This is a genomic window from Chryseobacterium sp. CS3K3.1, assembly GCF_059515165.1.
Genome location: NZ_JCAKRV010000021.1, coordinates 57672 through 100372, shown reverse-complemented (window position 1 = coordinate 100372; position 42701 = coordinate 57672). Strand labels below are relative to the sequence as shown.

Here is a 42701-nt window from a genome sequence, read left to right as displayed (position 1 = left end):
TTGCTTAATAACAGATGCAGCAGATTTTCCTGTCGGGAGAACAGGCATCCCCTACGCCGGGAGTATTGGAAAGCACTCCGCCTGCGGGAAAACATAATGTATTACAGTTAACCGGAAGGGTTTTCTCTCCACCATTAATTTCCTTTAAGGCTGATCTGTTCAGATTCTTTGTTTTTGAAAAGTGTGTTTTCATATTATAAATTTTTGTGAAGATAAATATAAACATTAAAAGCTATAAAACAGCTACAAATCAAACACTTACAGCCACAAAATAAAAAAACGTCCGGCTCCATGATGAATTCATTATAGAGCCGGACAGATCAATTATTTACAATTGTTTTATTCGCTTACGCCAAAGAACTTCTGCAGTTCTTCAACATTTTTTTTGTCATTACCCACGAAAATCTCTTTATCGGTAATAAATACAGGTCTTTTCAGGAAAGTATAATGGTCCAGCAGCAATTCTTTAAAATCTTTTTCTGTTAGAGATTTTACATCCAGACCTCTCAATTTGATCTGAGTGGATTTTCTACTGAATAATGCTTCGTATGACTTTGTTTTTTTATACATTTCCGCCAATTCCTCTTTTGTAACTGGTTCTTTTTTGATTTCACGAAGTTCCCAGTCTGTAAGGTCAAATTGGGCTAAAATTTTTCTGCATGTATCGCATGTATTGAGATAAAATACTTTCTTCATTACGGGTTCTAAATCTGTTATAGGTTAAAATTCTCTTTCATTGAAAGTTTCGTCTTTCAAAAGTAGGATTTAATCTAAAACTTTGGAAATTATTAAATAACTTTATTCAAATTTTATAAAGATGCAGAACAAGCCAATTACTTTTCAGTTTATTTCGGAACCTTCAGATGTAAATTACGGAGGAAATGTACATGGAGGAAGTGTTATGAAATGGATTGACCAGGCCGGTTATGCATGCGCAACAACCTGGAGTGGTAATTATTCTGTTACCGTCTATGTGGGTGGAATCCGTTTTTATGATCCCATAAAAATAGGGGAAGTAGTAAAAGTAGATGCCCAGGTGATCTATACCGGAACTTCAAGCATGCATATCGCTATCAATGTTTTTTCAAGAAATTTAAAACAGCCCAACTTTGAGAAGAAAACACATTGTATTATCGTATTTGTAGCCGTGGATGAAAATGGGAAGAAACTCCCTGTACCAAAATGGACACCGGAAACAGAGGAAGAAAAACAGCTTGAAATGTATGCCAAACGCCTGATGGAGCTGAGAACGCAGATTGAAGATGAAATGAAACCTTTTTTGTAAGAGCGGGTTTCGGGATGCGAGATTGCAATATTTAAAGTTCAAGGTTTAAGGTTTTGGGAAACCAGTAACAAAAAACGACCAATCACATGATATGAAAAGTTTTTTTACTTTAACAGTATTGCTTGTAATAGCTTTGGTGCAGTCTCAGACACACCGGTTTATTTATGAGCTTCAGTATAAAATGGATTCTACCGAGGCTGGATATGAAAAAGTGAATATGATCCTGGATATCACCCCGAAGGAAGTAAAATTCTATGGAAAAGATCTCGCCATCAGAGACTCACTGAATAAAAAATTCGGAACGAACTTCAGCTATACGGATATGACCGGACAGGTGGTTAAGAGAAAGATCAATTCTTTTGATAATGAAAATTTCATCAACATTAAAAATGGATATTACACATTTAAAACAACGGATAAGATCAATTGGACCATTGCTGATGAGATTAAAAAGGTAGAAAACTATACTTTACAAAAAGCAACTGCAAAATTTGGAGGGAGAAGCTGGACGGCCTGGTTCTGTAAAGACATTCCATTTAATGAAGGGCCATTCAAACTGCGTGGATTACCTGGTTTAATCTTTGAGCTATCAGATGCTAAGAAAAATTTCCTATATACTCTCGTTAAAAGCAGAGAACTTCCGGAAGTCCCCTCTACTTCAGATTTCCTGGAATCCAGCTTTGGCAATAAGGCAATCCCTATTAACGAAAAGCAAAAATATAAGCTGCTTATGGAGTTTTATAATGATCCTTTTGCTTTTGAAAGAAATAATATCAGCAAATCCAATAATGACCTTAGAATTAATATCAATGGAAAGGAAATTCATAATGTGGATGAACTGAATACCCAGACCAAAAGCATGCAGGAGGTCATCAGAAAATATAATAACCCGATTGAAATCAATAAGGCGATGCATTATCCGGTATATTAAAGCTATGGTTATTTTTAAGTTTGGGCTAAAGCCAATGGGATTTAAAATTTATTTGGCTGGGCTAAAGCCCACCCCTATTGAATTTTAACATAAGATCTTTTATCTTTTATCTTTTATCTTTTATCTTTTATCTTTTATCTTTTATCTTTTATCTTTTATCTTTTATCTTTTATCTTTTATCTTTTATCTTTTTATCATAATTCATATATTTGTACTCTCAAAAGGAAATGGTGTTCTTCCTTACCCAACCGCTTTACAAAAGCTGATGACGCCTGATTAAAAGATTATTAACAAATAACTAATCAGGATTATTATGTCAAAAAGTCAAAGAACACCAGGTAAAAAAGCAGTTTTTCATACTCGTTTTTTCTTCAGAAAATTTCCGGCAATTCCTTATATTTTAAAATGGCTGTGTATCAGTATCATTATTGGTGTATTGGTAGGAACCGCTTCTGCAGGATTTCTTCAGTCTTTAGAATGGGCAACAAACTTCAGAGAAAATCATCTCTGGCTGATTGCTTTACTTCCTGCTGCAGGATTTCTGATAGGACTTCTTTATTATTATTTCGGAAAAGATGTTGAGGCTGGAAATAATCTGTTGATTGATACCATCCATGAACCCAAGGGAATTATTCCTTTTAAAATGGCTCCTTTTGTGTATCTGGGAACCATTGCAACGCATTTCTTCGGAGGTTCTGCCGGCCGTGAAGGAACAGCTCTTCAGATGGCAGGTGCTATCGCAGATCAGCTCACCAAACCTTTTAAACTTGACCGAAATGAAAGAAAAATATTAATTATTGCTGCTATTGCAGCCGGATTTGGCTCTGTTTTCGGAACGCCGCTGGCAGGAGCCGTTTTTGGTCTTGAAGTTTTTCTGATCGGAAGGATTCGTTACAATGCGATCTTTCCGGCATTTGCTTCTGCCATTCTGGCGGACTGGGCTACCAATCTCTGGAATGTAAAACATACCCATTACCATATTGATTTTATTCCTAAACTTGAGTTCTTACCAATTCTATATAGCATTCTGGCGGGAATAGCTTTTGGAATCTGCGCTGCTGCATTCAGTAAAATCATCCACTGGATGGGCTCTGTCTTTAAATCAAATATCAAATACCCTCCGCTTCGTCCTGTGGTAGGAGGAATTATTATAGCACTTGCCGTTTTTGCGATGGGAACAACCCGTTATATCGGACTGGGCGTTCCTGTAATTGTGGAATCTTTCGAAAAGCAGCTTCCACTGTATGATTTTGCTTTAAAAATGATTTTTACCATTGTTACGCTTTCGGCCGGATTCAAAGGTGGAGAAGTGACACCTTTGTTCTTCATTGGTGCTACCTTAGGCAGTGCTCTGTCACTATTCATTCCTTTACCCTTCGGATTATTAGCAGGAATGGGGTTTGTAGCCGTATTTGCAGGAGCTACCAACACTCCTCTAGCCTGTATGCTGATGGGAATTGAATTATTCGGGGCAGAATGCGGTGTTTATGTAGCTATTGCGTGTGTCGTTTCTTATCTTCTTTCCGGTCATAACAGTATTTATACAAAACAAAAGATTGGAGAGGCAAAAAACAGAAGATTTGAAAGTCAGCAGGACAAGTCTGTTTCGGATTTTTTATAAGGGGTTTCGAGATTCGGGGTGCGGATTATGAGTTACGGGATGCGAGGTGCGAGGTGCGAGGTCACAGTTATTTGTTTATTTTGTTGCTGGATGCTGGTTTTTAATGGTTCTTTGTTCTTCTTCACTTATAACATCTTGAACCCAAAATCCCGAAACCCGAAACCCTGAAACTCGCAACTCGCATCTCATTACCCTCCACTCTCAAACTCTCAAACTCTCTTCACCATTTCCAACTATAATTCGTAATTTTACCCCCATGTTCGATTACAGATTAAAAGTTTTCCATACGGTGGCTACCCGATTAAGTTTCACGAAGGCTTCAGAGGAGCTTCACATTTCCCAACCCGCTGTTACCAAGCATATTAAAGAGATTGAAACTCAGATAGGTGCTAAGCTATTTGACCGTAAAGGAACTTCTATCCAACTGACTCAAAGCGGAAAAATTTTGTTTGAACATGCCGAAAAGATCAGAAACATCTACCGTGACATGGAATTTGAGATCAGCCAGATCAGTCAGCAGCATAAGGGAAAATTGATTATCGGGGCGAGTACAACCGTTGCACAGTATATTTTACCGGAGATTTTAGCCAAATTCAATTCGTATTATAAAGATATTAAGATTGAATTGCTGACAGGAAATACAGAAACCATCTCAACCCTTTTAAAAGAGGAGAAAATTGATCTGGGCATTATTGAAGGAGAATCACAGTCTTCTTATTTTGAATATAAAACGTTTAAGCCCGATGAGATTGTACTGGCCGCAAAGTCAGATCATCCTCTTGCCCATAAAACATTAAGCTTAAAAGATCTTTATCAGCTGGATTTTATCTTCAGGGAACAGGGTTCCGGGACGCTGGAATTTATCCAAAACAGGCTTAAAGAAAAGGAAATTAATATCCATGAATTGAATACTGTCATACAGCTGGGAAGCAGTGAAAGTATTAAAAATTACCTTCTACACTCGGAATGTATGGCGTTTCTTTCTATCAGCACTATCCTTAACGAGCTAAAAAACAACATCCTTACAGTGATTGATATTAAAAATTTCAGTATCGAAAGAGATTTTCATTTTATCCTTCCCAAAGGAGAACAATCTGAACTGATCAAACTTTTTTTGAGGTTTGCAGAATAAGCGATAAGCAATAAGCAATAAGCAATAAGCAATAAGCAATAAGCAATAAGCAATAAGCAATAAGCAATAAGCAATAAGCAATAAGCAATAAGCAATAAGCAATAAGCAATAAGCAATAAGCAATAAGCAAAGGTATAACTTTTAGTTATCGGATATAACAAAATACGATTTACTTTGTAATACTATTTTCCGGACTTTTGATACTCATTTTAAAAGTTCGCATTATGAAAGATTTCATTCAAAATGAAATAACAAGGAAAGTATTTTTTATTGTTTTGGCTGTATTATGCCTTACCCCCTTTATATCTTCTCCAATCGCCCTGGCGCTGGGTTTTTTCCTGGTTGTCTTTATCGGAAATCCTTTTGAAAAACACCTTCATCAATATATTCATTTACTGCTGCAGATTTCAATTGTAGGTCTTGGATTCGGGCTGAAGCTTGATGAAGCGCTTCATGCCGGAAAAACAGGCTTGATGCTGACTGTTGTAAGTATTGTCACCGTTATGGTTTTAGGATATTTTCTGGGAAAATTATTTAAACTGGAAAGACCTTTATCTTATCTTCTCTCCGCAGGAACTGCTATTTGTGGCGGGAGTGCTATTGCTGCTGTTTCTCCCATCATTAAACCTAATACAAAACAAATTTCTCTTGCACTGGCTATTGTTTTTACATTAAATTCGGCTGCCTTGTTTGTATACCCTGCAATAGGACACCTGCTGAATCTTTCACAGGAGCAGTTTGGGCTTTGGTGTGCAGTGGGAATTCACGATACGAGTTCTGTAGTGGGTGCTGCCAGTAAATATGGAGATGAAGCTTTGAAAATAGCCACCACAGTAAAACTGGCTCGTGCTTTATGGATTATTCCTGTTTCACTGATTACCATGTTTATTTTTAAAAGTAAAGATTCCAAAATAAAGATTCCCTGGTTTATTGGATATTTCATTGTAGCAATCCTTTTGAATACTTATTTTCCCTTTCTTGACCGTTTCAGTACTTCAATTACCGTTCTGGCAAAATCCGGTCTGAATCTGACTTTATTTTTGATTGGTTCTACCCTTTCTGTTCAAACACTAAAATCAATCGGATTAAAACCTTTGGTAATGGCAATTATCCTATGGGTAACGATAAGCATCGGCAGCCTTCTTTACATTATCCATTAAAAAGAGCAGAACCCTTTTGAAATCAAAAGGGTTCTGCATATTAAATGTGGAAATGTTTATTTCTAATTGAAATAATTTCTTAGATCTCTCCGCAAGTATAAACCTGTGGACAGCCAATATATTGTACACAATACCAAGGTCCGGTTACTGCTCCTGAGCAGCTGCATCCGCAAAGTGATAAATCAGGGTTTCCGCTTATTCCTCCGGTAATGTTTTTCAGATCCTGTTTTCTTAATTTTTTAGCGTTTTTCATAATGTTCATGAGATTTAGTTTGATTAAAAATATAGTTTTAGTTACCTTTCAAAGTTAAACAAATATTAAATACTCGCAACAAAAATTAATGTAAAATTGAATAATTTATTGATAATAACCCTATTATTATGTTCAAAATAAGGAATAGCACTATGTTATTTATTAAACAAGTTAAATTATTCCGTAAATTCAAGATCTCTGTCATGGGTTTCTGAAATGGTAAGTGAAGAATAAAATGCCAGCCCGAATACCACCACTCCTACTATGGCAGCACTTTCCACAACCGGGAAATGTCCTTTAAGAGCATCAAAAGCAAATATCATTACCGGTACCAGACCTCTTACCATGTTAGGAACGGTAGTTGTTGCCGTATTTCTGATATTCGTTCCGAACTGTTCTGCTGCCAACGTTACAAACATAGCCCAATATCCTGTTCCAAATCCCAGCCATACACAAAACAGGTAATATCTGGTTTCCGTGTTGGTATTCCCGAATAACATAATTGCCACCCCGATCAGCGTAAAGATCAGCATATAAAAGATGGCCATTTTACGTGATTTTAAAGCATGGGAAATAAAACCACTCAACAGGTCACCGACAGAAATACCTACATAAGCCCACATGATGGCTTTTCCGGGGTTGATATCCTTTATGCCCAATTCAGGGGCAAACTGATTGGCTAAAACAGCCAGAATCCCTATACAATACCAGGTAGGTAGTCCCACTGCAATGCATTTTAAATATCTTATCAGTCTGTCTTTATTGGTAAAAAAGGAGAGAAAGTTTCCTTTTGAGATGTTTTTATGCTCAAGATTCTTATAAATTCCGGATTCCGATACGCTTATTCTCAGTATCAATAACATAATTCCCATTATCCCACCGATAATGTAAGAAATATTCCATCCTCCGGCTAGCTCTACAGTCAGCTGAGCTACAACGGCACCCATTAATCCAAAACCGGCAACAACCGAGGTCCCGATGGCTCTTAAACTCTTCGGCAGACTTTCAGAAACCAGTGTAATTCCGGCTCCAAGCTCTCCGGCAAGTCCGATACCTGCAATAAACCTTAAGCCAGCATATTGGTATACCAAATGCTCTTTTGGAAAATAAGGCAGAAAACCACAGGCAATATTGGCTAAAGAATACACTAATATGGATCCAAAAAGTACGGAAAGCCTTCCTTTCTTATCTCCAAAAATTCCCCAGAACACCCCTCCGATAAGAAGGCCTACCATCTGACAGTTCAGAATAAAAGTTCCGTCCGCATCCGGATTAAGCCCTAAAGCTTTTAAACTGGGTATTCTAACGATACCAAACAAAAGGAGGTCATAGATATCTACAAAATAGCCAAGGGCAGAAATAATAACGGGAATAGAGAAAATGTACTTCAGTTTTGAAGACAGGGACAGTTCTTGCATTTTTAAGTTTTGATAAAAATAAAAAACCTTTCAATTTCTTGAAAGGTTTTTATCAAATATCTTTTTCTGATTATTATCTGGCAATATTGACAGCTCTCGTTTCTCTGATTACTGTTACTTTTACCTGCCCAGGATAAGTCAGTTCATTCTGGATTTTCTCAGAGATATCGTAAGAAAGCTGAGACGCTACTTCGTCATTTACTTTTCCGCTCTCTACCATTACTCTCAGTTCTCTACCCGCCTGGATAGCATAAGCACTGGATACTCCATCGAAGCTTAATGCTGCAGATTCAAGATCTTTTAATCTCTGGATGTAAGACTCCAATACCTGTCTTCTTGCTCCCGGTCTTGCTCCTGAGATCGCATCGGCAACCTGAATGATCGGAGATAATAACGATTTCATTTCAATTTCGTCGTGGTGAGCTCCGATAGCATTTACTACTTCAGGGTTTTCACCGTATTTCTCAGCCCACTGCATACCTAAAAGGGCGTGTGGTAATTCTGATTCCTGCTCAGGAACTTTACCGATATCGTGTAAAAGACCTGCTCTTTTTGCTAATTTTACGTTTAATCCTAATTCAGCAGCCATCGTTGCAGCAATGTTGGCTACTTCTCTCGAGTGCTGTAGTAAGTTTTGTCCGTAAGAAGAACGGTATTTCATTCTACCTACGATTTTGATCAGTTCAGGGTGTAATCCGTGGATTCCTAAATCAATGATGGTTCTCTTCCCTACTTCAATGATTTCCTCCTCAATCTGTTTTCTTGTTTTTTCTACCACTTCTTCAATTCTTGCCGGGTGAATTCTACCATCGGTTACCAATCTATGAAGGGATAGTCTTGCAATTTCTCTTCTTACCGGATCAAAGCATGAAAGAAGAATAGCTTCAGGAGTATCATCAACGATAATTTCTACTCCGGTTACAGCTTCCAAAGCACGGATATTTCTACCTTCCCTACCGATAATTCTACCTTTTACTTCATCAGATTCGATGTTGAAAACGGATACTGAATTTTCGATTGCCTGCTCCGTTCCGATTCTCTGGATTGTCTGGATAACGATCTTTCTCGCTTCGTTTTTAGCATTCATCTGAGCCTCTTCCATGATGCTCTGAACATGTGCCTGTGCTCTTGTTTTGGCCTCTGCTCTCATGGTTTCTACCAATTCTGCTTTAGCTTCCTCAGCGGTGTAATTAGAGATTTTTTCAAGTATTTCTACTTTTTTGGCAGTAGCCGTATCTAATTCCTGCTGTTTTCTATCCAGAATCTCGTTCTTCTTGGCATAATCTGCAATCTGTCTGTCTAGATCTTTTTCAAGCTTCCCAGTCTTGCTAAGCTCGTCATTCAGCTTGTGTTCCTTGTCTTTGATTCTTTTCTCAACTTCCTGCATTTTCTTTTCGCGGGACTGAATATCAGCGTCATGCTGTGATTTCAGTTCCAGGAATTTTTCTTTAGCCTGAAGATTCTTTTCTTTCTTTATGGATTCAGCCTGTACATTAGCTTTTTCTATAAGGTTTTCGGCATTTTTCTTGGCATCATCTATGATGAATTTTGCTTTAGTATTCAGAGAACTTCTGGAAAAAAACATTCCCACGACAGCTCCGATTACCAAACAAACAACACCGACTATAACTTCTATCATAATTTATATTGAGTTTTAATTGTATTCATATCCTTGTTCAATAAAAAAAGCCCACAATAATCCAGAGATTGAGAGTAAACTCCTAATCAACACGATTTGAACTGATTTCCACTGTCTGTAATCCGGAAGTCCGGCACGCCATTCAATGGACATTTGTTCGGTAATTGTTTAGCGTTGAGTTTACCTTTAATGTGTTAGAATTATTGTAGGCAGTAATTTTCAGGAAAAAAAATCTATTTCCCGATTTCATTCAACGACTGATTAATCTGCTTTAACCTTTCGTTGGTAGAATTAATATTTTTTTCGTAGTTCAGAGATACTACTTCCGCATTGGTTCCCAGTTTAAGGGCACACATTGCCAAAGCATCCTGTTTATCTCTTACATCGAAGTTTTGTTCAAAATCTTTAATCATATTCTCGATCTGCTTCCCTACTTTACGCAAAGTTTCTTCCTCTGCTGCCGGTACGTTCAGCGGATACACTCTTCCTGCAATGTTGACGGTTATTCTCCTTATCTCCATTATAATCCACTGTTTTGAAGCTGAGCAATACAGAAATCAATTTCTTTTACCAATCTGTTGATATGGTTTTTCATTAACCTATTGTGTTCAGGATTTCCTGATATTGCTGAATAAAGTTTTATATTTTTTTGTTCTTCTGCTAATACCTGATTCTTTCTTCTTTCCTCATCATATTTCTTCTTCAACTCTTCATGCTCAATACTTAATTCTTTTAAATTTTCCGTAAGATTTTTATAGTTCTTTTGCAGAGTCGAAATCTTTCTCTCTAATTCTGAAAAATTGTTTTCTAAATCTTGAAGCATTTCAGGTTTGTATATTCTAACTAAAAGCAAAAATAAAAAAATAATAACACTAACAAAAATAAAACACTCTATATTTTGATATAACAATAAAAAAGGAGGTGCCAGCGCACCTCCTGTGTATTTTTCATTGAAATATTTTTTATTCAAATTTCAGAACGAACATTACTGCTCTTGTCTGCAATGTAGAGATTGCAGATGACCAGTAAGGAGGTGTAGTAGCGTTATCCGCCACTTTTTCATTGTTCATGAAGAATGTTCCTCTTACGGCAGGAGTCAGTTTAAATTTGTTGAAATAAAACTGGATTCCCATTTCTGCAGACCATGCAAAGTTGTGCGTAGTAGATCTGTAGATTCCCTGCATGTTGTCGTCTGTAGAAGTAGCGTTAGACTGAAGGTTTACAACGTAATTCACCCCTGCTGCAACATAAGGTCTTGAATTGTACCATCTCTGGCCGTGAAGCTCCAAAAGTACCGGAATATCGATCAACGTAGATTTAATTTCTCTTACTTTATCCTTTTCCTGTAAAGGGAATGGCATAAAAGGATCATTCGTTAAAGATCCTCCTGCATATATGTCATTGGATTGAGTATTAAAAGTCAACTGTCTTTGTGCAAACTGTAAACCTGGTTCTATTCTCACGTCAAGATAGTCATTCAGTCTCCATTTTGCAATAAGCCCGGCACCGAAACTATAGCTTTCCTTAGAGGTAACAAGGTTTTCATTATCATTCATCCCGTATTTCGGATGTAAAACAATGCGGTAATCCAGTCTGTTCCCGTTCAAATAAAACCCCCAACTGAATTTCTGTTCGTCGAAATCTTCCAACTTGTCCATTCTGTTTCGGGTTCTGAATTGCGCGTTTGCAAAAACGGCAACATTTACTGAGGTTAAAACCAGTGCTTTTAATAGAAATTTATTCATAGGTTACTTTGTTGCTTTATAAATTGTGGCTATACCTAAACTTAATTTTTTATATTCAACTTTCTTAAATCCCGTATCTAAAAGAATTTGCTTCATCTTCTCCCCGAAAGGAAAAGCATTTACAGAATCCGGAAGGTATGTGTACGCCCTATTATCCTTAGAAACCAATCTGCCGATGGCAGGCAATATATTTTTGAAATAAAACATATAAAATGGTCCCATGAAACCCTCAACCTTTGAAAACTCCAGTATATAAACACTTTTGTTATCTTTAACTACTCTTCTTAACTCTGCCAAACCTTTGGTAAGGTTTTCAAAATTCCTTACTCCAAATGCAACGGAAACAGCATCAAATCTATTGTCCTCGAAGGGTAAATTTTCTGCATCTCCTTTTTGCATGGAAATTTTGCCGTCTAATTTAAGTTTTTTTATTTTAATAACGCCAACATTCAGCATTTGTTGTGATAAATCTAATCCAACTACTTTAGAACCGGTTCCTTTTTCAATAGTAATTGCCAGATCTCCTGTTCCTGTAGCCACATCCAGCACTTCCTGCGGATTATCATTTTTCATCCATTTTACCAGTTTATTTCTCCATAAAACGTCAATTTTCATGGATAAAACATGGTTCAGAAGGTCATACTTCGGTGCAATGTTGTCGAACATATCCTCTACCTGGCTTTTTTTGGTAGCCTCTGAATTGTAGGGAGTAACTTTGGTGATATCTTTTGTCAAAACTTAAAACTTGTAATATTCTTTGTAATAATTTAGGTAATCCTGCTTTCTGAAGATTTTGGATCGTGATTCCACTTTCTGGATGTTTTTGATCACTTTGTCATAGTCTTCATCTACATTGTAATAAAAATCTTCTGTGTAAAGCTTATTGAAGCGTCTTGCTCCTCCGTAATAATCCTTTCCGTCAATAACAGTTTTATCAAGGTTAGCCAGCAACGAATCCTTTTTAAGATTATATCCGTAATACTGATCATTTACGTAATAATCCTGATGGGTAATATTAATCAGACCGCGAAGTTTATTCACTTCAAATGCTGAATCGTAAAGCATTTTCTTGTTCTGATCAAAAACCTGAATAGAGTTTTTCCCTTTATTCAAATCCACATGCACATACTGCCCCGCAGAAATAATTCCTTCAGATCCGTTATTGATCTTAAAATAATACGTATTCGGGGTAGGATTATCTACAACATAATAATTCTTCTTGGCTAAAAAAAGGAAGTAGATCCCAAAGGCAACGATAAACGCCACAGCTGCAATAAGTAAGCCTTTTAAGGACGAGTTGTTTTTCATAGATTGTAAAGTACAATTTTTGCAAATTTAATAATATTTTTAATTCTCCGTTATTAATATTAATTATTAACTTTGCATCTTTAAAAAAATCATATAAACGAATGCCGAATACGATCATTATTGGCTCTGGATGTTATATTCCGAACAGAGTTATTGGTAGAGATTACTTCATGAATTCCGAGTTTTACACTGAAGACGGGGTAAAGATTGAAAAGCCTGTGGAAGAGACCATTGCGAAATTTGTAGAGATTACAGAAATCGAAAACAGGAGATTCATTGAGGATGATCTTTCCAACTCACAAATCGGTTATGAAGCTGCAAAAATTGCCCTTGAGGACGCAAAAGTAGACGGCGAAGACCTGGATTATATTATTTATGCAAGCAATTTCGGGGAAGTTACTGAACACGGATATGCTGATTTTATGCCTACAATGGCAGCGAGAGTGAAGAACAAACTGGGAATCAAAAACAGAAAATGCGTAACCTACGATATGCTTTTCGGATGCCCGGGATGGGTAGAAGCAATGATTTTGGCGGATAACCTTATTAAAGCTAAAGTAGCCAAAACCATTCTTGTTATCGGAGGAGAAACTTTAAGCAGAGTAACAGATCCGCATGACAGAAACAGAATGATCTTTGCAGACGGTGCAGGAGCTGTAGTGGTAAAAGCTACGGATGAAGAGAATGTTGGAATTATTGCCCACAACACAATTTGTGATAACGGACCGGAATTAAACTATCTTGAAAACGCTCCTTCCATCAATAAAGAAGTAGATCAGAGGCGTCTGTATGTAAGAATGTTAGGAAGAAAAATCTACGAATACGCTCTAAAAAATGTACCGGTTGCCATCAAGGATACCATTACTGATGCCGGTCTTTCTATTGAAGATATAGACAAAATCTTAATTCACCAGGCCAATGCTAAAATGGATTATGCAATGATTGAAAGACTTCATAAGCTTTATGATGTGAAAGAATATGATCATGCCATCTCTCCTATGACTATTCAGGATTTCGGAAACACTTCCGTGGCAACAATTCCTACTATGTATGATTTAATAATTAAAGGAAAAATGGAGGGTCAATCGTTTAAAGATAATGGTAACATTGTGATGACTTCGGTAGGTGCCGGAATGAACATCAATGCTATCGTTTATAGATTTCCCAAAAAGTAATATTTAAACCATTAAAAATATAAAAGCACAGGGAAGTTTATTCTTTGTGCTTTTTTTTGATCAGAACATGCAAAAGAATTTTTTAATCATTGCTGCAATCTTCCTTTTTCTGGAAGTGTACATTTATCAGGCCGTCAAAACACTTACCGATAATTTCTGGATCAGAATCGGATACTGGGTCATATCTTTAGTTGTGTATGGAATTTTCGCGTATGAAGTTACCCACTACCAAAGATCAGACAGAAGTATGGTAAGAGCTCAGATCATGATTTCGTTATTTTTAATCTTCATCCTTCCAAAGATCTTTATCGTTTTATTTTTATTGATTGATGATATTGTCCGAACGGGCGGTTACCTGATTGGTTTCGCCAAGCCATCGGAAAATTTCTTCCCGGAAAGAAGAAAGTTCCTGAGCCTGGTTGGATTGGGAATGAGCGGCGTTCTTTCCGCTCTTTTCATAGACGGGATTACATTTGGAAAATACAGACATAAGGTGAGAAGGGTAAGAGTGAATTTCGCCAACCTTCCGAAAAGCTTTAAAGGCTATAAAATCATCCAGATTTCAGATGTTCACAGCGGAAGTTTCTCTGACCCCGGCAAATTAGAGCATGCCATTGAGCTGATTAATGAGCAGAAGCCGGATCTGGTATTATTTACCGGAGATATGGTGAATAACGTTGCTGATGAATTCAAACCTTTTATTCCCTTATTTTCAAAAATCCAGGCTAAAGACGGTAAATTTGCCGTCCTAGGCAACCATGACTACGGAGATTATGTAACATGGGAATCGCCTGCAGCTAAACAAGAAAACCTTGACACATTGATTGGTTATGAAAAGCAAGCCGGATTTGACATGCTGAGAAATGAACACAGAGTCATTGAAAAAAACGGAGAAAAACTCTATATTCTTGGGGTTGATAACTGGGGATTGAAGCCGTTCCCACAATTCGGAAAGATTGAAGATGCTTTACAAGGCGTACCGGAATCTGCCACTAAGATTTTAATGAGCCACGATCCTACCCACTTTGATTATGTGGTAAAAAAACACCCTGCAAATATCCATCTGACGCTTTCGGGACACACGCACGGGATGCAGTTTGGGCTGGATCTTAAGAATGTCAAATGGTCACCCGTACAATATAAATACCCAAAATGGGCTGATCTATACGAAAGTGAAGGAAAACTACTGTATGTCAACAGAGGATTCGGAGTATTGGGATATCCGGGAAGAGTAGGTGTACTGCCGGAGATTACGCTTTTTGAGTTGAGCTAGAGGTCCGGGCTTCGGGATGCGAGATTCGGAGTGCGGGTTATTAGTAGCGAATTGTTTGGTTGTGAGTTCGTTTATTTCGTTACATGCTACACAAAACATTAAACCTTGAATTCTTTCCCTACTCCCTGCAACCTATCACCTGCAACCTAAAAAATATAATCTTTCATACGGGAAGTGGCCATTTCCCTGTCGTTAAGAAAAGTAAGGAGGGCATCTAATTTGTCCTCCATTTTTTTGCCCGAAAATAAGCTTCGGTAAAAAGGAATATCAAAACGGTATTTCTTGAAATCCGTAAACTGCCATGTATTCAGGTAGATCAGCACAAATTCTTCATTCTGCAAAGTTTCCAGCACCATATTCTGATAGTACTTCATCGGCAGAATCTGAAATACAAAATCATTATAGGGAAGCTGACTGTACGGAGAGATACTTTCCGGGACAATGCTCAGTCCGTCTTCCTCTGTAATTACAGTATCTCTTCTAAGTCTTTTGAAAGGAAAAAGAATATTGGCATTATCAATATTGGAGACATAATTGAATTCCATCATCTTCAAAATTTCCTGGGAAACTTTTACATCTTTCTGACGGATTCCTCTGATTTGTTTTTCCAGAAGATCCTGAATATTCTTCTTGGCATTTTCAATTTCTTCAGGATTTGAACCTTTGTTATAAAAAGCAATTTCATGCCCTTTGGATGAAATTGCTTTTATTAAATGATGAAGTTTTTCAGTAAGAGAAACCTCTACAAAAAAACTTGATTTGACATCATGAATATCTAAAATTCTCAGAATCGCTCTGGTATTATCTTCAGTGATTTTTAATCGCTCTTCATCAGAAATTTGAGAGCCGTTTTTTACTCCGGCTTCAATACAAGTGATGTTAAAAGTCAATAATACCATTTAAATTAAAATTTATATAAATTCTATAAAATATTAAAAATCAGATGTTAAAGATATTTTTAATTAAAGTATTACTTTATATTATTAATCCTTTGCTAATTTTACCTTCAGATTCTTAATCATATCTTTTGTCATTTCAGAAATTCCGAAATCATACGTCAGACCCCAGTCTTTTTTAGCTACGGAATCGTCAATGGATGCCGGCCATGAATCAGCAATTGCCTGTCTGAAATCCGGGTTATAATCGATTGTAAAATCCGGAATTTCTTTTGTGATTTCTTCCGCCAGTTCTTTTGGATTAAATGACATTCCGCCCAAATTATAAGAAGAACGAACCGTTAAACTTTCTTTAGGAGCTTCCATCAATTTCAAGGTTGCATTGATAGCATCATCCATATACAACATCGGCATTCCTGTATTCTCCGAAATGAAACTTGTATACTTTCCGTCTTCAATTGCTTTGTAGAAAATCTCAACAGCATAGTCGGTTGTTCCACCTCCCGCAGGAGTCTTCCATGAAATCAATCCAGGATATCTGATACTTCTTACATCCACACCATATTTATCGAAATAGTACTCACACCACTTCTCCCCTGCCATTTTGGAGATTCCGTAAACGGTTGTTGGGTTCAGCACTACATCCTGTCCTACGTCATGCTTTGGAATTCCTTTCCCAAATACAGCGATTGAACTTGGCCAGAAGATCTTTTTAAGAAGTCCTTCTTTTGCCATTTCACAAAAATGAAGCAGCGGTTCAAGATTCAACTTCCACGCAAAAATTGGCTGCTTTTCCGAAGTCCCGGATAAAAGCGAAGCAAGGTGGTACACTGTCGTAATATCGTAATCTTTGATCACCTGTCTTACCAATTGGGTATTGGTAACATCCATTCTTTCATAGTGTCCGGCAGAGGTAATTCCCTCCTGCCATCTGTCCAATCCTGAGGCAACTACGTTTTCCGCTCCGTGGATTTCAACAAGTCTGTTCGTTAATTCGGTACCAATTTGTCCCAAGGCACCTGTAATCAGTATTCTTTCCGTATAGGATTCCATTTTTCAGATTTTTTTTAGAATTGTACAAAAGTAAAAAAAACATGTCAACCATAATAAAAAAGGTATACTTTCGTACACCTTTTTATATTCCCTAAGCTTGTAATTAAAAAGTAAGATTTACTCTGGCAAAAAGAAATCTTCCGTTCATTCCGAACTGAGAAACATTTCTCGAGTATACAAACTGATTCTGATTAGAAAGATCGATAGTAGATGTATTGACATACACAAGGTTACCGGAAGCATCCAGAGAAGGAGTTTTTACCGTTGCCGGGCCGTAGTTTTTATCAGGATAAATGTCAAACAAATTATTCGCCCCGATTGTCAGTTTAAAGTTTTTATTAAAATTATATCCGAAAGACAGGTCGGTAATTATTTTTCCTCCCCAAACCGGATGTTCAGTAGCGACAGCCTGGCCGTTAATGATTTCTCCGCTTACAATTCCATCTCCGTTAGCATCCATCGTATTAGGGTCGGTAACTTTTCCGAAATAAACATTTCTTAGCAGCACACTGAATTTATTAATTTCAAGGGCATTATTCAGGGAAGCTTTGAACCTCGGGATAGCTTCTTCAAGGTAAACACGGCTGGATTCCGAATAATACCTGTTGATCTGCCCGGCATTGATTAAAATATCAGAACCATGTATATCGCCTATCTTGTTCGTCTTTGACACCGTAACTGCAAAATCAGAATTCAAAGCTACCGACTGAGAAAACCTTGCTTTGTGTGAAATCACCCCTTCAATACCCTTAGTCTGAGTGTCAATCGCATTCGCGAAGAAAGTGGCAGCATTTGCATTGGCTTTATCAAAGGCAGTCTGTAATTTAGCAAGATCACTTCCCGCCGGATAGGTTCCTGACGGTCTTGAAAACTGATCTGTTAAGACCACCCTGTTTTTAATCTTAATGTAATAACCGTCTACTGTGAATGTAAGATTCGCCTGTGGAATTTTAGCCGTAAAACCGGCAGAATAACTCACCGACTCTTCCTGTTTCAATTGTGGAATTCCAAGAATACGTGCTACATCAGAATCATTAGAAAACGTACCTACTTCATATGCTGTTCCGCCCACAAACTGTGTCGCTGTAGCATTAAAATAAATCTGCTGTAAGGAAGGAGCTCTGAATCCTGTGGAATGTGCCGCCCGCAGATTGATATGATCCGTCAGCTTATATCTTGTTGCCAGCTTATAGTTGAATGTAGAACCAAAGTCTGAATAGTTTTCATACCTCAAAGCAGCACTCACCAACCATTTATCGGTAACATCCAGCTCCGTATCCACATAAGCAGCTACGGAATGTCTTCCTTTATTTAAAGCATTTTCAGGACGAAAACCAGGGAATACCTGAGCTCCTCCGGGCCTGACACTAGTAATCGACCCTGGATTATTTGGACCAATTGGAAGATTAGGATTTGGGGGAGTATAAACTCCAAAAAAATCTGTAGGTTTCAAGCGAGGGTCTATTCCTGGAGTCTGTATATTTCCGTTAATATCATAAAGAGCCCATGAAGCTTCTTCACCATTTTCTATTTTGTATTTTTCAAACCTCATTTCTCCTCCAAAGGCAATATTAAATCCTTTTAACCAGTCTAACTTTGTATCGAAATCTGCATTGATGGTATTTTGAGAGAATCCCAAACCTCCTGCATTAAACTCTCTTTTACCAGGATACAGCATGGATGCATTGGCCGTATTTTTTATTGTATAGTCAAAAGTATTGCTTCCGTAAGTGTTACTGATATCATAATTAATATTTCCTAATTTTCCTTTAAATCCTGCTGCAAAAGAGAGATCTATAACGTCAGAAGCAATTTCCGGTAAAAAACCATTAGGATATATTGACGTTGAAGTTCTGTTTTGATTAGGTCTTCTGTAAAACCCTGCCGCATTGCCTGCTCTGTAGGAGATTCCTCCAAAAGCATATCCGCGGACTGTTGAGGACAGATCAAATTCGGAGTTCATAAAAAACTGACCGGATCCTAACCTGGACTGCCCCACCCTCATATTAAAGTCGTCTCTTGTTAACCCTCTGTAGGCAAGTTCATTTTCAGTTACATCACCCTTCAGTAGATTCTGCAGGGCTGTAATTGTATTTGCCGACTGAATATCAGCCTGCTGTGCAGCAGTAAAATAGTTTACATTTGGGGCATACTGATGTATATAATCTATGATTTGCTGCGTATTGGGAGTGTTATTGATATTCCCGAAAAGAGCAGAAATATTCACTCCATTTTCTAATGCCCTTTGCTCAATAGCATTATATGCATTAAAAATATCACCTGTCGCCGACTTGGCTCTTCTGGTATCATTTCTGTTCAGAAAGCTTGCCGTAAAATTGACGAACCCATTATTACCAATTTTAGTTCCGTAATTAAGATCAAGCTGATATTTCTCTCCATCCCATCCTCCGGTATGATCATTAGCTCCTTTCGAATTAAATCCACCTCCCATAATTGCTGCGCTAAATGCATTGGTATTCTTCTTCATGATCACATTAATAACTCCGGCAATTGCATCAGAGCCATATTGTGCTGAAGCCCCGTCCCTCAATACTTCCAGCCTTTCAATAGCAAAAGCAGGAATAGCATTCAGATCGGTCCCTACAGACCCTCTACCCGGAGAACCGTTGATATTAACCAGTGATGAAGTATGCCTTCTTTTTCCATTAAGTAAAACAAGTACCTGATCCGGCCCGAGCCCTCTCAATTGAGCTGGATCAACATGATCTGTACCATCTGCTACAGTTGTTGAATTGGAAGTAAAAGAAGGCGCAGCATAGTTTAAGATCTGATTAAGATCGGTTTGCGGACTTAGTACAGATTGTGATCCAATATTGATAACATCCACAGGAACGGGTGTATCGGTTGCAACTCGGCTTTTATTTCTGGATCCTACAGTAATTTTAACTTCATCTACTGCCTTTACTTTTATAGAATCTTTCGTTTGTGCATTTAGGCTGGCTGACACAAAGACCAAGGTTCCCAAAAAGATAATTTTCTGGTAATTTTTTTTCATGTATTTTTTTTTCAAATGTAATGATTCAAATTTTAAAAAATGAAAATAATATCATAAAAAATCCAAATTAATTAAATATTATACAATGAAATTAAATAAATAAACACATAAACAGAATAAAATTTAAAAAATATTAACAAATACAAAAAGTAAAGTATAATTTTCATATTCATAATAAAAACAACCATTTACGCAAAAAAATCAATAATTTTGTTGTAAGAAAAAACAATCATATGAAGAAGATTTTAATTGCTTCGATGCTTTTGGCTGCACAGATCAGCTGGGCACAATTTACTGACATCAATATTATCAAAGAAGTACAGGTAAAAAAGAAAGGTGTTGTAGTCTCTGCACATCCGTTAGCCAGTGAAGCAGGAGCCAAAATCTTAAAGATGGGCGGAAATGCCTACGATGCTGTTACCGCAACACAATATGCCCTTGCTGTTGTGTATCCGCAGGCCGGAAACATCGGTGGCGGAGGATTTCTGGTAGGTGTAAAAAATAATGGTGAAAAATTCACACTGGATTACAGGGAAACAGCTCCGAAAAAGGCTTCCCGTGACATGTATATTGATAAAAAAGGAAAGGCAGATACAGATTTATCCCAGAACGGCAGACTTGCAGTAGGCATCCCGGGAAGCGTAGCAGGTTTTTTTGCTACGTTGAAATACTGTAAACTTCCTATGGAAAAGATTATTCAGCCCGCCATTGATCTTGCTGAAAAAGGATTTGCCATCACAGATAAAGAGGCAGAAATGCTGAATAACCAAAGGGAAAAATTCCAGAAACATAATAAATCTTCCATCATTTTCGTGAAGGATACCCCATGGAAAGCCGGAGATCTATTGGTTCAAAAAGATTTAGCTGAAACTTTGAAACTGATCCAGAAACAGGGAGCTAAAGGTTTTTATGAAGGAAAAACAGCTGAACTTTTAGTTGCTGAAATGAAAAGAGGGAACGGAATCATCACATTGGAAGATCTTAAAAACTATAAAGTTGCTGAGAGAAAAGCATTGGAATTTGATTACAAAGGAAATGATGTTGTCACCATGCCTTTACCATCAAGCGGCGGAGTACTACTTGCCCAGATGCTCAGAATGGCCAGTTTTGAAAACCTTGAAAAATATCAGCAGAACTCAACAAAAGCAGTTCAGATTATGGCTGAAGCAGAAAGAAGAGCGTTCGCAGACAGGGCTGAATATATGGGTGACCCGGATTTTATTCAGGACAAGACCTCTTACCTGATCTCTGATGATTATCTGAAAGGAAGATGGAAAAGCTTTAGTTTTGACAAAGCGACACCAAGTGCAGAAGTCGGTAAAATCATAGCACAACCGAAAGAATCGATGCAGACCACGCATATTTCCGTATTGGATAAGGATGGAAATGCAGCTTCTGTAACCACGACTCTTAACGGATATTACGGAAGTAAAGTTTTAGTTACGGGAGCAGGATTCTTTTTAAATAATGAGATGGATGACTTTTCAATCAAACCCGGAGTCCCGAATATGTTCGGAGCTGTGGGTGGAGAGGCCAATTCAATACAGCCCAACAAGAGAATGCTTTCTTCAATGACGCCAACGATTATTCTTAAGAATGGAAAACCTTTTATGGTTGTGGGAACTCCCGGAGGCACTACAATACCGACTTCAGTATACCAATCCATTGTGAATGTGGTTGATTTTAAACTCAATGCAAATATGTCGGTCAATGCACCAAAATTCCACCACCAGTGGCTTCCTGAAACCATAACGGTTGAAAATAATTTTCCGGAAAGTACTATTTCTGAACTGAAAAGTAAGAATTACGTCATTGAAAAAACGAAATACATCGGAAAAACAGAAATGATTGTTCTTGATGAAAACGGAAATATCCATGCTGTGGCAGACGGCCGTGGAGATGATTCTGTAGCAGTGGAATAAACTATATATTAATATACAGAAATAGAGTCAGGGCTTCATTCTTCGAATGAAGCCCTGACTTTTTAATCAATCTATCAAATAAGCTCAACAGATTCTTTTGAATGACTTTTGTCATGTTTTCAGATAAATTTTCTTAATTTTCGCCCTTAAAAAAACAAAACGACTGTTCTTTGAAAGCAAAAAAAATACACAATCAGCTTTATTTCCAGGTGATTATCGCCATCATTGCGGGTATTCTTCTTGGGAAATTTTACCCTGAATTGGGAGAAAAGATGAAACCATTGGGGGATGGATTCATCAAATTGGTAAAAATGATTATCGCTCCGGTAATTTTTATTACGCTTACTTTAGGAATTGCCCACATGACCGATTTGAAAAAAGTAGGCAGAATTGCAATCAAAGCAATGATCTATTTTTTTACCTTTTCAACCCTTGCTCTTATCATCGGATTAGTGGTAGGAAATATTCTGCAGCCGGGACATGGTTTGAACATTGATCCTGCTACCCTTTCGGGTGATGTTTCACAATACCAGGCAAAAGCTCATGAATCTACTCTTACGGGTTTTATTATGAATATTATTCCGGAGACCTTGTTCAGCCCTCTGGTGGGTGATAATATCCTACAGGTTCTTCTGGTGGCTATTTTAATGGGAGTTGCTTTGGTTTTAACAAAAGAAAAGAGCCAGAAAGTAACTGATTTTCTACAGGATCTGTCGACTCCGGTATTTAAAATCGTCCATATGCTCATGAAGCTTGCCCCGATAGGAGCTTTCGGTGCTATGGCCTTTACCATCGGAAAATATGGACTTCACTCTGTACTGAATCTTATATTCCTGGTAGGGACCTTTTATATCACGTCTATCCTTTTTGTGGTCCTGGTACTGGGAGCGGTGGCATGGTATAACGGATTTAATATTTTCAAACTTCTTTTTTATCTTAAGGAAGAGCTTCTTCTCGTTCTGGGCACAAGCTCTTCAGAGTCTGCCCTTCCTGGAATTATGGAAAAACTTGAAAAAGCCGGCTGCTCACGGGCTATTGTAGGCCTTGTAGTTCCTACCGGATATTCTTTCAATCTTGACGGAACAAATATTTATATGACGCTGGCCTCTCTCTTTATTGCACAGGCATTAAATATTCATCTTCCCCTCGAAAAGCAACTGATGCTTCTTTTGGTAGCCATGTTAAGTTCAAAAGGCGCAGCTGGTGTTACAGGTGCCGGGTTTGTTACGCTTGCAGCAACGCTGGCCGTAGTTCCTGAAATTCCGATTGCAGGAATGACTTTAATTCTTGGAATTGATAAGTTCATGAGTGAATGCCGTGCATTAACGAATGTCATTGGAAATTCTGTAGCTACAGTTGTAGTGGCCAACTGGGAAAAACAACTTGATAAAAAGCAACTTCAATACTGTCTGGAACATCCGTCTGAAGTGGAAAAGAAACTGGAAGTGTAGATAGGTGGCAGATGGCATGTTTTAGGCTGCTGGGAATAGGGATAGAATTCAAGGTTCAAAGTTGTTTGTAAAACATAACTCGAAATAAACCGAACTCGCAGCCAAACAACCAGCAACTGGTAAACCTGAAACAGATTAACCCGCACCAGTAACCGGCTTTAAATCAAAATGTTCAAACTTGAAGGCTGTACTTTAACATGAATCGGTGATTTTATCTTATTGAATTCACCGTCAAGATGCCAGTTTTTGGTATTGACTTTAAATGATATTTCAGAAACCGGAAGATAGGTTACATATTCATCATCTTTCAGTCTTTTGGTAAACATCCTGAAAGCAAAGAGCGCAGAATACGTTAAAGGAAACTTTTTCACCAAAACCATGTCAACCAGCCCGTCACTTTTACTGGCTTTTGGTGCAATATAGGCGTTGTTACCAAACTGCCGGGTATTGGCAATGTTCATCATCAGATATCTTCCGTTATACTGCTGATATTCCTCATCAAAAAACTTTACTTTGATCGGCTTGTAATTGAAGAAGGTTTTCAGAGAAACTTTGATATAGTTTTTGAATCCACGGCTTGTTTTTTCAAACTCTTTAACTACTTTACCGTCAAAACCTGTTCCCGAAACATTGATGGAAAGCCTGTCGTTCACGGTAAATGTATCGATCTTCCTGGAATTTTTTGCTTTTATTTTTTCTAAAAGTTCATCCAGATTTTTACTGAATTGTGTTTCATTGGAAAAACCGTTTCCTGAACCTGCCGGGAAAATGGCGAGAATTTTCTCTGTATTAATAAGGTTCCTGGCTACTGTAGAAATGGTACCATCCCCTCCTATTGCCACAAAAATATCTACCTTTCCGAAGTGAGACTGGATAAATTCATCTGTCCCGGGAATAGATTCTGACACATAATACAGAGGATTGTTAACCTTTGCTTTAAGTTCGTTCAAAAACGGCTGATAGTTTTTTTTGGCCGAAAAAGGATTGATAATAAAAGCTACTTTGTCCATTACCGCAAAATTAAAAAATGCTTCCTGAACTGGAAGCATTAATTTACTTAATTTTCATTCTTTCTTTAAATTCTGCATTTAATGTGCCTTTCAGGTCTTCCCATGAAACCGGAATGGTAATATCTCCGGCAGCGAATGCAGCAATTTCATAAGGACTGTAGTGAAAATACAGGTTTTTATCATCAAAATAAAAGTTATCAGATGCCGGAATTTTATCCACTAAAAGCATTTCTGAGTTTTTCACTTCTCCGTCACCATCCATCGTACCACTATTCATTTTATCGATATTCTTCATCAGAATGGCTTCAATTTTATTTTTAGGCATTGAAGTAATGTCTTTCAATTCTAATTTTTTGCTGTTTTTCAGATCAAAAACCCTTTCGGAAAATCCGTAATTATCATGTGCTCCACCTTCATATCCGCTTCCCACATATTGGATATGCATATAACCGTTGGTGTTGGAAATAAGATTCATATGTGAGCTTGAATACCAGTTTTGAGCATACGTAACATCTGATGCCCAGTCTTTATTATCATTTTTTACAGAATTGAAATAACTATTTTTTTCATTATCCAGATAAGCCTGAAGACCGGCTTTGGAAAAGTCTTTAATTTTTTCATTCTGGAAATAGATGCTGTCCAGTAGTTTTTTATCTTTTAAAGAAGGGAAAACCAACAGTTTTGATGTGTAGCTCACTTTTAAGGAGTCTGTAATTTTTGTAGAATCATTGACTTTCACAGAGTCCACTACAAATTCTTCAGTTGCTTTATTTTCTGTTTTCTCTGCTTGCCCTGCCTTTTCATTTTTTTTACAGGCCGTAACTGCCAGGAAAGAAGATAATGCTATAACAGCAATCGTATTTTTCATAATTTATTTTTTGAGTATATATACAAAAACCATTCAAAAGATGAATGGTTTTGGAAAAAAATATATTTTTTTACTCAGATTACGTCAGCCATTACTTTTTAACAAGACTGATTACCTGGTTTTCAAATTTTGAAGCGACGCCCCAGATTTGTTTAAATGCAGGATAATACTCTTTCGGATAATCTGAACTGTTAACTTTTGTGGTGGTCGTTACCTCCAGCTTATTTCCTTTTTGTACGATAGAATAGGTGTATTCTATTTCTTTATCTTCTGTAACAATCTTTTTTTCTTTAGGCATTTCCTCAATCACATATCCTTCCGGAATTTCAAGAGTTACTTTTTTTATTTTGGTAGAAGGTGATCCAAAATCGATGGGGTATTTTCTGACTTCAGTCTGATCAAATTCATTGGAACTTTTACTTAAAAACAACATTGGATTAAGAATCATTTTTTTTCCTATTTTATCAATAAGGTCCGTTGAAGAAAACTTCATAGTACTTTCAAACTCACCATTTTCCAATACTTTAGAATCAATATCAATAAAATCCATTGAAAAATTTTCTTTATACTGCTTTTTATATTTTTCAGGGTTTTCATCATAATCATCCTTAACATACATTGCAAATACACCGGTATCTCTGTCAGAATAAGCACCGAAAACGCTGCCATCTTCATTAATTTTCGCATTTACGGTAAGGAAGGTATTTCCCGGCTTAGTATTTTCCATCTGAAGTTGAACTGCTTTATCCTTACCAAGCAAAATACCAAATTGATTCCAGTCTCTTAAAGGAAGTTCGTTCATGGAAGACTGTTTTGAAGTAGCATCAAAAGTTTGAATAGCGCCTGCTGTTTCTACAGCTGCCAGTACAAAATTTGTGTTACTGACGTTGGGAGATACAATATTAATAAGGCCATTCTCTACAGTCGAAATAATTAATGGGTCTGCTTTAATGTTTACTTCACGAAGAAGCATTACTAAGAAAAGATTCATTTCTGCTGCATTCCCAGTTTTGGTTTCAATCATTTTTTTGATTCCCTCTTCTGTATAGATTCCTTTATCTTTATTCCAAGTAAATGTTTTCTGAACATATCTGAATATGGCATTTGCTTTTTCAAGGTCTGTTTTCATATCAGCTATTCCCGCCGGCATATTTTCTTTAGCCAGTTTTGTTTTTTTAAGCTCACCTCCAAAATCATTATTATCATAAAGTCTTTTCCTGATCTGTTCCCAGGAAGATGAATACAGTTTAAGTTCTCCAAAATTGGTGGAATGAAGTTCAGCACTGATTTTTGTACGGAAGTTTCTGCTATTTCTTACGAACTTCTCTGTTTTAAAACCTTTCACATTTTCAAAGCCGAACCTGTATGTTCTATATTGGGCACCATACAATGTCCTGTCTGAGACCTCGTTATATTTAGGAGTAAGGCCACCTGTATAATTAATATTATAGGAAATGCTCACTGGAGTATCCATAACATATTCTGTGTAAAGTGATGGAGTATCCATCTCAATAACTATTTCAGGAATTGTATAAAGGAACGCAAATGGTGTGATCACTTCATACTGGTATTCCAATACCGATCCGTCTTTAACATTGGGAAAAGCAAATTTGGTAACCGTTGTATTTTTATTTTCCTTACTTTTATATTTGGAACTTTTTTCAACCTTTACCGGCATCACCTTTCCCCCTTCCAGATTATAAGTATAGGCCTTGAATTTGTTTAATGACTCATGTTCATTGACTCCTGTATAAAGTGGAACTTCTACATTTAATAAGTCTTCTGCATTATCTTTTTTGTATATTTTTATTCTGTAAATATACTCTCTGTGCAGATCACCTGTAGTCGCGTCTACTCTGAAATGTATGGATCTGTACAAAATTTCAGCTGGCGCATTTTCATCCAATAAAGACTTAGCTTTGGATAAATCTGCTTCTGAAAATTTTGGAGCATCTAGAAACTCATGTTTTTGAGCTTTAATAACTACGAGGTTTGCAGAGCAAACCAGTAATAATACTATTTTTTTCATCATTATGCTTTTGTAATTAAAATTTTTGAATTGTCCATGTTTATTGTTTTCTTGATAAAGTTTACATATTCATTATATTTTTCTTTTGGATAGGCTCCTTTATTTATTTGTATTTTTCTTTTCACAATAATTTCTTCTCCATTCTTTACAAAATTTAAAGTATAGAACCCATATTCAGATTTGAGGTTAATATTTTCGGGAGTCTCTTCTATTTTATATCCATTGGGAAGGCTGAAACTGATTTCATATTCGTCTTCATAAGACTGCCCGATTTCAAAAGGAAGCTCTCGGCTTTCATCCGTTTTATGGATTGCATCATTATATATAGGAACCGCTCTGAATATTAAGCTGTTCCCAACTTTCTTCGCATAATGAATTGCTTTAAAATCAATGTCATAGGTTATAAAAGCTTTGTCTCTATTATTGACAAAGTTTTTCATCTCTACTTTTTCAAAGTTTAAAATATCCAAAGATCTTTTCACAGCATCATTTCTTTCTTTAGGGCTAAAACCGGTAAATACTAAATTATAATCATATTGATATCCTGTGTAATGAAAGTTTCCTTCACCTTGAATACTGTTATCCTCTCCTACCTTGATTTTCAGGATTTGCTTTTCTTTATTCTGCTCGGCAGAATATACAGGAGTATTGATCAGTTCTATTCCATTTTTTTTAACTGAAAGCACATTTCGGTCTGTTGTGTTAAAACCCAGATGGTTGAATGCAATTTGCTGGGATGTATTCTCAAGCCAGATATTACCTTTTTCTGTGGGTACCATTAAAATAGCATGATTTCCTCCCATTCTAGGAAAGTCCGGATCAAAAGATATCTGAGAAGCTCCGGAATTAATCACACAATAATAAGAAGGTACTCCTGCTTCATCAAGAAGCGTTTTCATATAATTGGTAAGACCTTTACAGTCTCCGTATCCTTTTTTGTCAACTTCCTCTGGAAGCATTGGAAGCCACCCACCTATTCCCAGCCCCACATAGATATATCTGGTCTTATTCTGCATATATTGATAAATCGTCTTTATTTTATCCTCCACAGATCCTTGTAAGTTTAAAGCTGCAATTTCAGCTTTGATGACCGGAGTAGAAACGGCTACAGGTTCTACAAGGTTATTATAATACCATGTACCAAAATCTGTCCAGTTTGTCAAAGTACCCTGTTTTCCTGCCAGATTAAATTTCGCCAGAGAGAAGCTTACTTTCGGCAAAATTTTGACAGGTTGCGGGAGTAAAGCAATATCATCAATAGCAGGAACGTTCTTATATGTATATATCTTTTCATTGATACTGCTGCTTTCTGTAACTGATGCATAGTTAAACTTTGATGGATAAGTTTTCGTTCTAAGTTCTATCCCGGATGTATTGATAATTTTAAACTCTGCTTCTTCCAAAGATGTATTGGTAGAATAGAAAGGTACAAAGTCAGGAATAAAAACGGTATTTTTATCTGATATCTCATAAGAGAAATCTATCGTATAGGGATATTCAGTTGGCGTATAATTAAAAACCATAATTCTGCTATCAGAATAAAAAATTCCATGACGGTTATTGGCAAAATCACCAAAATCTGATTTCGAATAACTTTTTACTTTCTTTCCTGATTCATTATAGATTGTAACTTTTACATCAGAAATACTGTTTCCTTTATCATAAGGGATATAAGCAACTGCTTTATCATCACCATCTTTATTCAAAACAGTCTTTACTGTATTAATCTGATATTTTATTTCATCAATCTTATTAATATTCACAGTAGTAAGATCTTTTCGGACTACCAGATTAGCGTTTTTCTTTAAATTCTCAGGAATTGCAGAAGCTGGATAACTCTGTGCTAAATAGAATGAGGCAGTAGATAAGGCCCCTAAAATTAAAATTTTCATCATTACTGCTAATTGTAAATAAATTTTTAAAATTTTGTTTATTTTTTATCAAGCTAATTACCTGATTTCTTTTTCAGAGATAGCTTTCCAAATTTGTTTAAAAAAAGGATAATATCTTCTGAACGTTTTTTGTCATAGATTTTAATTTTTGAATAGCATTCTTTTCCCAAAGAATTATCATTCGTAATGTGATATCGAGTACTATTGTCGAGAATCTCAGCGGGAGTGTCATTTTCTATCAATGAATAAGATTTCTTCAGATCAGCTTCGTCAAAAACAGGTGGAGAGAGGAATTTACGCTGTGCAAAAAATATATTAAACATAAAACAGCTCCCTGCTACAGTAAGTTTAGTATTAATTTTCATCAATATCATATTTTTCAAAATTCTCAGGAATGGCAGAGGCAGGATAGCTCTGTGCGAAATATAATGAGGCGGTAGATAAAGCCCCCAGTACTAATATTTTCATCATCGTTATTAATATTATACAAAAATAATAAAATCTTAATAACTGTTAAAAAAAATATAAAAGGCTTCAACATGTGAAGCCTTCAACCTAATACTTAAAAAGTACAGTTTTTAATGTACCTATAAGGTAATGAACACATTATCAACTTTTCATTGCTTATTTCTGAAAAGTTATAACAGAATATTTATATTCATTCTATATTGAAATAAGAATATATATTCTGTAACATGAAGGGATAAACTTCATATTGTCTGCACTCAAATTTATAATAATTTACAATCCATATGATTCAAATACTGTAGAATTAATAATAAAGGGAAGTACAATTAATTCTACAACTTTATAGATGATCAATAAAAAAAGACTTCATTGCTGAAGTCTTTTAATTTTTTTCTTTCTATTTATTAATCATTCGGGACCAGCTTACTGTCAAAACGGTCACTTCCCAATCCCAATACAGGAATAAAAATAAACCCGAAAAGGAGAATGAGAATGGTGTACAGAGGTGTATCTTTTGCAAAGCCTTTGGCAAGTCTGTCATATACCACCCAGCATGCATAAATGTTTACCAGTGGAATAAAGAAAAGAATGATCCACCAAATCGGTTTTTTCACAATTTCCAGTAATACAATAGTGTTGTAAATAGGAATAAAGGCAGCCCACGCATCTTGTCTTCCTGCTTTCTGGAAAATTTTGTACATGCAATATCCATAGAATATATAGCAAATCAGTCCGAAGAACATTGTTCCGATCCCTAATCCTGCAGCAACTGCACCAGAAGCCGCATCTGCTCCGTTGTAAGGGTCTGTTTGTAAAAGAGTTAACATATTATTGTTTTTTTGGTTTATCCAAATATAAAAAAAGCTTCTAAATAATCAGAAGCTTTTTTATTATATTTTTAAAAAGGTTTATGCATCAATTTTTGCATATTTCGCATTTTTCTCGATAAATTCTCTTCTTGGCGGAACTTCATCTCCCATCAGCATTGAGAAAATACTGTCTGCTTCCACTGCATTATCAATGGTTACCTGCTTCAGAATTCTGTGTTCAGGATTCAATGTAGTTTCCCACAGCTGTTCAGGGTTCATCTCTCCAAGACCTTTGTAACGTTGTACCTCTACTCCTTTTCCGTCCGGAGACATTTCTAAAGTAAATTCCTCACGCTCTTTTTCGTTATAAGCATATACTTTTTTGTTTCCTTTCTTTAAAAGATATAAAGGTGGTTGAGCGATATAGATATAACCATTCTCAATAAGTTCCTTCATATATCTGAAGAAGAAAGTAAGAATCAGTGTTGAAATGTGAGATCCGTCAATATCGGCATCGGTCATAATTACGATCTTGTGGTATCTTAATTTTGCCAGGTTCAATGCTTTGCTGTCTTCCTCAGTTCCCACAGAAACCCCAAGAGCAGTATAGATATTTCTGATCTCTTCATTATCATATACTTTGTGAAGCATAGATTTCTCTACGTTCAGAATTTTACCTCTTAACGGAAGGATAGCCTGGAAATGTCTGTCTCTTCCCTGCTTAGCCGTACCCCCTGCGGAATCTCCCTCTACAAGGAAGATTTCAGATTCTGCCGGATCTTTTGATGAACAGTCTGATAATTTCCCTGGAAGACCGGAACCTCCCATCGGAGATTTTCTCTGAACCATTTCACGGGCTTTTTTTGCAGCCTGTCTTGCTTTTGCAGCCAAAACCACCTTCTGAACGATCTGTTTCGCTTCATTTGGGTTCTCTTCAAGGAAATTGGTAAGCATTTCCCCTACAATTTTATCTACAGCCCCGGAAACTTCAGAGTTTCCTAATTTTGTTTTAGTCTGTCCTTCAAACTGAGGTTCCATTACTTTTACAGAAACTACAGCTGTTAATCCTTCACGGAAATCATCTCCTGTAACTTCTACTTTCTCTTTCTGTGGAATTCCTAAATCATCAGCATATTTTTTAAGGGTTCTCGTCAAAGCACGTCTGAAACCTGCAAGGTGAGTTCCTCCTTCATGAGTGTTGATGTTGTTGACGTAAGAGTGAAGATTTTCGTTGAAAGAAGTGTTGTAACGCATTGCTACTTCTACAGGAATATCGTCTCTTTCACCTTCCATGAAGATCACATGCTCCATGATAGATTCACGGTTGCCATCAATATAAGCAACGAATTCTTTTAATCCGCCTTCAGAATGAAAAACTTCTGAACGGAAAGATCCGTCTTCCAGTTTTTCTCTTTCATCCGTTAAAGTAATGGTAATTCCTTTATTAAGATAAGAAAGCTCTCTTAAACGGCTTGCTAATGTATCGTAATTATAAATTAGTTCTGTAAAGATGGTATCATCCGGCTGGAAAAACTGCTTGGTACCTCTTTTTTCGCTGTGACCAATCTCCTCAACACCTGTCTGGGCTTTTCCTCTTGAATAAATCTGCTGGTAAACGTTTCCGTCTCTGTAAACCGTAGTGATCATCTCATTGGAAAGGGCATTCACACACGAAACCCCAACTCCGTGAAGACCTCCTGAAACCTTATAAGAGTCTTTGTCAAACTTACCTCCGGCTCCAATTTTTGTCATTACCACTTCAAGGGCAGATTTCTGCTCTTTTTCGTGGAAATCAACCGGGATACCTCTACCGTTATCACTTACCTCAATTCCGTTTCCTTCCTTGATGCTAACGAAGATCGTGTCGCAGTACCCTGCCAATGCCTCGTCAATAGAGTTATCTACTACTTCATAAACCAAGTGGTGAAGTCCTCTGACTCCTACATCACCAATGTACATTGAAGGACGCATACGAACGTGTTCCATTCCTTCCAATGCCTGAATACTACTAGCTGTATATTGTTTTTGACTCATATTAAAAATTAAAAATCCTGCTATATGCAAAGACTCACAAATATCGTGATTTTTTTCGAGGTATGAAAGTTAAAAAGTGTCAAAAAAATGTGGAGTTTTCTTTAGAAAAACATAAGGATTGGTAAGCCGGTAAAAGAAACAAAATTAAAATGTATTGATGAGATAGCAACTGTTGTAAATCATATTCAACATCAATAATTTATGCTTAAATTTATTAACTGAAAAGTTGAACTTATGGATGATTTTATCGCAGCACGCGCTCAGATGGCACTCTCTCTGGGCTTTCATATCATATTCTCCTGTGTGGGTATGGTGATGCCCTTTCTGATGGCTTTTGCCCATTGGAAATATCTGAAAACCAATAACGAGGTATATAAAGGACTGACAAAAGCATGGAGCAAAGGGGTGGCTATCCTTTTTGCAACGGGAGCCGTTTCAGGAACGATGCTTTCTTTTGAACTTGGGCTTCTATGGCCAGGGTTTATGAAACATGCAGGTCCGATTTTCGGGATGCCTTTTTCTCTGGAAGGAACGGCCTTTTTCATCGAAGCGATTGCCATTGGTTTCTTTTTATATGGATGGGAAAGATTCAATAAATGGTTTCACTGGTTCTGTGGTTTTCTTGTAGGAGTAAGCGGGTTGGCTTCCGGAATTCTTGTAGTAGCGGCCAATTCCTGGATGAACTCTCCTACCGGTTTCGATTATATCAATGGACAGTATCTTAATATAGATCCTATCAAAGCGATGTTTAATGATGCATGGTTTCCGCAGGCTCTTCATATGACCGTTGCTGCGTTTTGTGCAACAGGATTTGCTGTAGCAGGAGTACACGCTTTTATGATTATGCGAAAAAGAAATATTGAATTCCATACCAAAGCTTTTAGAATTGCCGTAGGTTTTGCCTTGATCGGAGCATTCGGTGCACCTTTAAGTGGAGATGTTGCTGCAAAATCGGTGGCAGAAAGACAACCTATCAAACTGGCAGCTATGGAAGCTCATTTTGAAACTGAAAAAGGGGCTTCATTTGTGATTGGAGGAATTCCTGATGAAGAAAAAGAAGAAGTGAAATATGCAGTAAAAATTCCAAAAGTTTTGAGTTTTCTGGTGAGTAATGATTTTAATTCTGAAGTAAAAGGTCTTAAGGATTTCCCTAGAGATGAATGGCCTCCGATTGCTGTGGTTCATTATGCTTTTCAGATTATGATTTTCTTCGGTGTGGTGATGATTGTTATCGGAGCTGTCTATTTATATGCCTTCTTCTTCAAAAAAGAATGGCTGAATAAAAACTGGTTATTAAAAACCTTTTTAATCGCAACACCTTTTGGATATATTGCTCTGGAAGCGGGATGGACTGTAACAGAAGTCGGAAGACAGCCCTGGATTATTTATGGAATTATGAGGACAGCAGATGCGGTAACTCCTATGCCGGGAATACAGTATTCATTCTATTTCTTCACGGCTATTTTCGTATCATTATCATTGATCCTTGTTTTCCTTTTAAAGAGACAGATTCAAATGGTACCGAAGCTTTACGATCCTACCGATGCTCAGTTTAACGATAAAAACAAAAAATCATGATTTACATTGTAATAGGTTTTCTCTGGCTATCCATCTGTCTTTATATTATTCTGGGAGGAGCTGACTTTGGAGCAGGTATTGTAGAAATGTTCACCAATAAAAAAGCCCGCCATAAAACCCATGAGATTATGTATGAATCTATTGCTCCTGTTTGGGAAGCCAATCACATGTGGCTTATCATTGCGATTGTAATTCTCTTCGTTGGTTTTCCTGAGATTTATACCACCATGTCTACCTACCTTCATATTCCTTTAGTACTGATGCTTTTGGGAATTATTGCAAGAGGAACAGCCTTTACGTTCAGGCATTATGATGCTGTGAAAGACAATTGGCAGGTTTTATACACTCATATTTTCTACTACGCAAGCCTTTTAACACCTTTCTTTTTGGGATTAATAGCTGCTGCTACGGTTTCACATTCTATCAATCCTGATGCTGTAGGTTTTCTGGATTTGTATGTATTCAGCTGGTTGAACTGGTTTGGGGTTTCTGTGGGCTTATTTACGGTAGCCCTTTGTGCTTATCTTGCTTCTATCTTTTCATTAAGAGAAACCCGTGATAAGGCCGATCTTTTGTTAATGATCAGAAAATCCAAGCAGACAATGATCTTCGTGGTAATTACAGGTATTTTGGTATTTGTGACCGCTTATATTTCAGATATTCCTCTTTTGATGTGGGTATTTTCTAAACCTTTGGGTATTATGGCGATTGCTTTTGCTACGATAGCTTTATTGCTTATTTTAAGAGCGATGAACCGTCAAAAACTACTTCCCGTACGTGCTTTGGCAGGATTCCAGATGGTGATGATTTTAGTAGCGGCAACGTATCAGCATAATCCGGATATTATTTTATTAGGAAACGGACAGCATCTTTCATTACTGGAACATATGGCTCCTGAAAAAACTATCGCTGCATTGGGATGGGCATTGATGCTGGGATCACTATTTATTCTTCCTTTCTTATTTTATCTGATGGCTTCTTTCAGTAAGTTAAGAAAATAAATATATGCAGACTTATAAAGACAAAACAGAACTCATTGAAGAGCTAAAGAAAAGATATCTTCTCTATGATCAGGAATTTAATGATATCAAAGAAGAGGACAAAGATCTTTTGCAGCCGGGAGTTGATAAAACTCCATCACAAAATATTTCCTATCAATTGGGTTGGACTCACCTCCTTTTACAATGGGAATCTGATGAAAGCAAAGGAATTGAAGTAAAAACGCCCACTCCTGAATACAAATGGAATAACCTGGGAGGATTGTACCAGTCTTTTTATAATGAATATGGTTCTCATACTTTACAAGAACAAAGAGAACTGCTTCGAAATCACGTGGATGAAATTATCAACTGGATAGAAAACCTTAGTGATGACACACTATTCACTCCCGGACGGAGAAAATGGGCAACGACTCCCGCCCAGTGGCCGGTTTGGAAATGGATTCATATCAATACCGTAGCTCCCTTTAAAAACTTCAGGGCACAGCTCCGGAAATGGAAAAAAGAAAAAGGTACAGCATAGTTCTGTACCTTTTATATTATATTTAGATCTTCTGAAAAATCTTAAGCCAGTTTCATCAAAAGATTTTCGTCAATTTTCTCTACTTTCACAATATTATTTTTTGTCAAAGTCTTGGAAGCTTTATCCCATTTTTTACCGGATAACTGGCTTCTTTCTTTTACTTCTGCCAAAGCCATCGGCTCTTCCTGGGAATTAAGGATTTCAAGGATTACTTTTTCATCCTCTCCTAATTCAATTTGTGGAACTGCTTTTTCAGGTCTCATCTGAGGGAAGAATAATACTTCCTGGATTGAGGCATTATTCGTTAAGAACATGATTAATCTGTCCATACCGATACCTAATCCTGAAGTTGGCGGCATACCGTATTCCAATGCTCTTAAGAAGTCCTGATCGATGAACATAGCTTCATCATCTCCTCTTTCAGATAACGCCATTTGTGCTTCAAAACGTTCTCTCTGATCGATAGGATCATTAAGCTCTGAATATGCATTAGCGATTTCTTTACCGCATACCATTAATTCAAAACGCTCTGTTAAGCCTTCTTTGCTTCTGTGTTTCTTTGTCAGTGGAGACATTTCGATCGGATAATCCGTAATGAAAGTCGGCTGAATGAAGTTTCCTTCACATTTCTCACCGAAGATTTCATCGATTAATTTTCCTTTACCCATCGTCTCATTTACTTCGATACCGATAGATTTTGCGAAATCATATAATTCCTTCTCAGTTTTTCCGGTGATATCGAAACCTGTAAATTTCAGGATCGCTTCTGTCATGGAAACTCTTGGATAAGGAGCTTTGAAATCTACTTCATGTTCCCCGAATGTAGCTTTTGTAGTTCCGTTTACCTGGATAGCACAGAATTCCAGTAATTTCTCAGTGAAATCCATCATCCAGTTGTAATCTTTGTACGCTACATAGATTTCCATAGCAGTAAACTCAGGATTGTGCGTTCTGTCCATTCCTTCATTTCTGAAGTTTTTAGAGAACTCGTATACTCCGTCAAAACCACCTACGATCAGTCTTTTCAGATATAATTCGTTGGCAATTCTTAAATATAATGGAATATCTAATGCATTGTGGTGCGTGATAAACGGTTTTGCTGCAGCTCCACCAGGAATTGACTGTAGGATTGGTGTTTCCACTTCAAAATATCCTGCATCATTAAAGAATGTTCTCATGGCATTGAACAATTTTGTTCTTTTCACGAAAATTTCTTTTATCTGTGGGTTTACCGTTAAATCTACATAACGCTGTCTGTATCTTAATTCAGGATCTGTAAAACCATCGTGTACTACTCCGTTTTCATCAGTTTTAGCCTGAGGCAGCGGGCGTAAAGCCTTTGTAAGAAGCGTAAAGTTTTTCACTAAAACCGTCTTCTCTCCTACCTGAGTGGTAAACAATTCTCCCTCAATACCGATAATATCTCCAATATCCAGAAGGTGCTTGTAAACTTCATTATAGAGTTCTTTATCTTCACCCGGACAGATCTCGTCTCTGTTAAAATAAACCTGGATTTTTCCTTTAGAATCCTGCAATTCTGCAAAAGAAGCCTTTCCTTGAATTCTGCGGGACATCAATCTACCAGCGATCTTCACCTGTTTACTTTCAGAAAAATCCTGTTTTATAGATTCTGTAGTATCTGTAATTATATACTCATCCGCAGGGAACGCATTAATCCCCATTTCAGTAAGCTTATTCAGCTTTTCTCTTCTAATGATTTCTTGTTCTGATAATTGCATTTCTTATTTTTCTAAAAGCGTACAAATTTAGGCATTTTTGACATGACCGTCAATGGCTTTTTTAAGAAATTTTAAAAAGTGGTAAAGATGCGGGGTATTGGGGTTCAGGATACGGGTTAATGAGATTCGAGATGTGCACTATCGTGCTATAAACTTTAAACCTTGAACCTTAAATGAACCAGGTCTTCCTGTCTTTTCGAGGAATAAACGTCCACGCCAGCATTCTGCTTACTTTTTGTCCCTGAGCCATATCGATGGTTTTCACCTCTACAGCATTTACTTTCTTTAAAAGATTGTTGAGTTTATTGAGATTGTCTTTTTTGGAAACCAGACACGTGAACCAAAGAACCTGTGATGAAAACAATGTGCTTTCATTGATCATTTTAGTAATAAAAGCGAGTTCACCACCTTCACACCAAAGTTCAGACTGCTGACCGCTGAAGTTAAGAAGAGGTTTTGTTTTCTTTGATTGATGGAGATTTTTTGTTTTCCTGATATTTCCCTTCATTGCAGATTCTTCGGAATCATGAAAAGGAGGATTGCACATGGTGAAAGTAAACCTTTCTTCCGCACCGATGATATTGGTAAAGATATGATCAGCCTCAGGCTGAATTTTTAGCTGAATAACAGAGGAAAGATCTTCATTCTGATCCAGAATATGCTGAGCATTTTTTAAAGAATCCTGATTGATATCCGTTCCCAGCATGGTCCAGCCATAAGATTTGCAGCTGATTAAAGGATACACGAGATTCGCGCCTGTTCCTATGTCTAATCCTTTTACAGAATGTCCTGTGGGAATTTTGTTAAGTGGTTCACCTAATAGATCGGCAATATAATGTACATAGTCTGCCCTTCCCGGGATCGGTGGACAAAGATTGGTGTCAGGAATGTCCCAGCCTTTAATGTTGTAGAAATGTAAGAGTAAGGCTTTGTTGAGCAGTTTTACAGCCTGTGAAATGCTGAAATTAATGGTTGCCGTCTGATAGGCATTCGTAAAAACATAGTGTTTCAGTTCCGGCACACAAGAAATAAGCTGATCAAAATCGTAGGGATTACGATGCAGATTTCTTGTGTGCAGACTGGATTTTTCAGCAGGCATATTTTATTTCTTCTGACTTAAAATATATTCCACCATTTTTTTGGCATCTTCTTTAGATACCTGAGGATGAGCAGCCATAGGGACACTTCCCCATACTCCACTTCCGCCTTCTATAATTTTGGAAGCCAGCAGTTCAGTATCCTTTTCAGAGTACTTTCCTGCAATTTCCTGATAAGAAGGTCCTATCATTCTCTCATTCACAGAGTGGCAGCCTGAGCAGTCCAATGTTTCCATGATCTGATCACCGGAAAGATGAGACTGAGCAGGTTCTGAAACAGCTGTAGCTTCAGAAGAAGATGCCACTTCTGCTGTATTTTCTTTTTTAGAACAGGAAATGATCATAAGACCCAGTGTTCCTGCCAAAAGTATTTTTTTCATTATTTCTTCGCTGTAGAATCTGTTTTAGCAGCTTCAGGGGCAGGGGCAGCCGGAGTTGCAGCAGCTGGAGCAGCAGTTTTAGCAGTAGAATCTACCACTGTAGTTGCTTCCGGTTCCTCAAGCATTGTGTTGCTATCCTGTAAAGAGTGATCTGGCTTCTTTTTGCAGCTTGCCAATAATAAACCTCCGATAAATGCGATTGCTAATACTTTTTTCATTTTTTTCTAATTTGGAAGCAAAAATATAAAAAATAAACTTTTAAACTTATGACAAATGTTTTCTTTAGGAAATATTTTTGAGACCAGGATCTGTACAACTGGTAAAAAAATAATTCAAACATGGGAGAATTCTAAATTAGGTTAGTATTTTTGTATATCGGATGATCCGAGCCAAAAATCAACGTATTAATTTAAAAATGTATGACCAGAAAACATGTATTGGGTACAGCTTGCTTTGCTATACTCACTTCTCTCCTTTTTTCATGTGATAATTCATCTAATGAACCACAATCAGAATATTCTGATAAAATTGAATCGGTGACGCTTTTAAAAACCACAAAATCCTGGGACGGAACTACGTATCCTGCTTACCCCTCAACTCAGCCGGAAATTTCGGTTCTTAAAATTGCTGTACCTCCCAATTCGGCACTGAGCTGGCATAAACATCCCGTCATCAATGCGGCGTATGTAGAAAAAGGTGAAATTCAGATTGAAAGAAAAGAGGATGGAAAAACGCAATGGATAAAAAAAGGTCAGGTGCTTCCTGAAATGGTTAATACCGGCCACAGAGGTAAAACCGGAGACCTCGGAGCAACGCTGATTGTTTTCTACAGCGGAACTCCGGACATTCCTTTATCTGAGCCAGTACAATAAATAGCTCAAATGCTGGGTTCGCAAGGTAATGATGATAAAACTTTATTTTTTTGTTTGCAAAGATCTTCATTCAGCTAATGACAGCGTATTTTGCTAAGTGAAACGCCCTTGCGATCATTTAATAATCATTTAATAACATCTTTGCGATCTCAGCGGTTAAATAAATGATTATTATAGTTATCTTTAATCCATGGTTTTAATTTCAAAAATTCTGTTTTTCACCAGTCATCATGGTTTTTATACTGTGGTTCTGTTGTTTGCATTCTTTGGATTGCTCTCCTATCTGACCAAAAAAGCATGGTTTTTGATTCCGATCATTCCACTTGCTATATTGAATGGTTTTGGAGGACAGTTTCTAAATGCATGGTTTTTAAACAAATACGGAGTAGAAAGCACAGCTATTATCACCTCTGATGTAGAAACCAATTCTACTCTGAATGACATGTACATCCACGATTATGAAGCTATTGTAAAGAAACAGGACGGAAAATATACCACTACCTTTTTCTCCACTACTACTGCAGCCATTTATCCTATCAGAAATTCAATCAGAATTCCGGGTGATAAGGATATTCCTGTAAAATACATTCCAGGATATGAAAAAAACATGGTCATCCTTTATGATCAATCCAGGGAAGGAAAAATTGTATTACAAAATGAAAAAATGGCTCCTGTGAATTCTGCAAGAATCAAATATGAAGCAGACAGAGCAAATAAACAATTCATTGAAGAATATATTGCTGCATTGGAAGATTATGTAAAAGACTATGATGATGAAACTTACAGAGAAAAAATCAAAGTATTAAAACAAGAACTCAGACAGCTTAAATAAGAGGTTTCAATGTTAAGTTTTTTTATTTTCAGAAATTTTTTCGTCTTTGTATAAAAAAAATTTCTACATTTGTCCTATGTTTAAAATGAACAACAATATTTGGTGGTGGCTTTCAAACTCTTCGTCGGGTCTGGAGGTATTGTCATGTTGTTAATTACAGCAGAAATAATCAAAAAACAATATATAGGCTTTGACGGATACCGTTAAAGCCTTTTTTTATTCCTTAATCTCACAAAAAACAATAAAATGTTGACCAAAACAATTACGATAAAAACCGTTTCGAAAAAAACACTGGGAGACCTTCATACTCCCATGAATATTTACCTTAAGATCAGGGATAAATTCCGTGATACAATTCTTCTGGAAAGTTCAGATTCAAAAAGTATTGATAATAACTTTTCCTTCATCGCCGTGAATGCCATTGCCGGAATTGAGGTGAAAAATCTTAACGAATATGAAATCAAACTTCCTTCTTCTGCTCCCGTAAAGCAATTTATTATGGAGCGGAATATTACAGATGTATTTGAAGAGTTTCGTCAGATTTTTAAATGTGAAGAAACCAGTGATCCTATTGAGCAGACGGCTCAGAGCCTTTTTGGCTACACAAGTTTTGAAGCGGTACAGTTTTTTGAAAACATCAGCCTTAAAGCACAAAGCAAGGAAGTAGAGATTCCTGTTTTAAGATATAGATTGTACCAATATGTGATTGCTATCAATCATTTTAATGATGAAATGTATATTATTGAAAACTGTATTGATGGCGTAAAATCTGAATTCCATCTGTTGGAAAATCTCATTAAAAATCAGAATACTCCGGTTTACCCATTCGAGAAAATAAACGAAGAAACATCTAATATTACAGATGAAGAATATATTGAACTGGTAAAAACAGCTCAGAAACACTGTATGCGCGGAGATGTCTTCCAGCTGGTTCTCAGTAGAAGATTCGAGCAGAAATTCAAAGGTGATGAGTTCAACGTGTATCGTGCTTTGAGAAATATCAATCCTTCTCCTTACTTATTCTATTTTGATTACGGAAATTACAAATTATTCGGATCGAGTCCTGAAAGCCAGTTAATCATCAAAAACAATAAAGCCATTATTCACCCGATTGCAGGAACATCCAAAAGAACAGGAAATTTTGAAGCTGACCTTGAAGCTATTGAAGTTCTGAAAGCCGATCCTAAAGAAAATGCAGAACATACTATGCTGGTGGATCTGGCAAGAAATGATCTTGGAAAACTCGGAAAAAATGTAACGGTTACCAAGCTTAAAGAAATCCAGCTGTTCTCTCATGTTATTCATATGGTAAGTGAGGTGACTGCAGATGTTGCTGATGACATCAATCCTCTGGAAATGGTTTCCGCTACTTTCCCCCAGGGAACACTGAGTGGTGCACCCAAGCATAAAGCGCTTCAGCTGATCAATCAATATGAAAAGGATTCCCGCGGCTATTATGGCGGCTGTATCGGAATCATCGGACTGAACGGAACCTGCAACCAGGCCATTATGATCAGAACTTTCTTAAGTAGAAACAATACCTTATTCTATCAGGCTGGTGCCGGTCTTGTAGCAAAATCTGTCCCTGAAAGTGAATTACAGGAAGTCAACAACAAACTGAATGCACTGAAAAAAGCAGTAGAAAAAGCAGAAAAAATAGTTGAAAAATAAACCCACCTGCTAACAACAAAAAACAACCAGCAACTATCTAACAAAAAAAGCAATGAACAGCAATATAAACACTCAGCAGACGCCACTTAAAGTTCTCGTTTTCGACAACTACGACAGCTTTACCTATAACCTTGTTCAGATTATCGAAAGAATTCTGAACCAAAGAGTAGATGTGGTAAGAAACGATGAAATTACCCTTGAAGAGATTGAAAAATACGACAAAATCATCCTTTCTCCCGGTCCCGGAATTCCTGAAGAAGCAGGTATTTTATTAGACCTTATTAAAGAATATGCTCCTTCAAAAAGTATCCTTGGAGTATGTCTCGGACAGCAGGCCATTGCTGAAGCTTTCGGAGGGAGTCTGATCAATTTGTCCGAAATCTTTCACGGAGTGGCTACCACTACCGATCTGGTGAAAGAAGACACCAAATTATTTAAGGATTTACATTCAGGATTGGAAGTAGGAAGATACCACAGCTGGGCAGTCAATACTGAAGATTTTCCGGAAGAACTGGAAATTACGGCTGTAGATAAAGATGGAATGATCATGGCTTTGCAGCACAAAACCTATGATGTACACGGAGTACAGTTTCACCCTGAAAGCATTTTAACGCCGGAAGGAG

40 protein-coding genes and 1 riboswitch (1 of these 41 only partly in view) are annotated in these 42701 nt (G+C 37.0%); of the genes, 16 read left to right on the top strand and 24 right to left on the bottom strand.

Translation table 11 applies throughout. The features are described from left to right. Window positions 1-4 precede the first annotated feature (4 nt). Together AC5YGI_RS18300 and AC5YGI_RS18295 are read right to left on the bottom strand one after the other, a co-directional pair. Complete coding sequence (locus tag AC5YGI_RS18300) at window positions 5-193, bottom strand: hypothetical protein (RefSeq protein ID WP_330745768.1); 189 nt, start codon at window positions 191-193, stop codon at window positions 5-7. A gap of 146 nt (window positions 194-339) precedes the next feature. After that, complete coding sequence (locus tag AC5YGI_RS18295) at window positions 340-696, bottom strand: arsenate reductase family protein (RefSeq protein ID WP_330745767.1); 357 nt, start codon at window positions 694-696, stop codon at window positions 340-342. Window positions 697-817: 121 nt separating this feature from the next. Here AC5YGI_RS18295 and AC5YGI_RS18290 point away from each other — a divergent pair, with 121 nt between their 5' ends. From AC5YGI_RS18290 to AC5YGI_RS18270, 5 genes are all read left to right on the top strand, one after another. Further along, window positions 818-1285, top strand: coding sequence for an acyl-CoA thioesterase (locus AC5YGI_RS18290; RefSeq protein WP_002980508.1), 468 nt, complete (start codon window positions 818-820; stop codon window positions 1283-1285). Between the two features lie 91 nt (window positions 1286-1376). Next, the gene (locus tag AC5YGI_RS18285; protein WP_496169165.1) at window positions 1377-2216 is read left to right on the top strand and encodes a GLPGLI family protein; all 840 of its coding nucleotides are present in this window, start codon (window positions 1377-1379) and stop codon (window positions 2214-2216) included. Window positions 2217-2430: 214 nt separating this feature from the next. Then, window positions 2431-2498, top strand: a riboswitch (Fluoride riboswitch). Between the two features lie 31 nt (window positions 2499-2529). Beyond that, window positions 2530-3837, top strand: coding sequence for a voltage-gated chloride channel family protein (locus AC5YGI_RS18280; protein WP_330745765.1), 1308 nt, complete (start codon window positions 2530-2532; stop codon window positions 3835-3837). Window positions 3838-4093: 256 nt separating this feature from the next. Further along, the gene (locus AC5YGI_RS18275; protein ID WP_330745764.1) at window positions 4094-4969 is read left to right on the top strand and encodes a LysR family transcriptional regulator; all 876 of its coding nucleotides are present in this window, start codon (window positions 4094-4096) and stop codon (window positions 4967-4969) included. Window positions 4970-5193: 224 nt separating this feature from the next. Beyond that, window positions 5194-6129: a YeiH family protein gene (locus AC5YGI_RS18270; RefSeq protein WP_330745763.1), complete on the top strand. Its 936-nt coding sequence runs from the start codon at window positions 5194-5196 to the stop codon at window positions 6127-6129. A 79-nt stretch (window positions 6130-6208) separates the two neighbouring features. Here the strand turns inward: AC5YGI_RS18270 and AC5YGI_RS18265 are convergent, their stop codons facing one another. From AC5YGI_RS18265 to AC5YGI_RS18230, 8 genes are all read right to left on the bottom strand, one after another. After that, window positions 6209-6391 carry a hypothetical protein gene (locus AC5YGI_RS18265; RefSeq protein WP_110009396.1) on the bottom strand — a complete coding sequence of 61 codons (183 nt, stop codon included), beginning with the start codon at window positions 6389-6391 and terminating at the stop codon, window positions 6209-6211. Window positions 6392-6558: 167 nt separating this feature from the next. Next, window positions 6559-7800 (bottom strand): MFS transporter, encoded by a 1242-nt coding sequence (locus AC5YGI_RS18260; RefSeq protein ID WP_330745762.1) that lies wholly within the window; start codon window positions 7798-7800, stop codon window positions 6559-6561. Window positions 7801-7873: 73 nt separating this feature from the next. Beyond that, window positions 7874-9439 carry a ribonuclease Y gene (gene rny, locus AC5YGI_RS18255; RefSeq protein ID WP_171006220.1) on the bottom strand — a complete coding sequence of 522 codons (1566 nt, stop codon included), beginning with the start codon at window positions 9437-9439 and terminating at the stop codon, window positions 7874-7876. A gap of 233 nt (window positions 9440-9672) precedes the next feature. Beyond that, complete coding sequence (locus tag AC5YGI_RS18250; protein ID WP_110009403.1) at window positions 9673-9960, bottom strand: cell division protein ZapA; 288 nt, start codon at window positions 9958-9960, stop codon at window positions 9673-9675. Continuing rightward, complete coding sequence (locus AC5YGI_RS18245; RefSeq protein ID WP_227943922.1) at window positions 9960-10409, bottom strand: FlxA-like family protein; 450 nt, start codon at window positions 10407-10409, stop codon at window positions 9960-9962. The genes AC5YGI_RS18250 and AC5YGI_RS18245 overlap by 1 nt, the downstream gene beginning before the upstream one ends. Then, window positions 10402-11184, bottom strand: a complete 783-nt coding sequence (gene porT / locus AC5YGI_RS18240; protein ID WP_110009404.1) for a type IX secretion/gliding motility protein PorT/SprT — start codon at window positions 11182-11184, stop codon at window positions 10402-10404. Before porT ends, AC5YGI_RS18245 begins: the two co-directional genes overlap by 8 nt. 3 nt (window positions 11185-11187) lie before the next feature. After that, the gene (ubiE, locus tag AC5YGI_RS18235) at window positions 11188-11919 is read right to left on the bottom strand and encodes a bifunctional demethylmenaquinone methyltransferase/2-methoxy-6-polyprenyl-1,4-benzoquinol methylase UbiE (protein ID WP_002980528.1); all 732 of its coding nucleotides are present in this window, start codon (window positions 11917-11919) and stop codon (window positions 11188-11190) included. Window positions 11920-11922: 3 nt separating this feature from the next. Continuing rightward, entirely contained in the window at window positions 11923-12492 is a 570-nt protein-coding gene (locus AC5YGI_RS18230) for a hypothetical protein (protein ID WP_034695976.1), read from the bottom strand. 101 nt (window positions 12493-12593) lie between these two features. Between AC5YGI_RS18230 and AC5YGI_RS18225 the strand changes: the two genes are divergently transcribed. Both AC5YGI_RS18225 and AC5YGI_RS18220 read left to right on the top strand, forming a co-directional pair. Further along, window positions 12594-13667, top strand: a complete 1074-nt coding sequence (locus AC5YGI_RS18225; protein ID WP_110009405.1) for a 3-oxoacyl-ACP synthase III family protein — start codon at window positions 12594-12596, stop codon at window positions 13665-13667. 67 nt (window positions 13668-13734) lie between these two features. Further along, on the top strand, window positions 13735-14940 hold the full coding sequence (locus AC5YGI_RS18220) for a metallophosphoesterase (protein WP_330745761.1): 1206 nt from the start codon (window positions 13735-13737) through the stop codon (window positions 14938-14940). Between the two features lie 146 nt (window positions 14941-15086). On the opposite strand, the gene AC5YGI_RS18215 is transcribed toward AC5YGI_RS18220, so the two are convergent. From AC5YGI_RS18215 to AC5YGI_RS18205, 3 genes are all read right to left on the bottom strand, one after another. Continuing rightward, on the bottom strand, window positions 15087-15839 hold the full coding sequence (locus tag AC5YGI_RS18215; protein WP_330745760.1) for a polysaccharide deacetylase family protein: 753 nt from the start codon (window positions 15837-15839) through the stop codon (window positions 15087-15089). Window positions 15840-15923: 84 nt separating this feature from the next. Further along, window positions 15924-16889, bottom strand: a complete 966-nt coding sequence (locus AC5YGI_RS18210; protein WP_496169162.1) for an NAD-dependent epimerase/dehydratase family protein — start codon at window positions 16887-16889, stop codon at window positions 15924-15926. A 103-nt stretch (window positions 16890-16992) separates the two neighbouring features. After that, complete coding sequence (locus tag AC5YGI_RS18205) at window positions 16993-19905, bottom strand: TonB-dependent receptor plug domain-containing protein (RefSeq protein ID WP_330745759.1); 2913 nt, start codon at window positions 19903-19905, stop codon at window positions 16993-16995. Between the two features lie 233 nt (window positions 19906-20138). Between AC5YGI_RS18205 and ggt the strand changes: the two genes are divergently transcribed. Further along, window positions 20139-21827 carry a gamma-glutamyltransferase gene (ggt, locus tag AC5YGI_RS18200; RefSeq protein ID WP_330745758.1) on the top strand — a complete coding sequence of 563 codons (1689 nt, stop codon included), beginning with the start codon at window positions 20139-20141 and terminating at the stop codon, window positions 21825-21827. Between the two features lie 170 nt (window positions 21828-21997). After that, window positions 21998-23278: a dicarboxylate/amino acid:cation symporter gene (locus AC5YGI_RS18195; protein ID WP_330745757.1), complete on the top strand. Its 1281-nt coding sequence runs from the start codon at window positions 21998-22000 to the stop codon at window positions 23276-23278. 158 nt (window positions 23279-23436) lie between these two features. Here the strand turns inward: AC5YGI_RS18195 and AC5YGI_RS18190 are convergent, their stop codons facing one another. From AC5YGI_RS18190 to gyrB, 7 genes are all read right to left on the bottom strand, one after another. Beyond that, a complete protein-coding gene (locus tag AC5YGI_RS18190) occupies window positions 23437-24288 on the bottom strand; it encodes a diacylglycerol/lipid kinase family protein (RefSeq protein ID WP_110009412.1) in 852 nt (283 codons plus the stop codon). Between the two features lie 43 nt (window positions 24289-24331). Next, on the bottom strand, window positions 24332-25156 hold the full coding sequence (locus AC5YGI_RS18185; RefSeq protein WP_227943929.1) for an RsiV family protein: 825 nt from the start codon (window positions 25154-25156) through the stop codon (window positions 24332-24334). A 91-nt stretch (window positions 25157-25247) separates the two neighbouring features. After that, on the bottom strand, window positions 25248-27185 hold the full coding sequence (locus AC5YGI_RS18180; protein WP_330745756.1) for a DUF3858 domain-containing protein: 1938 nt from the start codon (window positions 27183-27185) through the stop codon (window positions 25248-25250). Window positions 27186-27187: 2 nt separating this feature from the next. Further along, window positions 27188-29080, bottom strand: coding sequence for a DUF3858 domain-containing protein (locus AC5YGI_RS18175; RefSeq protein ID WP_496169158.1), 1893 nt, complete (start codon window positions 29078-29080; stop codon window positions 27188-27190). A gap of 50 nt (window positions 29081-29130) precedes the next feature. Further along, window positions 29131-29442, bottom strand: a complete 312-nt coding sequence (locus tag AC5YGI_RS18170) for a hypothetical protein (protein ID WP_496169157.1) — start codon at window positions 29440-29442, stop codon at window positions 29131-29133. A gap of 507 nt (window positions 29443-29949) precedes the next feature. Next, window positions 29950-30372, bottom strand: coding sequence for a DUF5684 domain-containing protein (locus AC5YGI_RS18165; protein ID WP_330745753.1), 423 nt, complete (start codon window positions 30370-30372; stop codon window positions 29950-29952). Window positions 30373-30453: 81 nt separating this feature from the next. Continuing rightward, window positions 30454-32388, bottom strand: a complete 1935-nt coding sequence (gyrB, locus tag AC5YGI_RS18160; RefSeq protein WP_227943933.1) for a DNA topoisomerase (ATP-hydrolyzing) subunit B — start codon at window positions 32386-32388, stop codon at window positions 30454-30456. A gap of 234 nt (window positions 32389-32622) precedes the next feature. Here gyrB and AC5YGI_RS18155 point away from each other — a divergent pair, with 234 nt between their 5' ends. Genes AC5YGI_RS18155 through AC5YGI_RS18145 form a run of 3 tightly spaced genes read left to right on the top strand, consistent with a single transcriptional unit; the run spans window position 32623 to window position 35487 of the window. Next, entirely contained in the window at window positions 32623-33966 is a 1344-nt protein-coding gene (locus tag AC5YGI_RS18155) for a cytochrome ubiquinol oxidase subunit I (protein WP_227943934.1), read from the top strand. Beyond that, window positions 33963-34967 carry a cytochrome d ubiquinol oxidase subunit II gene (locus tag AC5YGI_RS18150; RefSeq protein WP_446106332.1) on the top strand — a complete coding sequence of 335 codons (1005 nt, stop codon included), beginning with the start codon at window positions 33963-33965 and terminating at the stop codon, window positions 34965-34967. The genes AC5YGI_RS18155 and AC5YGI_RS18150 overlap by 4 nt, the downstream gene beginning before the upstream one ends. A 4-nt stretch (window positions 34968-34971) precedes the next feature. Next, the gene (locus AC5YGI_RS18145; RefSeq protein ID WP_330745751.1) at window positions 34972-35487 is read left to right on the top strand and encodes a ClbS/DfsB family four-helix bundle protein; all 516 of its coding nucleotides are present in this window, start codon (window positions 34972-34974) and stop codon (window positions 35485-35487) included. Window positions 35488-35528: 41 nt separating this feature from the next. On the opposite strand, the gene lysS is transcribed toward AC5YGI_RS18145, so the two are convergent. The 4 genes from lysS to AC5YGI_RS18125 all read right to left on the bottom strand — a co-directional run bounded on the left by lysS (window position 35529) and on the right by AC5YGI_RS18125 (window position 38921). Continuing rightward, window positions 35529-37226: a lysine--tRNA ligase gene (lysS, locus tag AC5YGI_RS18140; RefSeq protein ID WP_330745750.1), complete on the bottom strand. Its 1698-nt coding sequence runs from the start codon at window positions 37224-37226 to the stop codon at window positions 35529-35531. 169 nt (window positions 37227-37395) lie between these two features. Then, the gene (gene rlmF / locus AC5YGI_RS18135) at window positions 37396-38325 is read right to left on the bottom strand and encodes a 23S rRNA (adenine(1618)-N(6))-methyltransferase RlmF (protein ID WP_496169156.1); all 930 of its coding nucleotides are present in this window, start codon (window positions 38323-38325) and stop codon (window positions 37396-37398) included. A gap of 3 nt (window positions 38326-38328) precedes the next feature. Further along, the gene (locus AC5YGI_RS18130; protein WP_496169155.1) at window positions 38329-38703 is read right to left on the bottom strand and encodes a c-type cytochrome; all 375 of its coding nucleotides are present in this window, start codon (window positions 38701-38703) and stop codon (window positions 38329-38331) included. Continuing rightward, on the bottom strand, window positions 38703-38921 hold the full coding sequence (locus AC5YGI_RS18125; protein WP_110009423.1) for a hypothetical protein: 219 nt from the start codon (window positions 38919-38921) through the stop codon (window positions 38703-38705). The genes AC5YGI_RS18130 and AC5YGI_RS18125 overlap by 1 nt, the downstream gene beginning before the upstream one ends. A 201-nt stretch (window positions 38922-39122) precedes the next feature. On the opposite strand from AC5YGI_RS18125, the gene AC5YGI_RS18120 reads away from it, so the two are divergent. From AC5YGI_RS18120 to AC5YGI_RS18105, 4 genes are all read left to right on the top strand, one after another. Beyond that, entirely contained in the window at window positions 39123-39575 is a 453-nt protein-coding gene (locus AC5YGI_RS18120; RefSeq protein ID WP_496169154.1) for a cupin domain-containing protein, read from the top strand. Window positions 39576-39765: 190 nt separating this feature from the next. Beyond that, window positions 39766-40407: a hypothetical protein gene (locus tag AC5YGI_RS18115; protein ID WP_496169153.1), complete on the top strand. Its 642-nt coding sequence runs from the start codon at window positions 39766-39768 to the stop codon at window positions 40405-40407. A 246-nt stretch (window positions 40408-40653) separates the two neighbouring features. After that, a complete protein-coding gene (locus AC5YGI_RS18110; RefSeq protein WP_496169152.1) occupies window positions 40654-42078 on the top strand; it encodes an anthranilate synthase component I family protein in 1425 nt (474 codons plus the stop codon). A 52-nt stretch (window positions 42079-42130) separates the two neighbouring features. Then, window positions 42131-42701, top strand: the 5' portion of a protein-coding gene (locus AC5YGI_RS18105) for an anthranilate synthase component II (RefSeq protein WP_496169151.1). It continues 32 nt past the right edge of the window; only the first 571 of its 603 coding nucleotides appear in the window; it begins with the start codon at window positions 42131-42133; its stop codon lies beyond the right edge, outside the window.

Excerpts from the sequence above, each read along its gene's own strand:
- rlmF (WP_496169156.1), bottom strand. The coding sequence starts at position 38,325 with ATGCCTGCTGAAAAATCCAGTCTGCACACAAGAAATCTGCATCGTAAT.
- AC5YGI_RS18180 (WP_330745756.1), bottom strand. The coding sequence starts at position 27,185 with ATGAAAAAAATAGTATTATTACTGGTTTGCTCTGCAAACCTCGTAGTT.
- AC5YGI_RS18300 (WP_330745768.1), bottom strand. The coding sequence starts at position 193 with ATGAAAACACACTTTTCAAAAACAAAGAATCTGAACAGATCAGCCTTA.
- lysS (WP_330745750.1), bottom strand. The coding sequence starts at position 37,226 with ATGCAATTATCAGAACAAGAAATCATTAGAAGAGAAAAGCTGAATAAG.
- gyrB (WP_227943933.1), bottom strand. The coding sequence starts at position 32,388 with ATGAGTCAAAAACAATATACAGCTAGTAGTATTCAGGCATTGGAAGGA.
- AC5YGI_RS18165 (WP_330745753.1), bottom strand. The coding sequence starts at position 30,372 with ATGTTAACTCTTTTACAAACAGACCCTTACAACGGAGCAGATGCGGCT.
- AC5YGI_RS18155 (WP_227943934.1), top strand. The coding sequence starts at position 32,623 with ATGGATGATTTTATCGCAGCACGCGCTCAGATGGCACTCTCTCTGGGC.
- AC5YGI_RS18295 (WP_330745767.1), bottom strand. The coding sequence starts at position 696 with ATGAAGAAAGTATTTTATCTCAATACATGCGATACATGCAGAAAAATT.
- AC5YGI_RS18215 (WP_330745760.1), bottom strand. The coding sequence starts at position 15,839 with ATGGTATTATTGACTTTTAACATCACTTGTATTGAAGCCGGAGTAAAA.
- AC5YGI_RS18145 (WP_330745751.1), top strand. The coding sequence starts at position 34,972 with ATGCAGACTTATAAAGACAAAACAGAACTCATTGAAGAGCTAAAGAAA.
- AC5YGI_RS18120 (WP_496169154.1), top strand. The coding sequence starts at position 39,123 with ATGACCAGAAAACATGTATTGGGTACAGCTTGCTTTGCTATACTCACT.
- AC5YGI_RS18220 (WP_330745761.1), top strand. The coding sequence starts at position 13,735 with ATGCAAAAGAATTTTTTAATCATTGCTGCAATCTTCCTTTTTCTGGAA.
- AC5YGI_RS18280 (WP_330745765.1), top strand. The coding sequence starts at position 2,530 with ATGTCAAAAAGTCAAAGAACACCAGGTAAAAAAGCAGTTTTTCATACT.
- AC5YGI_RS18185 (WP_227943929.1), bottom strand. The coding sequence starts at position 25,156 with ATGAAAAATACGATTGCTGTTATAGCATTATCTTCTTTCCTGGCAGTT.
- AC5YGI_RS18125 (WP_110009423.1), bottom strand. The coding sequence starts at position 38,921 with ATGAAAAAAGTATTAGCAATCGCATTTATCGGAGGTTTATTATTGGCA.
- AC5YGI_RS18250 (WP_110009403.1), bottom strand. The coding sequence starts at position 9,960 with ATGGAGATAAGGAGAATAACCGTCAACATTGCAGGAAGAGTGTATCCG.
- AC5YGI_RS18110 (WP_496169152.1), top strand. The coding sequence starts at position 40,654 with ATGTTGACCAAAACAATTACGATAAAAACCGTTTCGAAAAAAACACTG.
- AC5YGI_RS18115 (WP_496169153.1), top strand. The coding sequence starts at position 39,766 with ATGGTTTTAATTTCAAAAATTCTGTTTTTCACCAGTCATCATGGTTTT.
- AC5YGI_RS18210 (WP_496169162.1), bottom strand. The coding sequence starts at position 16,889 with ATGGAATCCTATACGGAAAGAATACTGATTACAGGTGCCTTGGGACAA.
- AC5YGI_RS18205 (WP_330745759.1), bottom strand. The coding sequence starts at position 19,905 with ATGAAAAAAAATTACCAGAAAATTATCTTTTTGGGAACCTTGGTCTTT.
- AC5YGI_RS18150 (WP_446106332.1), top strand. The coding sequence starts at position 33,963 with ATGATTTACATTGTAATAGGTTTTCTCTGGCTATCCATCTGTCTTTAT.
- AC5YGI_RS18270 (WP_330745763.1), top strand. The coding sequence starts at position 5,194 with ATGAAAGATTTCATTCAAAATGAAATAACAAGGAAAGTATTTTTTATT.
- AC5YGI_RS18285 (WP_496169165.1), top strand. The coding sequence starts at position 1,377 with ATGAAAAGTTTTTTTACTTTAACAGTATTGCTTGTAATAGCTTTGGTG.
- rny (WP_171006220.1), bottom strand. The coding sequence starts at position 9,439 with ATGATAGAAGTTATAGTCGGTGTTGTTTGTTTGGTAATCGGAGCTGTC.
- AC5YGI_RS18170 (WP_496169157.1), bottom strand. The coding sequence starts at position 29,442 with ATGAAAATTAATACTAAACTTACTGTAGCAGGGAGCTGTTTTATGTTT.
- AC5YGI_RS18230 (WP_034695976.1), bottom strand. The coding sequence starts at position 12,492 with ATGAAAAACAACTCGTCCTTAAAAGGCTTACTTATTGCAGCTGTGGCG.
- AC5YGI_RS18265 (WP_110009396.1), bottom strand. The coding sequence starts at position 6,391 with ATGAACATTATGAAAAACGCTAAAAAATTAAGAAAACAGGATCTGAAA.
- AC5YGI_RS18130 (WP_496169155.1), bottom strand. The coding sequence starts at position 38,703 with ATGAAAAAAATACTTTTGGCAGGAACACTGGGTCTTATGATCATTTCC.
- AC5YGI_RS18190 (WP_110009412.1), bottom strand. The coding sequence starts at position 24,288 with ATGGACAAAGTAGCTTTTATTATCAATCCTTTTTCGGCCAAAAAAAAC.
- AC5YGI_RS18225 (WP_110009405.1), top strand. The coding sequence starts at position 12,594 with ATGCCGAATACGATCATTATTGGCTCTGGATGTTATATTCCGAACAGA.
- AC5YGI_RS18260 (WP_330745762.1), bottom strand. The coding sequence starts at position 7,800 with ATGCAAGAACTGTCCCTGTCTTCAAAACTGAAGTACATTTTCTCTATT.
- AC5YGI_RS18275 (WP_330745764.1), top strand. The coding sequence starts at position 4,094 with ATGTTCGATTACAGATTAAAAGTTTTCCATACGGTGGCTACCCGATTA.
- AC5YGI_RS18175 (WP_496169158.1), bottom strand. The coding sequence starts at position 29,080 with ATGATGAAAATTTTAATTTTAGGGGCCTTATCTACTGCCTCATTCTAT.
- porT (WP_110009404.1), bottom strand. The coding sequence starts at position 11,184 with ATGAATAAATTTCTATTAAAAGCACTGGTTTTAACCTCAGTAAATGTT.
- ggt (WP_330745758.1), top strand. The coding sequence starts at position 20,139 with ATGAAGAAGATTTTAATTGCTTCGATGCTTTTGGCTGCACAGATCAGC.
- AC5YGI_RS18290 (WP_002980508.1), top strand. The coding sequence starts at position 818 with ATGCAGAACAAGCCAATTACTTTTCAGTTTATTTCGGAACCTTCAGAT.